The 57,671-nt window shown below is 54.1% G+C and carries 53 protein-coding genes (1 of these 53 running past the window's edge); 9 read left to right on the forward strand and 44 right to left on the reverse strand.

Features of this window, described 5'->3' with window-relative positions; translation table 11 throughout:
* Nucleotides 1–61 precede the first annotated feature (61 nt).
* From EJQ19_RS03435 to EJQ19_RS03610, 35 genes are all read right to left on the reverse strand, one after another.
* Nucleotides 62–1,315: a DUF445 domain-containing protein gene (locus EJQ19_RS03435; RefSeq protein ID WP_126139799.1), complete on the reverse strand. Its 1,254-nt coding sequence runs from the start codon at nt 1,313–1,315 to the stop codon at nt 62–64.
* Nucleotides 1,316–1,393: 78 nt separating this feature from the next.
* Nucleotides 1,394–2,068: a uracil-DNA glycosylase gene (locus EJQ19_RS03440; protein ID WP_126139800.1), complete on the reverse strand. Its 675-nt coding sequence runs from the start codon at nt 2,066–2,068 to the stop codon at nt 1,394–1,396.
* A gap of 605 nt (nt 2,069–2,673) precedes the next feature.
* Complete coding sequence (locus tag EJQ19_RS03445) at nt 2,674–3,321, reverse strand: HD domain-containing protein (protein WP_126139801.1); 648 nt, start codon at nt 3,319–3,321, stop codon at nt 2,674–2,676.
* A complete protein-coding gene (locus tag EJQ19_RS03450) occupies nt 3,318–4,265 on the reverse strand; it encodes a TrmB family transcriptional regulator (RefSeq protein ID WP_126139802.1) in 948 nt (315 codons plus the stop codon). Before EJQ19_RS03450 ends, EJQ19_RS03445 begins: the two co-directional genes overlap by 4 nt.
* A gap of 141 nt (nt 4,266–4,406) precedes the next feature.
* Nucleotides 4,407–4,979: a GNAT family N-acetyltransferase gene (locus EJQ19_RS03455; RefSeq protein WP_241242717.1), complete on the reverse strand. Its 573-nt coding sequence runs from the start codon at nt 4,977–4,979 to the stop codon at nt 4,407–4,409.
* Nucleotides 4,916–5,524, reverse strand: a complete 609-nt coding sequence (locus EJQ19_RS03460) for a VC0807 family protein (RefSeq protein ID WP_126139803.1) — start codon at nt 5,522–5,524, stop codon at nt 4,916–4,918. The genes EJQ19_RS03455 and EJQ19_RS03460 overlap by 64 nt, the downstream gene beginning before the upstream one ends.
* Before the next feature lies 1 nt (nt 5,525).
* Nucleotides 5,526–6,179: a DUF2306 domain-containing protein gene (locus EJQ19_RS03465; protein WP_126139804.1), complete on the reverse strand. Its 654-nt coding sequence runs from the start codon at nt 6,177–6,179 to the stop codon at nt 5,526–5,528.
* 12 nt (nt 6,180–6,191) lie between these two features.
* On the reverse strand, nt 6,192–6,773 hold the full coding sequence (locus tag EJQ19_RS03470) for a TetR/AcrR family transcriptional regulator (RefSeq protein ID WP_164716291.1): 582 nt from the start codon (nt 6,771–6,773) through the stop codon (nt 6,192–6,194).
* A gap of 257 nt (nt 6,774–7,030) precedes the next feature.
* Nucleotides 7,031–8,311: an ArsB/NhaD family transporter gene (locus EJQ19_RS03475; protein WP_126139806.1), complete on the reverse strand. Its 1,281-nt coding sequence runs from the start codon at nt 8,309–8,311 to the stop codon at nt 7,031–7,033.
* A 224-nt stretch (nt 8,312–8,535) separates the two neighbouring features.
* Complete coding sequence (locus EJQ19_RS03480) at nt 8,536–9,372, reverse strand: GNAT family N-acetyltransferase (protein WP_126139807.1); 837 nt, start codon at nt 9,370–9,372, stop codon at nt 8,536–8,538.
* Entirely contained in the window at nt 9,357–10,370 is a 1,014-nt protein-coding gene (locus tag EJQ19_RS03485; protein ID WP_126139808.1) for an SGNH/GDSL hydrolase family protein, read from the reverse strand. The genes EJQ19_RS03480 and EJQ19_RS03485 overlap by 16 nt, the downstream gene beginning before the upstream one ends.
* 197 nt (nt 10,371–10,567) lie before the next feature.
* On the reverse strand, nt 10,568–11,974 hold the full coding sequence (locus EJQ19_RS03490) for a sulfatase family protein (protein ID WP_241242718.1): 1,407 nt from the start codon (nt 11,972–11,974) through the stop codon (nt 10,568–10,570).
* Between the two features lie 48 nt (nt 11,975–12,022).
* Nucleotides 12,023–13,675, reverse strand: coding sequence for an ABC transporter substrate-binding protein (locus EJQ19_RS03495; protein WP_126139809.1), 1,653 nt, complete (start codon nt 13,673–13,675; stop codon nt 12,023–12,025).
* Between the two features lie 16 nt (nt 13,676–13,691).
* Nucleotides 13,692–14,585: a carbohydrate ABC transporter permease gene (locus tag EJQ19_RS03500; RefSeq protein WP_126139810.1), complete on the reverse strand. Its 894-nt coding sequence runs from the start codon at nt 14,583–14,585 to the stop codon at nt 13,692–13,694.
* A gap of 15 nt (nt 14,586–14,600) precedes the next feature.
* Nucleotides 14,601–15,578 (reverse strand): ABC transporter permease, encoded by a 978-nt coding sequence (locus EJQ19_RS03505; RefSeq protein ID WP_241242719.1) that lies wholly within the window; start codon nt 15,576–15,578, stop codon nt 14,601–14,603.
* A 96-nt stretch (nt 15,579–15,674) separates the two neighbouring features.
* The gene (locus EJQ19_RS03510) at nt 15,675–17,480 is read right to left on the reverse strand and encodes a sensor histidine kinase (RefSeq protein WP_126139811.1); all 1,806 of its coding nucleotides are present in this window, start codon (nt 17,478–17,480) and stop codon (nt 15,675–15,677) included.
* Nucleotides 17,480–18,220: an AraC family transcriptional regulator gene (locus EJQ19_RS03515; protein WP_164716292.1), complete on the reverse strand. Its 741-nt coding sequence runs from the start codon at nt 18,218–18,220 to the stop codon at nt 17,480–17,482. Before EJQ19_RS03515 ends, EJQ19_RS03510 begins: the two co-directional genes overlap by 1 nt.
* Nucleotides 18,153–18,485, reverse strand: coding sequence for a response regulator (locus tag EJQ19_RS03520; RefSeq protein WP_126139813.1), 333 nt, complete (start codon nt 18,483–18,485; stop codon nt 18,153–18,155). Before EJQ19_RS03520 ends, EJQ19_RS03515 begins: the two co-directional genes overlap by 68 nt.
* Nucleotides 18,486–18,669: 184 nt before the next feature.
* Nucleotides 18,670–20,889 carry a glycosyl hydrolase family 95 catalytic domain-containing protein gene (locus EJQ19_RS03525; RefSeq protein WP_126139814.1) on the reverse strand — a complete coding sequence of 740 codons (2,220 nt, stop codon included), beginning with the start codon at nt 20,887–20,889 and terminating at the stop codon, nt 18,670–18,672.
* 226 nt (nt 20,890–21,115) lie between these two features.
* Complete coding sequence (locus EJQ19_RS03530) at nt 21,116–21,802, reverse strand: MgtC/SapB family protein (protein ID WP_126139815.1); 687 nt, start codon at nt 21,800–21,802, stop codon at nt 21,116–21,118.
* Between the two features lie 87 nt (nt 21,803–21,889).
* On the reverse strand, nt 21,890–22,579 hold the full coding sequence (locus EJQ19_RS03535; protein WP_126139816.1) for a response regulator transcription factor: 690 nt from the start codon (nt 22,577–22,579) through the stop codon (nt 21,890–21,892).
* The gene (locus tag EJQ19_RS03540; RefSeq protein WP_126139817.1) at nt 22,576–24,072 is read right to left on the reverse strand and encodes a sensor histidine kinase; all 1,497 of its coding nucleotides are present in this window, start codon (nt 24,070–24,072) and stop codon (nt 22,576–22,578) included. The genes EJQ19_RS03535 and EJQ19_RS03540 overlap by 4 nt, the downstream gene beginning before the upstream one ends.
* A 6-nt stretch (nt 24,073–24,078) precedes the next feature.
* On the reverse strand, nt 24,079–24,828 hold the full coding sequence (locus tag EJQ19_RS03545) for an ABC transporter permease (RefSeq protein ID WP_126139818.1): 750 nt from the start codon (nt 24,826–24,828) through the stop codon (nt 24,079–24,081).
* On the reverse strand, nt 24,821–25,558 hold the full coding sequence (locus EJQ19_RS03550; RefSeq protein WP_126139819.1) for an ABC transporter ATP-binding protein: 738 nt from the start codon (nt 25,556–25,558) through the stop codon (nt 24,821–24,823). The genes EJQ19_RS03545 and EJQ19_RS03550 overlap by 8 nt, the downstream gene beginning before the upstream one ends.
* On the reverse strand, nt 25,555–26,505 hold the full coding sequence (locus EJQ19_RS03555) for a hypothetical protein (protein ID WP_126139820.1): 951 nt from the start codon (nt 26,503–26,505) through the stop codon (nt 25,555–25,557). Before EJQ19_RS03555 ends, EJQ19_RS03550 begins: the two co-directional genes overlap by 4 nt.
* Before the next feature lie 216 nt (nt 26,506–26,721).
* Nucleotides 26,722–27,885 carry a Ger(x)C family spore germination protein gene (locus tag EJQ19_RS03560; protein WP_126139821.1) on the reverse strand — a complete coding sequence of 388 codons (1,164 nt, stop codon included), beginning with the start codon at nt 27,883–27,885 and terminating at the stop codon, nt 26,722–26,724.
* Nucleotides 27,885–29,333, reverse strand: coding sequence for a spore germination protein (locus EJQ19_RS03565; protein ID WP_126139822.1), 1,449 nt, complete (start codon nt 29,331–29,333; stop codon nt 27,885–27,887). The genes EJQ19_RS03560 and EJQ19_RS03565 overlap by 1 nt, the downstream gene beginning before the upstream one ends.
* On the reverse strand, nt 29,330–30,424 hold the full coding sequence (locus EJQ19_RS03570) for an endospore germination permease (RefSeq protein WP_164716293.1): 1,095 nt from the start codon (nt 30,422–30,424) through the stop codon (nt 29,330–29,332). Before EJQ19_RS03570 ends, EJQ19_RS03565 begins: the two co-directional genes overlap by 4 nt.
* Nucleotides 30,425–30,745: 321 nt before the next feature.
* On the reverse strand, nt 30,746–33,025 hold the full coding sequence (helD, locus tag EJQ19_RS03580) for an RNA polymerase recycling motor HelD (RefSeq protein ID WP_126139824.1): 2,280 nt from the start codon (nt 33,023–33,025) through the stop codon (nt 30,746–30,748).
* A gap of 15 nt (nt 33,026–33,040) precedes the next feature.
* Nucleotides 33,041–34,012 carry an ABC transporter ATP-binding protein gene (locus tag EJQ19_RS03585; RefSeq protein WP_126139825.1) on the reverse strand — a complete coding sequence of 324 codons (972 nt, stop codon included), beginning with the start codon at nt 34,010–34,012 and terminating at the stop codon, nt 33,041–33,043.
* Nucleotides 34,013–34,069: 57 nt separating this feature from the next.
* Nucleotides 34,070–34,861 (reverse strand): ABC transporter permease, encoded by a 792-nt coding sequence (locus tag EJQ19_RS03590; RefSeq protein ID WP_206438359.1) that lies wholly within the window; start codon nt 34,859–34,861, stop codon nt 34,070–34,072.
* Nucleotides 34,858–35,634 carry an ABC transporter permease gene (locus EJQ19_RS03595; RefSeq protein WP_126139826.1) on the reverse strand — a complete coding sequence of 259 codons (777 nt, stop codon included), beginning with the start codon at nt 35,632–35,634 and terminating at the stop codon, nt 34,858–34,860. The genes EJQ19_RS03590 and EJQ19_RS03595 overlap by 4 nt, the downstream gene beginning before the upstream one ends.
* 175 nt (nt 35,635–35,809) lie before the next feature.
* Nucleotides 35,810–37,825, reverse strand: a complete 2,016-nt coding sequence (locus EJQ19_RS03600; protein WP_126139827.1) for an LTA synthase family protein — start codon at nt 37,823–37,825, stop codon at nt 35,810–35,812.
* A gap of 97 nt (nt 37,826–37,922) precedes the next feature.
* Nucleotides 37,923–38,261, reverse strand: coding sequence for a c-type cytochrome (locus tag EJQ19_RS03605; RefSeq protein ID WP_126139828.1), 339 nt, complete (start codon nt 38,259–38,261; stop codon nt 37,923–37,925).
* A 185-nt stretch (nt 38,262–38,446) separates the two neighbouring features.
* Complete coding sequence (locus EJQ19_RS03610; protein ID WP_126139829.1) at nt 38,447–39,841, reverse strand: MATE family efflux transporter; 1,395 nt, start codon at nt 39,839–39,841, stop codon at nt 38,447–38,449.
* A 143-nt stretch (nt 39,842–39,984) separates the two neighbouring features.
* On the opposite strand from EJQ19_RS03610, the gene EJQ19_RS03615 reads away from it, so the two are divergent.
* The 3 genes from EJQ19_RS03615 (at nt 39,985) to EJQ19_RS03625 (ending at nt 42,552) form a co-directional block, all read left to right on the forward strand.
* On the forward strand, nt 39,985–40,908 hold the full coding sequence (locus EJQ19_RS03615) for a helix-turn-helix transcriptional regulator (RefSeq protein WP_126139830.1): 924 nt from the start codon (nt 39,985–39,987) through the stop codon (nt 40,906–40,908).
* Between the two features lie 92 nt (nt 40,909–41,000).
* On the forward strand, nt 41,001–41,234 hold the full coding sequence (locus EJQ19_RS03620; RefSeq protein ID WP_241242720.1) for a hypothetical protein: 234 nt from the start codon (nt 41,001–41,003) through the stop codon (nt 41,232–41,234).
* A gap of 118 nt (nt 41,235–41,352) precedes the next feature.
* The gene (locus tag EJQ19_RS03625) at nt 41,353–42,552 is read left to right on the forward strand and encodes an MFS transporter (protein WP_126139832.1); all 1,200 of its coding nucleotides are present in this window, start codon (nt 41,353–41,355) and stop codon (nt 42,550–42,552) included.
* Nucleotides 42,553–42,910: 358 nt separating this feature from the next.
* Here the strand turns inward: EJQ19_RS03625 and EJQ19_RS03630 are convergent, their stop codons facing one another.
* Entirely contained in the window at nt 42,911–43,525 is a 615-nt protein-coding gene (locus EJQ19_RS03630) for a VC0807 family protein (protein ID WP_126139833.1), read from the reverse strand.
* A gap of 212 nt (nt 43,526–43,737) precedes the next feature.
* Here EJQ19_RS03630 and EJQ19_RS03635 point away from each other — a divergent pair, with 212 nt between their 5' ends.
* Both EJQ19_RS03635 and EJQ19_RS03640 read left to right on the forward strand, forming a co-directional pair.
* On the forward strand, nt 43,738–44,940 hold the full coding sequence (locus tag EJQ19_RS03635; RefSeq protein WP_164716294.1) for a sensor histidine kinase: 1,203 nt from the start codon (nt 43,738–43,740) through the stop codon (nt 44,938–44,940).
* Nucleotides 44,900–45,568, forward strand: coding sequence for a response regulator (locus tag EJQ19_RS03640; RefSeq protein WP_126139835.1), 669 nt, complete (start codon nt 44,900–44,902; stop codon nt 45,566–45,568). The genes EJQ19_RS03635 and EJQ19_RS03640 overlap by 41 nt, the downstream gene beginning before the upstream one ends.
* A gap of 84 nt (nt 45,569–45,652) precedes the next feature.
* On the opposite strand, the gene EJQ19_RS03645 is transcribed toward EJQ19_RS03640, so the two are convergent.
* From EJQ19_RS03645 to coxB, 7 genes are all read right to left on the reverse strand, one after another.
* Nucleotides 45,653–45,958, reverse strand: a complete 306-nt coding sequence (locus EJQ19_RS03645) for a hypothetical protein (RefSeq protein WP_126139836.1) — start codon at nt 45,956–45,958, stop codon at nt 45,653–45,655.
* Between the two features lie 37 nt (nt 45,959–45,995).
* Nucleotides 45,996–46,451, reverse strand: coding sequence for a DUF420 domain-containing protein (locus tag EJQ19_RS03650; RefSeq protein WP_126139837.1), 456 nt, complete (start codon nt 46,449–46,451; stop codon nt 45,996–45,998).
* 18 nt (nt 46,452–46,469) lie between these two features.
* The gene (locus EJQ19_RS03655; RefSeq protein WP_126139838.1) at nt 46,470–47,321 is read right to left on the reverse strand and encodes a cytochrome c oxidase assembly protein; all 852 of its coding nucleotides are present in this window, start codon (nt 47,319–47,321) and stop codon (nt 46,470–46,472) included.
* Nucleotides 47,322–47,425: 104 nt separating this feature from the next.
* Nucleotides 47,426–47,740 (reverse strand): cytochrome C oxidase subunit IV family protein, encoded by a 315-nt coding sequence (locus EJQ19_RS03660; RefSeq protein WP_126139839.1) that lies wholly within the window; start codon nt 47,738–47,740, stop codon nt 47,426–47,428.
* Nucleotide 47,741: 1 nt separating this feature from the next.
* Entirely contained in the window at nt 47,742–48,356 is a 615-nt protein-coding gene (locus EJQ19_RS03665) for a cytochrome (ubi)quinol oxidase subunit III (protein WP_126139840.1), read from the reverse strand.
* The gene (gene ctaD / locus EJQ19_RS03670) at nt 48,353–50,227 is read right to left on the reverse strand and encodes a cytochrome c oxidase subunit I (protein WP_126139841.1); all 1,875 of its coding nucleotides are present in this window, start codon (nt 50,225–50,227) and stop codon (nt 48,353–48,355) included. The genes EJQ19_RS03665 and ctaD overlap by 4 nt, the downstream gene beginning before the upstream one ends.
* A gap of 26 nt (nt 50,228–50,253) precedes the next feature.
* The gene (coxB, locus tag EJQ19_RS03675; protein ID WP_126139842.1) at nt 50,254–51,270 is read right to left on the reverse strand and encodes a cytochrome c oxidase subunit II; all 1,017 of its coding nucleotides are present in this window, start codon (nt 51,268–51,270) and stop codon (nt 50,254–50,256) included.
* A gap of 275 nt (nt 51,271–51,545) precedes the next feature.
* On the opposite strand from coxB, the gene EJQ19_RS03680 reads away from it, so the two are divergent.
* From EJQ19_RS03680 to EJQ19_RS03695, 4 genes are all read left to right on the forward strand, one after another.
* On the forward strand, nt 51,546–52,241 hold the full coding sequence (locus EJQ19_RS03680) for a hypothetical protein (RefSeq protein WP_126139843.1): 696 nt from the start codon (nt 51,546–51,548) through the stop codon (nt 52,239–52,241).
* Between the two features lie 139 nt (nt 52,242–52,380).
* Nucleotides 52,381–54,141 carry a DEAD/DEAH box helicase gene (locus tag EJQ19_RS03685; RefSeq protein WP_126139844.1) on the forward strand — a complete coding sequence of 587 codons (1,761 nt, stop codon included), beginning with the start codon at nt 52,381–52,383 and terminating at the stop codon, nt 54,139–54,141.
* A 144-nt stretch (nt 54,142–54,285) separates the two neighbouring features.
* The gene (locus tag EJQ19_RS03690) at nt 54,286–54,873 is read left to right on the forward strand and encodes a guanylate kinase (protein WP_126139845.1); all 588 of its coding nucleotides are present in this window, start codon (nt 54,286–54,288) and stop codon (nt 54,871–54,873) included.
* Nucleotides 54,874–55,270: 397 nt separating this feature from the next.
* Nucleotides 55,271–56,419, forward strand: a complete 1,149-nt coding sequence (locus tag EJQ19_RS03695; RefSeq protein ID WP_126139846.1) for a conserved virulence factor C family protein — start codon at nt 55,271–55,273, stop codon at nt 56,417–56,419.
* An 81-nt stretch (nt 56,420–56,500) separates the two neighbouring features.
* Here EJQ19_RS03695 and EJQ19_RS03700 read toward each other — a convergent pair whose 3' ends face one another.
* On the reverse strand, nt 56,501–57,671 hold the 3' portion of the coding sequence (locus EJQ19_RS03700) for a M48 family metallopeptidase (RefSeq protein ID WP_126139847.1). 77 nt of this gene lie beyond the right edge of the window; 1,171 of the gene's 1,248 nt are visible here — the last part of the coding sequence; its start codon lies off the right edge, out of view; its stop codon occupies nt 56,501–56,503.

The raw sequence follows: 57,671 nt of genomic DNA on the forward strand, positions 1-57,671 counted from the left end.
GCATAAAACCACCAACGTACCCCTAAACAGGACTACGTTGGTGGTTTTATGCTTTGCTTCGCTATAGCAGCTGCTTCAACCCTGCAAGTACAAGGCCGATCATGAATCCGCAGATGGCGCCGTTCACCCGGATCCATTGCAGGTCTTTGCCGATTTTGTCCTCCATGAGGACCGTCAGCTTCTCGTTGTCCAGCTTGTCGAGATTTTCTTTGACGAGTTGGCCGATCTTGCTGTGATTTTGCTCCAGATACGTAGCGATCTGGTCTTGAATCCACTGCTCTCCCCGCTCCATCATGTCGGGGTTCGCTGTTAGGTTGAACAGCAGCTTCCGAAGGAGCGGCACGACATGCTGCGGAACAAACGCCGGTTGCTCCACGAAAGCTTCGGCTTTTTCTTTGATGCGGGTAAGCAGCTGCGCCACTTTGGCGTCGAGGCCGATCAGCTCGGGCAGCTTGGTTTTCAGGCTTTCCAGTTCTTTGAGCAGATGCGGGTTGTATGCCAGTCTATCCAGTTCTTTGCGGATAAACTGCAAGACCGCCTCACGGCGCGGATGGCGAGCGGTGCGCATCTGATCGATGTACGTGAGCAGGAAGTTTTGGATGATCCCGCCGATTTTCTCCTCGTTGACCATCCCGATAAACGCGTTGACCGCAAACGCCATAAAGCCGTTGGACTGCAATCCTTCAAAAGCTTTGAGCGCCATTGCCCCGAGCTGATCGCGCGTATCCGCTTTGATCACCCAAGCGGCGACTTTGTCGAGGACGAAGTCGAAGGTTTTACCGTCGTAGCCGTTCTCTGTCACCGCATCTACCAGTGTTCGAATAAGCTTGGCTGTATCGACATCCTGGAGAGCTTGGTTGAGCTCTCCGGCGATGAGCGGAGCCAGCTTGTCCATATCAATGGCCTGCAAAATATGGCGGGCGATCGTTGTAATGCCGTTATGCACAGCAGGCTGGTCCAGCTGTGTGTCCGCCAGCTCGAGCCCCCGCTCAAGGAAGCGAATCTGCTCCAGGCGAGCCTTGATCGTCGCTTTGGAGAGCAATTCGTTTTGCACGGTGGAGACGAGTGCGTTCGTGATTTTCTCCCGATTCTTAGGCAGCAGCGCTGTATGCGGAATCGGGATGCCGAGCGGATGGCGGAACAACGCCGTCACTGCAAACCAGTCGGCGAGCCCCCCGACGACCCCGGCTTCGAAGCCGCCTTGCAGGAAGGCGCCCCATACCGTCGACGACACCGCTGTCGGCAGCGTTGCGAGGAAGCCTGCCCCCATCACGCCAAGGGACGCCGTGGCTAAGTATCTTGCTTCTTTTTTCATTGTGTACAACTCTTTCTGCGTGAGATAGTGATTTTATTTTAACATAAAAATGAACGGAACGCGGCAAACGCCCGAGGGTTACACATTCGGAATCTGCCAGTCGATTTCTGGCAGCCCTATGGAACGCAGAAATTGATTGGCCCTTGAGAACGGACGGCTCCCGAAAAAGCCGCGATGCGCCGACAACGGGCTCGGATGCGGCGATTTTATCAGCAGATGGCGCCGATTCGTGATAAGCTGCGCTTTCTTCTGGGCGTGGCTGCCCCACAGCAGAAACACGACAGGCTCGTTCTTGCTGTTGATGATCTCGATGACGCGGTCCGTGAACGCTTCCCAGCCTCTCTCCCTATGTGAGTTGGCTTGATGCGCTCTGACGGTAAGCACCGTGTTCAGCAGCAGGACACCTTGCTGCGCCCACTTCAGCAAATGTCCGTTATCGGGGATGTAGCAGCCGAGGTCATTGCGCAGTTCTTCAAACATGTTTTGCAAGGATGGCGGCGTGGCGACTCCCTCTTTTACTGAAAAGCTTAGTCCGTGAGCCTGCCCCGGCCCATGATAAGGGTCCTGCCCCAGAATGACCACTTTGGTCTCCGCTAGCGGCGTATAATGCAAGGCATTAAAAATATCGTATTTATCCGGATAAATCGTCCTCGTCCGATATTCGTCGGCAAGAAACTTGCGGAGCTGCAAGTAGTACGGTTTTGCAAATTCCGGTTCCAATTCGTTGGCCCAATCGTTATTCAAAATCGCCATTTCAAGCCCGATCCTCCCGCTCAAAAGTAGCATTCGACAAAATTATACCATATCCGATCGACTTGCATCACGTAAAGGGAGAATCTGATGGGTGGCGGGAGAGGGTCAGGTTGCTGCAAAGCAGGAGCCGGATTGCTCGTAGCGCTGTGGGGGGCGGTGCGGAGGCTGATGAATGCTGGGAAGGGGTGTGGAGTAGCTAGATTGGACTGGAGCGATAGAGGGAATGCGTGCGCAGACGGGGCTCGATGATGTGATGTGGTGGTAGCCGACGTCAACACGTTGCTGGCGCTAACGGTCGTCACGGCGGCTATTTGGCCTAAAATCGTTCATTTGGGGCGGTAACGGTTGCCACGGAGGCTATTTGCATGAAATTGCCCCATTCACCCGATTTCATCGAAATAAGCGCTATGGCGACCGTTAAAATCCTTATCGCCCGCTATTTGGGACAATAGCCGCTGTGGCAACCATTACTTCGTTTCCGTTACCGATCTGTTGTCCAATAAACAGCAATCCCCCAGCGTTTGCCCACTACGATCCTTTTGAAATGCTGCCTATGCAGCAACCTTATTTGTAGGCTTTGCTCTCTGTCATTATGGTTGCGGCGCTTACCGCTCGCCCTCCCACTCCGCGTAAAACTGCTGGAGGTACGTCTCCATGAAGCGGTGCCGCTCCTCTGCCAGTTGCTTCGCGTACGGCGTGTTCATCAGCTCCTTCAGCTTGAGGAGCTTCTCGTAAAAATGATTGATCGCGGTGTCCTTGCCATCGCGATATTCCGCCTCCGTCATGTGCTCGCGCACCAGGACGGACGGATCGTGAATCGGGCGACCTTTCCAGCCCGAGTAAGCGAAGACGCGCGCGATGCCCACCGCGCCAATGGCATCCAGCCGGTCGGCATCCTGCACGACCCGGCCTTCCAGCGTGCGCATGGGCGGACGCGCGCCGCCTTTATAGGACATGGTGCCGATGATCTCGAGCACATGGCCGACTTGCGCCGCCGGCGTGCCGCTGGCGGCGAGCCAATCCTCGAGCTCCCGCTGCGCCGCGGCGGGATCCGCGTTCAGCTTCTCGTCGGCGACGTCGTGAAGCAGTGCCGCCAGCTCGCAGACGAAGCCATCGGCGCCCTCCCGGGCGGCGATGGCTTTCGCCGTCTGCACGACGCGATAGATGTGCCACCAATCGTGTCCGCTGCTATCGCGCGCCAGCTTTTCCTTAACGAGCGCCTCTGCGGCGCGGAGAATATGTTCTTGCGTCATTTCTTCTTTTTCCTCTTTCCTGATGTCGATTTATCGTCAGTCCCTTTCGACTTGCCCTCCGGCGCCGGCTCATTCGCGGGCAGCGAATCGCCGTTCACCTCAACCGGAATCAGCACCGACGCTTTCAATTTGTCATCCGCCTTCGGCTCGCTGATCTTGCCGTCGATGTGCTTTTGGATCAGTTTTTTGAACTGCTTGCCGTATTTCTCCTCCTGCTTCGCCCCCATATCCTGCTGCAGCTCCTGGAGTACCGCGCAGGAACACACATGGTGAAAAAGCAGTTCGATCATCGCGGTGTGCTCAGTTAGCATGGCAACGGTCGGCTCCTCCCCGCCGCGCGTACCAACAATCGCTTGCGTACGATCGAGCAGCAGCGTAAATTTCCGTGCCGCCGCACGCGGCGCCGCCGACTCTTCCCGCTTCTTGCCGAACGGATGGAAGCTGCCGGTTCCCGCCTCGCGGCTGTTCACGACAACCACGCGGACGCCGAGGGCCTGCGCCTGCCGCAGGTCTTCCTTCAGCAGCTTCGCCTCCTCCGGCCAGAGGTCGCAGAGCACCTCTTCCTTGGCCTTACGCAGCTCTGCGCGAATGCGCTCGACGACCTTGGTGTCGCCGTCCAAGCTGAAAAACTCCGACCTATGCGTCTCCTGCTGCGGCAAATGCGCCTTGACGTACTGCAGCGAGGCTTGCAGACTCGCCTCGAGCCTTGCGCCGATGTCTTCGATCGGCACGCTCTGGTAAACTGTCGGCTCGCCGTGGCTGGTGAGCACGGCCCCTTTCTCCGCCAGCTTCTGAAGGGCAGCGTACACATTCGATCGCGAGACGCCAAGCTGCTTCGCAATTTCATAACCGGTATGCGTCCCACTAATCGCAAGTACCTGCAGACATTTGGCCTCCAGATCGGTAAATCCCAAATTTTTCAAATGCAGCAAAAGTTCCTCCATGGCGAAGCTCTCCCTTCTTCAAGCCATTATCCTTCCGTGTTCTCATTGTACCATGATTTCCGGCGAGGCACGGCAGGATTTCTCAACGCTTCTTCGATACGTTGGAGGAGAAGCTGGCTGAGCTGGGCGCCTAACCCTAAGCTAGAGCGCTTTTTCGTAGGCGAAGTAAGGCTCGCTCCGCATCGGAAACCGAATGGCGCCGACTTGCTTGTAGCCGGCCCGTTCATACAGCTGTGCCGCCCCCGGGTTGCCGCTGTACACGTCGAGCCGGATGCAGCCTCCGCCTGACGCGCGGGCCTGTTCCTCGGCAAATTGCAACAGCTTTTTGCCGAGTCCTTTGCCCTGCCAGGCCGGATCGACGGCCAGCCGATGAATGCAGCGTGCGCCGTCCAGCGTCCATGGCAGTTCGCCGTAGCTGGCGCTCTGCCGGTCATCGACCACGACAGCGCCGATCATATGCTTTCCGTCGCGGAGCCCGTAAGCTGTTCCCCGTTTCAAATCCCCGCGAACGACAAACCAATTGGGATACAAAAAGTCCCATTGCTTCACACCGTTCCGCTTTAAATCCGCAGTGACCCGGCGGTAGAGCGCCAGCAAGCTTTTGACATCCTTCGTTGTAAGTGGCATAATCTCCATGCTGTCAGCCCTCTCTACACCGTCTTCTTGATTGCCGTCAGCTTTGCTGCAGAATGCCTGCGGTACACGACCGTCCACAGCACAGTCACCCCTATAAAGCCATACAATACGAAGTTCGATAATGCCAGATACGTGCTCACCGAAAGCTCAGCCACCATAATGACCCGCACGACCGCCTCCAGCGTCAGCATAATGCCCCACACTAGTGTCATCAGTCGCATGACAAAACGGAAATACGCAAACGACCAGTTGTCGGCAAAGCTCGGATTATTGATGAAGCGCATCGCCAGGTAGAACATGATCGGGCGGCGGAACAACAGCGAAATCAAGAACACCAGGCCGACCCCGGCGGTAATAATCGACTCACGAACGAGCAGCACCTTCTCGCTGCCGCCCATCAGCACGAGCGCGATGGTCAGGAGGAATGTGAACAGCATAAGTGAGCCGAAGGCATCCAGTTTCCGGTGCTTAGCCAAGTGCACCACATTATCCGCCAGCGGGACGAGCGTCGCGATGGATAGCGCCGCAATCGAGCTCATGTGGTCGTTCAGCAGGACGTAAAGCAGCCACGGCACGATTCCGTTCACCAACAAGGTAAAAATCACATAGTTTCGTTTTGACATGTTATACAGCTCCTTCGATAGGCAATCTTGTTTTTTTCTTATGGTTATGACGCACATACAGTTCGGTAAACATCAAATTCAGGGCAATCGAGAGATAAACGGCCAGTGGAAATGTAAAGCTGCGGTCGGCATCCAGAGACAGCTGGACAATGCCTAGCACGATTCGAAATGTCACGAACACGAAGGTGATCGCATAGCTGCGCAGCATCCACACGCGATGCCGGAGCACCTGCCGCTGCATAATCGCATATATGCCGGCCGCCGTTGTAGCGAGCCAGAACATATCCAGCACCAGGAACGCGATCGTCGATGGTGTCCCGCCCGTTGCATACAGCGCGATGTACGGCACGACCAACACATTCACGAGGATGGCGACTCCGTACACCCGCCCCAGCATGCGATGCCGCTTCGGGTTGCGGCGGCTGCGCTCTGTGAGCTGATACGCCCCGATGAGCAGCGCGACGATGCCGAGGATGATGTGCGGGTAAAAGAACAGCTTCCATACGAAGTATGGGAAGGATGTACCGCTAGTCAGCTTGGCGGAAACCATGCCGGCCTGACTGGGGCTGAACACGAAATACTGAACGACGATGTAGATCGTCAGTAAGTAGGCCAGCGCGTAGAGCGTGGGTACAATGATCTTTTTACTCGGCATACACTCGCCTCCTCACCCTAATGAGCGGGTCATCATCGCAACCAAATCCTGCGCCGTAAGCCCGCTTTGATCTGGATAAATCGTCCTCTGCACCCGCATCCCGTAGAGATACGTCGCCAGGAACTCGGCAACTTTAGCGGCATCCACCGTTTTCGGAATCGCGCTGTGCTGCTGTCCGACCTCAATCCACTTGCGGCAGGTCATGAGCGTAAAATCGAAAACCTCCCGCACGATCCGCGCGACCTTCTCATTATCCATCTGGCTTAGCAGGTAAATGAAAATTTTGCTGGTCACATCATGCGGATTGGTCGAGCGCAGCATGCCTTCGGCAATGAGCTGCAGCGGGCCGTTCAGCCCCGATGTCTGCGGGCTGTTGACCACCTCGGTGAAACGTGAGTTGATCAGCTCGATACGAGCTTTCAGCACGAGGCCCAGCAGCTCATCCTTGCCGGTGACGTAGTGGTAAATGGCACCTTTGGAAAGTCCCGTGCGCTGAATGATATCCTGCAGCGTCGTCTGCCTGCAGCCTTTTTCTTGGATTAATGCCTCTGCCGTGTCTAAAATAAGTTGAAAACTTCCGCTTGCTCCTGTCATGTGAGTTCTTCCTTTCTTCATGGCTGCTTGGGTTAAGGATTGTTATCCTGCAGCGTTTCTGCGTCTACTCGTTTGCGACCGACCGTCGGTCTGTTATGAACTCATCTTACTATACCGACCGTCGGTCTGTAAAGGGGGTTGGTGAAATTTTCCTCACCCATTTTGAAAAGTGTTACGCGCTTCAGCTGTTTGAGAAAGAACAACGCCCGGTCTCGATAACGATTCATTCGATGACAGGGCGCGCGTGATTCATAGATTTAGATCAAATAACGAAGGTAAACGTAAATGCTCGCTACTACGACAGAGAACAGCATGAGCGGAAAACCATATTTCATGAAGGTTACAAACTTAATCGGATGCCCTTCCTTGCCCGACAAGCCTGCAACGATTAAGTTGGCGCTTGCGCCAATAAGGGTGCCGTTGCCGCCAAGGCACGCCCCTAAAGCGAGACTCCACCACAGAGGCTCCAGATTGTCTACCCCCATATTGCCCATTTCTTGAATCATGGGAATCATCGTCGCGACAAAAGGGATATTGTCCAGGAAGGCGGAAGCAATTGCACTAAGCCATAAAACCAGCATCGACGTTGCAACGAGATTGCCTCCGGTCAGCTCAATGGCTTGTGCCGCGAGCTTGGAAATAACCCCGGTCTCTACAAGTCCGGAGACTAGCACGAACAGTCCCACAAAGAAGAAGATCGTTGTCCATTCCACCTTCGTAAAAGCATTTTCCATCGCATGCTCCCCTGTGAGCAGCAACAGCAGAAAAGCGCCTGCCAAGGCAACCGTGGCGGACTCCAAATGAAGCATTTGATGCAGGAAGAAGCCAACAATCGTAAGCCCAAGCATGGATACGCTCTTAATGAGCAGCGGACGATCCGTTATCGCTTCTTTCTCGTTGATCTGCATGATGGTCATCTTCCGTTCAGGCGTGGTCTGAATTTGTTTGCGAAATAGGAAGACGAACATGGGGATCATGCAGGCCATAATGATGATGACAATAGGAGCCAGATTATTAATAAAGGCCATGAAGGTGAGTTCTTTGACCGCGCTGCCGATCATGATATTCGGCGGGTCTCCGATCAAGGTTGCCGTGCCGCCAACGTTGGACGCCATAATCTGTGTAATGAAAAAAGGTACGGGGTTCACCCGCAACTGCTTGGTAATGCTGAACGTAACGGGAACCATCAGCAGCACCGTTGTGACATTGTCCAGAAAAGCTGACCCGACTGCAGTGATGAGGGCGAGTGAAACCAGAATACGCACGGGGTCACCTTTCGCCTTTTTTGCAGCGATCAGAGCGATATACTGAAAGAGTCCTGTCTCTGCCGTAATGCTGACCATAATCATCATGCCAACAAGCAGTCCCAACGTATTAAAATCAATGTGGTGCAGCGCGCTTTCCTGACTAACGATGCCCAAAGCCACCATCAGCACGCCGCCGAGCATGGCGACAATCGTACGATGAATTTTTTCGGCAATGATCATGCCATAGGTTACAAGAAAAATTCCAATTGCTATAATGGCTTGCTGTTCCATTTCATTCCTCCTGTCTCTTCGTTCAGTGCATTCCTAATATCCCCATTTGCGCACAAAAAAAAGCCCCATCAAGGGCTCGTCATGGCAAAAAAGACCAAAAGGAGCCCTTGGTGACAGGCTCCTCCATTGTGCAGCAACTATTTAATTTAGTTTAGTTTAGGATATGAATGACATATGACGAATATGCAATGTGATACCAATTTACAATGGACCGTCGGTTTCTGTCAAGCTTCTCGCGTCCCTTGTTCTTTGTGCGGTGCCCATACCGATCGGGTCCACGCAAGCTGCATGCCAACTCGCTGCATATTATGCTGGCTGGAGCTGCCAAAGCTTGCTTGAGCGACCACGAGCTCACAGTTCGCCTTATAAGCCTCGTGCATGCGCCATTGCAGAAGTGCGGTTTGCAGACCTTTGCGTCTATAGGCAGGCACCGTTGCGGCTAACGTGAGTGATGCAATCTTGCCACTGGTATACATGACGGCTACCGCAGCGGGCTCATTCTGCCAGAAAGCCAGATACAGCTTCCATCCCGGGCGGCCGAGCAGGCCGATATTGTTATTGATGAAATGATGCTTATGGGCAATCTCCATGCCTGCGCCCACACAATGAATAGCGGCATACATGTCAAAATCGGCTTCACTTTCAATTGGACGTATTCGTATACTCGCAGGAAGTTCGGGAAGCTCGCTGCTGGGGCGGCCGTAAAGAACAGAATGAAAGCCGGTTTGGTACAGCCCATGCACAGCTAGCTGCTCCAGTAATTTCGGGCTGATGCTGACAGGATTGATATCCAGCTGAAACGTTCTGTTGCGGTCCCGGTAAAAGCGAATTACCTCTTCCAAGCTGTCTGCGTCTTCCTCGGAGAAGCCTTTAACGGAATTGAACAGCCCCCAGGGCATCGTTCTGATATAGAAAGCTGTCGTACTCCCATGCTTCCTTATTTCCACACCTTCCGGATTGCCGTTTCGTTCACCAATGGAGCTGATTCTTGAGGTAAAATAATCGGTTTCTGACTGCACAATACGCTTGGCCAATTCTTCATTCATCACTGGCAACCACATTCGTCTCCCACTCCCTGTCCAGTCAATAGCGTCAATTTCCCCATAATATGGTTAGCCATGATTGTATTCCCTTCAGCATTAGGATGCAAACGGTCTGGCAAGTAGTCCACATAAGCTTCCCCAAAAATCTCCAAGCCGTCAACGTAAGTAAGATGGGCATCCCCGCAAGCCGTCAGCCCCTTCACCGCTTCCTGAATTTCTTCTCTCATCGTCACCAGGTTCATCCCGACTGCATTCTCGTCTGTTTCCCGGTGTGGGCAATAGATAGGCGAAAATAGAAAAATAGGGGTATGCGGATGTTTTTCCCGAATGATCGCGACCATGCCGATGACGGCTGAGCGAAACATCCGGATATTTAACGTATTGCCCCCCATCACATTAATCCCCAGGCACAGGGAAATGATGTCGGCGGGAAGATCCCGGATGACGCGGGCGATCATCGGTTCGATGTGGCATTGACCAGCGAAGCCCAGACAGCACAGATCCCAGCGTTTACTTCGCGCGACGATAGCCGGCCACGTATGTGCCGGGCTCTCGGCGTCGGTGCTTTGCGTAATGGAGCTGCCGTACGTAATCCACCGGGGCTGCGTATGGGTCAAGGGAGCGGCCGATGCTCCGTCACTTACTTTCAGCGCCTTCACGATGACCGCCGCTTTTTGCGACAAATAGATTTCAATTGGCTTCATGCGCTCAGGCAAATTGGTAAATAAACACACGTCTTCCCCGGCCGGGAGCGTCCGTGTTTCGACGAATACGTCTTCGATGACAAGGTCAAACTGCACGTCTTCTTCCGCTGCAGCAACGTGCAGTTCTACGAGAACAGCATCGCTTAGAAAAGCGACCCGGACGCCCGCCGGTTGCCCTGCCCGCTCCACCAGCTTATCCGCATAGAGCCCGAGCTGCTCATGCGGCAATCGCCATGGCCGGAGTCCGGCATCCGTCTTTTCGATGGAGACGGCCCCCCGAAACCATGCTTCATTGAATTCAATCGTATGCATGTTCTCTTCACCTTTCCATTTAAGTATAGAGGCCCCTCGTGACCTCAATTATACGTTCCGATCATCCAAAAATAAACAGCTCGCGGTCCTCACCATAACGGTGCGTTTAAAGCTGGCATAGTGCCGCTTCGAGGATATACGCCAACACGTGAAAAAAGCCGCTATGATGCGGCTTTTTATGCGATAAAGCTCTTGCTTCAAACCCTTGGCGCAACGGGAAGTACCGGCTGCTCCTGCAACATATCTCCGGTTGCTTGCATCCATGCAGCTAATTCGGTGGCAAGCCGCTCGATGTCTCCGGCATGTGCCGGATCTGCCGACAAATCGTGCGTTTCCCACGGATCGTTCAGCAAATCGAACAATTGGATCCGTTCGGTTCCTGCATTCGTTATCGGCGAGCGATAGTAACGAATCAGCTTCCACCGGCCATCCGTGACCATCCGCTGAATATCCCGATAAGCGGAGCCTACAATACGACGAGCTCCTTCTCTTTCCCCTGCAAAAAGAGGGCAAAGACTTCTGCCTTCCGTTTCCTCCGGCAGGTCGACGGCGCAGAGCCCGGCAACGGTCGGGAAAATATCGATATTGCTCGCGAGCGCCTCCTCCTGCTTGCCCTTCGGCACGCCCGGTCCGTGGAAAATGAGCGGAATGTGCACACTGTGCTCGTAGAGGTTCTGTTTGCCCATCAATCCGTGCTGCCCGACCGCCAATCCGTGATCTGCGGTGTAGACGATCAACGTATCATCATAGATGCCTTTCGCTTTCAATACCTCGACGATTCTGCCAATCTGCGCGTCCATATGACTGATCATTGCATAATAATCGCCCATATGTATGCGAATCTCGCTCTCTTCTCTCGGCCATCCTGCAAGCTTCTCGTCCCGAATCATCAGTTCGCCGTTATCGAAAGCATGCTCAGGCGCAAAGTTCGGCGGCAGCGGCAGGCTAGCCCGGTCGTACATGCTGGCATACGGCTCCGGCGCGGTGCGCGGATCGTGCGGCGCCGTATACGCCACATACAGGAAAAACGGCTCATCCTGCCCATAACCCGCGATAAAGTTGATAGCGGCATTCGTAAACAGCTCCGTCGAGAACGTATGTTCCACATACTCCTGCTCCTTCGGATACGCACCGGTCGGATCATAATCGTACACAGGAACCTGCGTATGATCGCTCATGCCGCCAAACAGCAGCTTATCCCCTCCTTGGAAGCCTCGGGTAAAGCTTGCCTTGTCGTTATGCCATTTGCCGACGGCATGTGTACGGTAGCCCGCCTCCTGCATCGCTTGCGGCATGATCCGGACATCTGGGCGAATGACGTTCAAATTTTCCCGGGTGACCATGTCCTTGCCGACCGTCGCCCGGAAAATCGGGATGCCCGTTTGCACGCACGCCCGGCTTGGTGCGCACAACGCCCCGGTCAGACCGCCGATGATATGCGTGTTGCGGCAAGCGGTCCCTCCGGCTGCCAACGCATCCAGCACCGGCGTCTGCACAGCTTCCCGGCCGAACGCACCAATGGCTTCCCCACGATGATCGTCGGTGATAATAAATACGACATTCGGCTTCTTCGCTGAAAATTCCTTGATGTTCTGTTCTTTCATCGTATACCTCACTATGGTGAAACTGGAGTTATTACATTCGGCTTGCAGCTACTTTTTCGATTTAAACTGGTCATAGGCTTGCTGATAGATTTCTAGGTAGCGTTTGATGTTCATTTTATCCAGCGTACTTAAGTAATTGTTCCATTCCTTATCGACGTCCAGCGATCCCGTCACCGTCTTCGCGAAAAATTCGCTTCTGTAGTCCGTAATCGTCTTCTCCAGCGATGACAGCTCTTCCGCCTGTTCGTTGGTGAAGAACAGCGGCGGCACAATTTTGCTTGGGTCGGTTTTGTATGGCTCATACTTTTTAGTTTCATTGTACAACACGAGTTCTAGCGAGTTTTTCGGATCTGCCGCCACGCTTAAGCGCAGGTCGTTGGTGCGCAGGGACGGACCCGCTTGCGCCCAGTGGATGTTTTGCAGCTTGCCGAATGTCGCGATCGGTTTCCATGTCGCTTGCTTGCCGTTTACGCCCAGCTCGCCCTGCTCCGGACGCACCCATTCTTGACCGGGACGGCCTTGCGTGCTGCGCAGCGTCGCTTCTTCCGACAGCAGCAAGTCAGCCAAACGGAAGGCGGCGGCGGGATTTTTCGTCTTATTGGTGATCACATACTGACCAGAAGATACCGCGTACGGATTGTACGCCGTCGAACGTATGCCTGTCGGCCCCTTGAGCGGCGGTACGGCAACAAAATCTTTGAATCTCTCGTTATCGGCATCGACAAAGACCGTTTGGTTCTGCGAAGCAACCGCTCCGACGATCGGGATCTCCGGGTTCATGCCCATTTGTTTCAACTGGTTGCGATCCTGCGTAAACGTCTGTGGAGAAATCAACCCTTCCGCAAACATGTTATGCAGATACTTTAAGGCATCTTTCCACTCCGGCTGATTGTAGGCAACTTGCACCTTGCCATCCTTCACAAATTTCAGATTGAAATCCTTCTCGATAAATGCGCTGGTCAGAAAGAGATCGAGCGTCGAGGAAGGGCCATTGGTCGCGCCGACCAGCGGGATTTCATCCGCCTTGCCGTTCCCATTCGGGTCCTTCTCTTTAAACGCTTTGAGTACTTGATAAAACTCGTCCGTCGTTTCCGGCACTTTTAAGCCGAGCTTATCCAGCCATGGTTTATAAATCCACATTTTCTGACCAAGCGAGCAGTGGTAGCATTCATTGACTTGCGGCACCGAGTAAATTTTGCCGTCAGGCAGCGTAATCAAATCTTTGACATAGGGAACCTGCTCGTACATCTTTTTCATTTCCACGCCGTATTTGTCAATATACGTATTGAGCGGAAGGAATACGCCGTCTTTCCCGTAAATGGATTGCTGAACCTGGGATACGTTCATATTCAGCAGGACATCCGGATAATCGCCACTGGCGAGCGAAACGTTCAGCTTCTCGGCAAATGTTTTCTCTGGCGCGACCTCCCAATCAATATGGATGTTCGTCTTTTCTTCCAGCCATTTCGTAAACTCGTTCGTGGCAAAATTCTCAACGATGCTGGAGCCTTTAACCATCACCCTGAGCGTCGTCTTTTCTTTGGTGATCGGGAATTCGCCTGCTGGCGTGACTTGATCGTCGCTGATGGCTTGCGTTCCTTGTGCCGATGGTGACGATTCCTGGGACCCGCTTTCGGAACACGCGCTTAGCAGGGCTAGAGATGTTGTCAGAGCCACGGCAACTGTTAAAGCCTTTTTCATCGTAAAAACCTCCCCTTTAGCCTTTTAGTGAGCCAATCATCATGCCTTTGACAAAATGCCTTTGTAAAAAGGGATATATGATGAGCACCGGCAGCGTGGATACGACGATCAGAGAAAACTTCAAGAGCTCCCGCAAGCCGTCTCTCGCCGCCTGATCGGCAACGTCGGAAATCATTGACGCATCAACCTCGTTTTGCACCAAAATATCCCGTAATACCAGTTGAATCGGGTACAGCTCCTGATGTTTTAAATAGAGCAGCGCGTTAAAATACTGGTTCCAATGGCCGACGGCATAAAACAAGGCGATAACTGCGATGATCGGCCCTGACAACGGAATCACGATTTTGCGCACGAACGTGAAATCGCTGCAGCCATCCAACTGGGCGGCTTCGAGCAATTCGTCGGGAATCGTCGTTTGAAAGTACGTGCGGGCAATGATCATATTCATCACGGCAAGCGCCCCCGGAATAATCAAAGACCACCTAGTGTCGATCATACCCAGCTCTTTCACAACCAGGTAGGACGGAATCAGCCCGCCGGAGAACATCATGGTGAAGACGAACAAGGCCATCAGCGCATTGCGGGGCATAAAATCCTTTCTTGCCAGCGGATACGCCGCAATCAGCGTAAACAGCACATTAATCGTCGTGCCTACCACGGTATAGAAGACCGAATTCAAAAAGCTCGACATTATTAAACGATGCTTAAAGACCGCTTCATAGCCCGCCAGCGTCGGATCAACCGGATATAACCAGACTTTGCCGGAAACGACCGCTGTGGAAGAGCTGAAGGAAGCGCTGACAATATAGATGAGAGGATAGAGAATCGTAATCGTGAATACGGACAGGATGATGTAGTTCAAAATCGTAAACAGTCTGTCATCCGCACTTTCTTTTATGCTTCCCGTCATGGAGACGCCTCCTTCTTACCACAGACTCGTTTGTCCCAATTTTCTGGCGATTCGATTGACCAGCACCAACAGGACCAAGTTGATGACCGATTTAAACAATCCAATGGCCGACGAATAGGAATAGTTGATCGCTGTCGAAGCCAGACCGACTTTGTACACAAATGTATCGATCACCTCAGATGAGCTCAGATTGAGCGGATTCTGCATGAGCAATACTTTTTCAAAGCCAATGTCCAGCACATGACCGGTGTTCATGATCAGCAAAATGACGGCCACCGGCATAATCCCCGGCAAATCGACGTGCCACATGCGGCGCACCTTATTGGCTCCGTCCATCACCGCCGCTTCATGCAGCGAGGGATCGACCGCCGCAAGCGCAGCCAAGTAGATGATGCAAGAAAACCCAACATTTTGCCATATCCCAGACCAGACAAACACGTGCGAGAACCACGCGGGAATGCCCATGAAATTAACGGAGGGAAGCCCGATAAACTTCATAATCGTTTGCACCAGGCCAACACGCGGATCCAACATTTGCAGGATGATGCCGACCATCACGACGACGGAAATAAAATGCGGCGCGTACGTGACCATTTGCACGGTCTTCTTAAAAAAGCGCGCATTCACATAGTTCAGAGAAAGAGCAAGGATGATCGGGAACGGAAACCCTGCAAACAGGCTGTACAAACTGAGCAGCACGGTATTCTTCATGACCCGAACGAACTCATACGAATGGAAAAACCGGTCAAAATGCTTGAGTCCTACCCAATCGCTGCCCCAGACCCCTTTGGTCGGAATATAATTTTTGAAGGCAATGAGCGCCCCGTACATCGGCACGTATTTGAAAATGATCAAGTAAATAAGCGGCAGCAGCATAAACAGGTAGAGCTGCCAGTGGCTGATTGCGTTATTCCTTAGTCGGAATAGATAGCTTCCCATTCTTTTACCGACAACGGCAGGTATGACGCTGCTCTTGCTAGCCGTAGCTTCCATAAACCCCTCCCCCATTTCGATAACCGTGACGTGGTTAATGTAATCGCTTACTGTCTTTAGGATACAAAAGAGGGGAGGTTCCGGCATTGTGCTGTTTTATAGCGGTATGACTTTTTTTGTGGGCGAAGCCGGCATGCGGATTGTTACTTTCGTGCCCGCCCCCCACTCGCTTTGAACGGAAAGCCCGTACTGCTGTCCGAACACCATCTGAATTCGGTTGTGCACATTGAGCAGCCCGATGCTGCCTTCGTACATGGCTTGTGCATCCTCCAGCCGCTCCTCCTGACTGGTCCTAAGCCGTTCGTTTAATTGCAGAAGAGCTTCCTGTTCAATGCCGCAGCCATTATCTTCGACCGTGACATAGAAATCCGTCTCATCCCTCCAGGCGTCAATCCTGATCGTGTGCGAATCTTCAATGCCGTCAGGAAACGCATGTTTGAACACATTTTCGACCAGGGGCTGCAGCGTCAACCGAACCATGCTGTCCAGCAAATAATCCGTGTTGATGCGAACATCGATTTCAAATTCGCGCTGGTTGCGGTATTTCATAATCGACATAAAATAGAGCACATGTTTCAGCTCGTTGGCGACTGTAATTTCCTCCAAATCGGTGCGGACGGAGTAGCGCAGCATATAGGACAGCGAACGAACGATATCTTTGATTTCGCTTGATTTCTGGATCACGGCATAGCAAATAATAATCTCCAGTGTGTTGTACAAAAAGTGCGGATTAATCTGCAGCTGCAGCGCTTGGAACTCGGCCAGCTGCCGTTTCATAAGATTGTCCTGATTGCGGAGTTCGGTCTCATAGACCCGTTCGACAAGCTCCTCCAGCCGCGTAACCATCGTATTGTAGCTGATAATCAGCTGATCCATCTCATCGCGGCTTCCGGAAACCGGCACACGCGTCCACTGCCCTTTGGCCGTCTTGCGCATCCCGCTTTCCAACAGTCGAACAGGCCGGACGATCGATTGGCCGAACCGATACGCCAGATACAAAGCGGCAATCAACGTGAGGAGGCCGACGATGAGCGTTGTTTGCCGCAAGTCTGAAATCGGTTTGCTCTGTTCCGCGACCGACATGCTGGCGACGAGCGTCCAGCCGGAATAGTCGGACTTGCGGCTGAAGAACACCCGCCCCGGCTCGCCTGGCAGCTCAAAAACCTGGTCGGTCTTGGCTTCAACGGTGTCAAAATGCATGCCGTCCAGCTGTTTGCCGATACGGCTCGAGTCGGGATGGTATAAGATTTTCCCGCGATCGTTGACGATGAAAAAATAACCGGATTCCCCGAGCTTGATGCCCTTCCAGAGCGTCGTCAGCTCCCCGATTTTCAGCTCGAAGCCCATAATGCCTTTAAAGGATTTGGATGAAGCGCGATCCGCCAATTTGCGTATCAGGGTGAGGTGACCGTCCAGAAAGCCCGAATCCTGAATTTTCAGCTTTCCGCTGATATCCTCGTCTTCTTTCAACTGCTCGACATATTCCTGGAACCCTTGGTAATTGAACGGAACGACGTGGACATTGAAATCCGTGGCCTGAAACCCGTTGTATCCGACGATGTACGTCATAGAGATTTCAGGATTGTTGATGAGAACGGGCTGAAATACGCCCTTCATCGCCATTTCAGACGTATAAAAGTCAGACGTCGAATTGGGAGGCAGGTCCAAGGCCTCTTTGACGACCGGCGAGATCATAATCGAAAGCGTCGCCCGCTCGTAGCTTTTCAAAAATAAATCCGTTTCATGCAGGACATTATCTACGATTTGCGTCAAGAGTCCTTCATACTGGTCCTCCAATGCGTTGGACGACCGCCAGTAGCCGGTGACCCCCACCGTCACCAGAGCCAGCGTGATCAGGATGACAAAGTAAATGTAAACTTTACGAATCAGACTGTGATTCATTACTTGATCCCCAGCAGCCCGCGATATTCGGTGGGGGAATGGCCCGTTGCTTTTTTGAACACCCGGGAGAAGTGGGGATAGCTTTCGTAACCGACCTCGGCCACAATGTCGATGACTTTGTAGTGCGGTACGGCAAGCAGCTGCTTCGCTTTATCGATTCGTTTGCGCATGCGATACTGCACAAAGGTCTCGTTCGTATTTTTCTTAAAATAATGGCTGAAGTACGTCGGCGTTACCCCCAGCTTCTCCGCCACTCTGTCCAGGGAAAGCTCTTCCTCAAACAGATGCTCGTCGATGTATTGGAGCGCCGCCCCCAGCACGTTGATTCTCTCGTGATTTCTGTACTCGCTCAGCCGCTGTATCCACGTACCGATTTCGGTCTGGAACCATTCGTAGGTCATCGCGTGAAGCGTATTCTCCTCGTCGAGCAGGTTCGTTTCAAACCTGTATGCGCCCCTGGCGTTCAGCTTCTTGAGCAGCAGCCGGACGGCGTCATGAATGCGCTGGTACTGCTGGATGTCCGTTTCAACCAGGCACAATTGCCGCTTTTCCGCTTCAATCAGTTCATCGGCCCGCGCCTTATCCATCATCCAGACCGCTTCCTCCAGACGATCCACCCATTGTTCAAAATGGGAAAACGATACCAGCACCGCTTCCTGCACGGCGAGCAATTTATCCAGCACCGGAAAGAGCTCGATCTCGGTAACGGGCTTCAACAAATAACATACATTTTTGCGCATAGGTAAAATCCCCGTAGCCCGAAAGCACAGCGACTTTGGTAAAAAGCTTCAGCTGCTGTATGTTGCGGCATAGCTCCAGACCGTCCATGCGGGGCATCCGGATATCCGTCAACACCACATCAGGAGGGTGTGCCATCATGTTGGCGAGCGCTGACATGCCGTCTGAAAACGTCTGAATCTCGCTGAACCGTCCATATTCGCCAATTAACGTTTTGAGCCCGATCCCGATGATCGGTTCATCGTCAACAATCACTATTCTGGCCATGTGCCTGCCCCCTCTCCTCCTCTTTATTATGTGCCGCCCCTCTAAGGCTGCCTACCCATCAAAACCGGAACCGCATCCTCAAAATCGAAAATGCCCGGCCATCAATAATTCAACTTGGCCTGCAAAATGAAGACAGACCGCTCAGCAATCTGCCGATCGGTCTGTCCAGGTGTCTATTGGAAAATTATTGAATCGGTAGTCCATACAAGCGCCAAGGCTTGCGTCCGCCAAAATATCCGCACAAATGGCTCTGTGCCGGCACCGGCTCGATCGCCCATGCGCGCCCGGCGGCAGCAGGATGGTCCGCGCTGTACAGCACCGCTTCTTCGCCTTGCGGCAGCTCAAGCTCGTATACCCCGCCGCCCAGAGCACGGAGCTGCACCGCCGCACTTGCAGACATCCGAATAACTCCCCGCATGTCTGTTTTTATGCGGCATGGCTGTCCGGCCAAGCTTTTGACCCTGATCCATGCCGTAGTTCCTTCGGAACGCACCGCACTGACCTCGAATGCCCCCTCGGCCCGCAAATGATGAAACACTGCTTCCTTCCATTCGGAAGGAACAGCCGGGAAGACCCGGATCTCTTCTCCCCAGCTTTGGAGCAGCATATCGTGGATCGCTTCCGCCCCGGCGAGCGGAGACTCGATGACCGGTCCCGCCTCTTTGTACATCGTGTTCGGTTTGATCAGATGCATCAGCGCTCTCAGGTACTTCAGCGCTTCGTCGCCTTCGCCCACCGCTGCGGCGATGGATGCGGCGCCGGTAAACGTGAACCCGCGCAAGTCTCCCTCGCGTAAAAACCAGTGGCGCAGCGAACGCAGGATGAGCTCCCGTTCTTCCGGCGAATCCCCGCTGAGCAAGTGCAGCGGGAAGACCGCCATCAAATGGCTGAAATGGCGATGGCCGAATTCCAGCGGCTGGCCTGCGCCGATCATAAAGCCGGTCTCATCGACAGGCAGCGGCGTTAATTGCTCCAGAGTCTCTTCCCAGCGGGATTGCGAAGCATCCTGAATGCCCAGGATGTCGCACATCCGCAGCAGCGTTTGGCAGCCCCAGCGCAGCAGGGCCAAGTCATAATGCGTATCCGGCACGGTTAGCTGCAGAAATGACCCGTACTCGGGCGAGATCATCGGCGGCAAATGTAATCTGCCGTCATCGCCTCGCTCCAGCAGGTGCAAGTAATACTGCACGCTTCGCTTCAGCAGCGGGAACAGCAGCTTCTCCAGCAGGGCATTTTCCATCGTGTGGCGGTACTGCCGCCATAAGTTATGACACACCCACGTCAGGTTGCCGACTTCGGTCCCGACCTCACCGGCCAAGTCGTAGCTCATGCTGCGCCCCAGCCCAGCCGAATCTTCACGGTACTTCTCCGGCACATTGCGGATTAATTGTTCCATATTGTCGCGAAAGGCACGAACAAGCGATTCGCCGATCTCCAGACGGCCTGAGGTATAGACGGGCGAATAGCTCATTTGCACGTTCATGTTGAACCAGACGCCTGCCCATGGCGTCGTTGTGAGCCACGGCCCTTGATTGTCCATGATCATCCCGTCGCTGCGGGTTGCGGAAGCCAGTTTGTACATCTGGATCCAATAGAAGCCTTCCAGCATCGTGTCCGGGATGGACACAAAGCTTTGACGGTAGTACTGGTGCCACCAACTCCTGTGCGCTTCCACCCAGGTCTCCCATGGCTGTTTGGCAGCTTCGCGAACATTCGCTTCCACTTTGCGCTGGACCTGCTCATCGAAGCCGTTCTCGATCGAGAGCCACAGCCGGCGCAGATAAGGGGAGCTCGGAGCTTGTGATTCCGTCCATGCCGTCGTACAACCTCCCTCGTAGTCGAACTTTTGCACGCCAACTGTTAATTCATCCGCCGCCGTCTGCCGGACAACTTCCGCCTTCGGAATATATTGGTTCAGGTTGATGCCATCAGCGTTCTTGAGCACCGGGTCCACTTCGCTGAACGCGTACCAGGTCATGCGTGCGTCCTTCTCGCTCTCGCTGGTTTCCAGCTCCACGGCCAGCACCGCTTCCTCGCTGTGAACGAAAGCGCGGACGTTCACCGTGCCGACCGTTGTCGTAATCTCCGCTCGCATCTCTGCGTTCCACAAATCAATTCGAATGGAAGACGGTTGATAATACCACCCCGTCAACTCCAGATGCAGCTCCCCCACCGGCACGCGAGGCGGAAATCCGCCGCCGGGTTTCTGCGCCGTGACATCCGTGCGTCCGAGCACAAATCGCAGCACGTGCCGTTTATCGCGATGCTCCTCGCTATATATCATGGCCCCGATCACGCCGTTGCCGATAAATGCCCCTTCGTCCCATGAAATCGGCTTAACTGACCACGTCAGATCATGTCTCGCCATAAAGGAAGGCCAATCCACGGTTGTCTTCACCAACATAATTACACCTCGTTCCTAATTTCCTGCCCAGAGACGGAGGCTCCTAGCCTAATCCCCGTCTGTGCAAAGCGAGCTAAGCCGCTTGGCCTAGCCGCACCGCGCCCAATCTAAATATACAAGCGTGCAGGCGGCTTATCATTGTGTTTATTTGTGGTGATATGATTTTTTTTGTGCAGCGATTACAAAAAAAAGAACGCCACCCCGGCGTTCCCCCTTCATTCTGCTGCTATAGCGTCTCCACTTCCGCAATTTCAATATAAGTCATCGCTTTCAGCTCGTCATACACCTCGGAGGCGTACTTCCGATCCACATAGATGATGAAGTTGAGCTCCTGGTGCTGCTGATTCAGCTCCTTGATGTGAACGCTCTGCATCCGGTAGCCCCGCGCGATGATCGCCTTGATCACCTCGGTCATGTTCGCATCATGCGACACAATGAGCCTTACACGCAAATCCTTCATCAGCAGCGGACGCGGTCCCATTTTCTTGATAAAAAACGGCAAAACCACGACGCTCACCAGAATGAGCACCAGCCCGAAAAAAGCTTCCACGATAAAGCCTGCACCCACGGCGATCCCGAGTCCGGCAGCGCCCCAAATCATTGCGGCGGTCGTCAGCCCGACGATGACATCGTTATGCTTGCGGATGATCGCCCCGGCGCCGAGAAAGCCGATGCCGCTGACCACTTGGGCGGCAAGCCGCATCGGGTCCATCACATGCAGCCCTGCGACGGCAAATTTATTCGCCGACTCGATCGAAACGATTGTGAGCAGGCAAGCGCTCAAGCAGATCACCAGCGATGTCTTTAGCCCGAGCGGCTTGTTCCGAACTTCCCGTTCAAGCCCGATGATGAGTCCGAAAACCGCCGATATGCCGAGTTTCAACAATATTTCTGTATCTACAATAAGTTCCATTGCTGCTGTCTCTCCTAGATAGTCGCGTTTACAATATCTTAACATTCGGAGAGAAAAAAGAAAGCGTTAAATTATGAAAAGCAATAATCAAATTTTGAACCGGTATCCTGCGCCCCAGACGGTCTCAATATATTGCGGATTCGACGGATCCTGCTCGATCTTCTCGCGCAGCTTGCGAATATGTACCGTCACGGTTGCGATTTCGCCAAGCGCATCCATCCCCCACAGCAGGTCGAACAGCTGCTCCTTGCTGTACACCCGATTCGGATTCATCGCCAAATGCGTCAGCAGATCGAATTCTTTGGTCGTAAAAATAGCCTCCCGCTCGTTCACGAATACGCGCCGAGCCGTTTTGTCGATCAGCAGGCCGCGAATGCGCACCTCATCGTTTTGGGCCTCGCGCCGCCCCATCAGCCGCTCATAGCGCGCCAGATGCGCTTTGACCCGCGCCACCAGCTCGCTGGGGCTGAACGGCTTGATCATATAGTCGTCGGCACCGAGGCCGAGGCCGCGGATTTTGTCGATGTCTTCCTTTTTCGCCGACACCATAATAATCGGAATATCCTTCTCGCTGCGGAGGCGGCGGCATATTTCAAAGCCGTCCACCTTCGGCAGCATCAGGTCCAGAATCACGAGATCCACCGAGGTTGTGAGCGCCCGCTCCAGCCCCTCGTCGCCGCTGCCGGCAATCTCCACACTGTAGCCGCTCAGCTCCAGGTAGTCCCGCTCCAGCTCGGCAATGCTCAGTTCATCCTCAATGATTAAAATATGACTCATACGCCACTCCCTTCCTGCGTCTGCGCGCTCTGCTTCAGCATGATCGTAATCGTCGTGCCCTGCCCGATCTCGCTGCTCGCGCTAATGGAGCCGCCGTGCTCCTCGACGATCTGCTTTGCGATGGCGAGCCCTAATCCGCTGCCGCCAGTCGCGGTATTGCGGGAAGGGTCCGCTCGGTAGAAGCGGTTGAAAATATGCGGCAGCGCCTCCGCCGAAATGCCTTGCCCCCGGTCCGCGATCTGGAGGACGGCGTGCCCCTCATGCGCGAATAGGCGCATGGTGACGTCGCAGCGATCCGGATCGCTGTATTTAACCGCGTTCTCGATGATGTTCAGCAGCACGCGCCGAAATTTATCCCGATCCAGCGTGACGGGGAGCGGTGGATCAGGCAGTTCCGCGATGCGGAACACGGCCCCTTTTTTCTCCATATCCGTCTGAACGTCCTCCGCGCAATCCCGCACATAGCTGACAAGATCGACCGTCTCGAATTGAAACGGCACTTTGCCGAGATCGAGCTTGGAGAAGAGGAACAGCTCATCGATCATCCGATCCATATCGACTGCTTTGTTGTAGATGGTCCGGATGTATTTATCCAGTTTGTCGGGGGAATTCGTCACGCCGTCCATGATGCCGTGCGCATAGCCTTTGATCGCAGTCACCGGCGTTTTCAGGTCATGTGAAATGTTGGACAGGAGCTCCTTGCGGTTCTCCTCATATTGCAGCTGCAGCTCCACGGATTCCTTCAGCTTGCGACGCATCGCTTCAAACGCTTTGCTCAGATCGCCAAGCTCATCGTGGGCGTGCGGCACGATTTCGAAATTGAGATTGCCTTCCTTGATCTCCTCCGCAGCGCGCCTTAATGCCCGCAATGGCCGGATGATACTCCTGGAGACGAAGTACGTGAGCACCCCGTTCGTCCCCACGAGTATAATCAGGAACGTCCAAACAACGGATCGGGAGAACGCGTGCAAATACTTTTGAAAAGAGCTGCCGTTCAAGTAAATGAAAACAGACCCTTGACTCTGATCGGAAAATAAAAAGTCCTGCTGGCGGGTAATCCAGAGGGAACCTTCCCCCCAGCCCAAATGTCCGGGTTTCGAGCTGACCTCGGTCGTTCCGTAGCGGGGCAGTCGCAGCCCTTGGCCGGAATCGCTCGTCTTCAAGTACGGAGAAACATACGTAACGGTTTGATCCTTTCGGACGATCAGTCCCATGTTGATTTTGTGAAAACGATCTTCCAGTTCTTTCAGCAAATCCGGCTGCAGCAGCGCATCGGGATTGCCGTCGATCTTCGTTTTCAGATAAGCGACATCTTCCGCTTCCTGCTCGATGACGCGCTTGACCGGGTTCCCATGGGAGAAATCGACGTCAAACGCAGACTTCAAACTGCCGAACGCCGCAATGCCGAACAAAATCAAGGCTAGCCCGAACAGCACAAGCGGCACGAGCAGCATGGCGATATAAGACAGGACTAGCCGTAATCGAATCGACATGACGCATTAAAGCTCCTTTCGGTCAAACACATAAAAACCGGCTGTAAACAACAATATACTACACGCCAGAAGAAACATAAAGATCGCGCCGATTCGGCCAAGGTCAAGCCCGCTGCCTACCCACAGCATATGCCAATCCAGATAAGACACCGGGGAAAAGCGGTTGAGCTGCGGCAGGAAGAAGCTTCCGGCCTTGGCCCCCAGGTAGATCAGAATGCTGACGGTCAACGCCGTGCCCGAGCTGCGGAAAAACTGCGCAAACAGCACGCCGAGCATGGAGATCACGAGCAGCGGCACGAAAGCGGCGCCGTAAGCCAGCAGCCATTTCAGTACGGTGCCGAAGCCGCCGCTGTGTTGAAGCAGCAATGAGCTGAGCGTCGAAGAGAGAAACCCGGCGGCCAAGTAGACGATCGCCGCCAACGCGAGCGCGGCCTGCTTGGAGGTGAACACGCCGAAGCGCGTGATCGGGCGGGTCAGCACGTTCTTCATCGTTCGGTCGCCGATTTCGCCGGCGAAGCTGTCCGCGGCGTTCATGAACAGGAACAACGGCAGCAAGACGCTCGTCAAGATCCCCAGCATCATAATCGGAAAATCCTGCGAAGTGAAAGCCCCGATGCCGATGCCTTGCTGGAACCGGGAGAGCAGGATGCCGGCTGCAACCGGCAGAAGCAGCGTCAGCGCGAGGAAGGCAATGGTGCGCTTTTTCAATGCCATTTTAATCATTTCGTTGCGAATGTTCGCGGTTAAGCTAAGCATGGGCTGCCTGCCCCCTTACTTGGTTTAATTCGTGCAGGTACGCCGCTTCCAGCGTCCCTCTCTCCTGCAGGAGCGTAGAGATCGCCGCTTCCCGGATCAGCCGCCCTTCATGCAGGATGCCGATGCGGCTGCAAAGCTGCTCCATTTCCCCGATGAAATGCGAGGAAAGGAAAATCGTGATCCCCTGCTCGCGCGCCAGCCCAGCGATCAATTCTCGAATCTGGACCATCCCTTCGATATCCAGCCCGTTCGTCGGCTCATCCAGGATGAGCAATTCCGGCTCGCCGAGCAGCGCCGCGGCGAGACCAAGCCGCTGCTTCATGCCGAGGGAGTAGCCGGCGACTTTCTCGTGCGCGTAAGGGCTGAGCCCCGTCAGCGCTAACACGTCATCGATGCGCCCTTTCGGGAGTCGCGGATAGAAGCGAGCCGCCTGCTCCAGATTCCGCCTGGCGCTCATGTACGTGAAGGCTTCGGCTGTTTCGATCAGGACGCCGACCTTCGCCATCGCCTGCTCGAATCCCGTGCCGACGTCATGGCCGAACAACCGGAGCTGCCCCTGCTGGGGGCGGGCAAGCCCCGTCAGCATTTTCATGACCGTCGTTTTGCCCGCACCGTTCGGCCCGAAGAAACCGTAGATATCGCCTCGGTTAACCGTCAGGGAAATATCGCGGATGCCCCGCCGATTGGGGAAAATTTTCGTAACGCCGCGAAGTTCCAGCACCGGACTCATGATGCGTGGTTCCCTTCATGACCACGACCGAACCGGCCTTCCGGCTTCTCGAACTGGATATGCTCCACCGTTTTACCCGTCAGATCCACGGTATCCGGCACCGTTGAATTCATGCTGGAGAGCGCCATATCGATGTGGAGCACGAGCTGATGGGCTGTACCTTGGGCATCCTTACCGGATACATACAGACTGCCCGATTGATGCGTGATGTGCAGATCGCTGTCTACGCTCGAATTCATTTCGATTTCATCCAGCTTAACGTCCGAAGTCAGTTTCGGCAGCGCGTCGCGAAGCGCAGCCACATCAAACCCAAGTGATTGCACTTCGGCAGGAACGGCCTTCTCCGTGCTGGCCATCGCGCCATGCTTGATCAGCAGCGAGCCAACCGTATTCACCACGGCAGGAATCTGGCTGCCTGTCAATTGAAAATGCAGCTCTTTGCCGCCGCCCGTTCCCGCGTTCGTTTCCGTCACGTAGTTTTTCAGGTTGCCGACCAGCGCATCCAGTACATGTTCTCCGTCGCTCAGTGCCTCCGGCGATGGCTCGTGCTTGTTCATGCCGCGTCCTTCCAGCTTCCCATGAGCGTCGTCAACGTCGATCACTTTATACACATCGGAGCCGCCCGTCTGCATAATACGCTGGCCGTCCTGGCTGTAGAAACGGATCGTCTGCACCTCGCCGCCGCTCGTTACTTTAACATCGGCGCTGCCAGCGCCGTCTTTGCCGCTGCTTTTAATCACTGAGCTCACTTGAACGACTTGCGTCCCATTATCTTCCAGTGTCACGTTCACATTCCGTGTCACATTGCTGACTGCCGCTGTTTGCTTTACCGCGGCCTTGAACGTTTCATATCCCGGCGCATCGCCGACACCCGCATAAACCGAAGTCACCAGCATCATACTGCCGACCGCCACGCCTACACCTAACAAAGCAAGCTTCTTATTCATTCGCATTCCTCCGCGCCTTCAGGCGCTCCATCGAATTTGCAAGCGCGTAATCCCGCGCCTCCATGTTCTTCATGATAGCCCGCATAGTTAAATAGCCGCTAAAGCCTCTCTTAACGAAGCCTAAAACAATTCTTAAAATTTTCTAAACTGGAGGAAGGGCCGTCCATCAAACGAAAAAAGAGCAAGGAGACTCCTGCGTCCCTTGCCCATCTAATCTCAATATTGTCCCTCGCCCCTCTTCAGCCTCAACATGCCGGAGTGAACGATATGAACGTTCACCTGAATGTCGCCAAGTTCAAAATCGGACAAGGCTTTGGTGCCCTTATTGGTCAGCCGCGCCCAGTCTGGGAAGCGATCGTGATACAGCACATGCTCAAAGGAATAAACATCGGCATCTATTTTGCGACCTTCTGAAAATGTGTAGCGTATATCTTTCTTGATTTCCTCCTCAATGAGCTTGGTAAGTTCAGGTTCCGGGACATATTTCAGCACTTCAGCCACAATCGCTTTGCCCTTCAATTGCACATCAAAATAGACTTGATTCTCGGTGAACCGCGGCTTTACGCTGGCTCTGGGCTTTTCAATTCGAATGACCCCAACAGCTTTGCCATTTTGATGAACGGGAAGCGTTGTACGTACCGTTTCGTTGTTCATCCAGCGCAATCCAACAAGCCGATCGAAGCTGAGTACAGCAAAGTGCGGCATCTTCGTCAGCGCAACAATCCCTTCGACACGGAGCTTAGGATCTTCTTTTTTATTCTCATACCAAGTAGTTCGATCGACACCCAGCATTGGAATATTAACCGTATTCCCAGGCTCGCGCAATTGACTGCTTACCTTGTAAAGCCGAAGCGGTGCCACCATGGAATGTTGTCTGTAATTTTCTTCCGGCTGCATGAGAATGGAATTCATAGGCGATACATCAAAGAAGGGAATAATATTCAACAGGTCTAGAATCGGTTCATTCGTTGTGTAAATCCACTGGGTGTAACGCGTTTCATTGAACCGAATAGAACCGTCCGTGAAACGAAGCCCTGCCTTTTCAATAGCCGACTGGCTGAATAAATAGGCGCCGACATGCCCCCAAAATACTCGTTGCTGTGCGGTTCTGTATAAATTGTTGTACGCAGCGCTGACCGTTTCGCCGGCTCCCTTGCCCACCCATATTTTGGGGGCCTGCGTGGTCTGACCTTCCTGCTTCGCAACGTTGGCGAAAGAAAGCATCTGCCCGTACACGATATATTGACCATCCTGATAATCAAAACCGATCGCCGTCATGTAATTGACATCCTGAATCGTCTTCATATCCCAGCAGCCAGTCAGCAGCAAAGGTAAGCATAGAACAATGAAGACGCCTTTACCCGCTATACGCCCCAGCATTAGACATTCCCATCCGATCTCGTATCATCTTGCGGGTGCAGGTCTTTCGGCCTCCGCATCAATCTTTTCCACGGCAAAGCGAAGACAGATTTGAGAATTTCTCCACGGATTGGCGGCGATAATGGCGTTAAATACGGCACTCCGAACGATTCCAGCGTAGACATAAACAGCACAAGCCCCATGACGGAAAGCATAAAGCCATAAATGCCGAACATCGTGGACGCCAGCAAAATAATGACGCGGATAATCGTAATTGTTCCGGATAAACTCTGATTCACCAACGTGTACATCGCTATCGTAGACAAGGATGTCACGACGAGCGTTGTTGGTGAAGTCACACCCGAACGGATTGCCGCGTCTCCTACGATGAGTCCGCCTACCACCGTCACCGTTTGTCCAACGACTTTAGGCAGACGCGCGCCCGCTTCCCTGAACAATTCAAAGAGCAACAGCATCACGATAAAGTCCATCGCGCCGGAAAGCGGGAGTCCAAGACGAGAGGAAGAAATCGTTGCCACCAGCTGGAAAGGAATCTGATCCAGGTTAAAGCTGGAAACGGCAATCCAGAATCCGGGCAAAAAGATCGCAATGAGCAAGCCGATCAGCCTTAGTACACGCTCGAAAGCTACAAATGAAAAGGGGTTGTGAACGTCTTCCGGCGAATTCAGAAGGAACATGAGATTTACAGGCCCCATGAGCGCAATAGGAGAACCGTCAACAAGAAGCGCAAACCGGCCTCGAAGCAAGCAATCAGCTACATAATCAGGGCGTCCTGTCTCATCAATTAGCGGAAAAAACGAATGAATGTTGCCAGACAACGGCTCCATCAAATGCATACTGGAAATGACCGCATCGACATCAATGGATTGCAAGCGGTCTTTGACCTCTAGCAGCAGCTCCGGGTTGATGACATCGCCCAGATACAGCAGGGCTACGACCGTATTGCTCCGACGCCCAAGCGCGATTTTCTCGCAGCACATGCTGTGGGTCAGCAGGCGTTTGCGAACCAGCGCAATATTGGTTACCACATTTTCCGTAAACCCGTCGCGCGGCCCCTTGATGGACGTCTCCATGCTGGATTCTTCCGGCTGTCGATTCGGTGGAGCTGCAATGTCCAAAGCAAATACTTCTTCGCTTTCTTCAAAAAAGAGGACGACGAATCCGCTATATACCAACGTTCCCATACGCTCCATCAAGTTCTTCCCGGTAAGCCTCTGAAGTTGAATCAAGGAACTCACGTCCAATTGCTCGGAGGGCGCATCGTTCGTTCCCTTCATCAAGCTGTGTAGCTTGGGCAGCACCAGGGAATCAATACGCTCAAGCTGCACCATGCCGTCGCAGTAGAGTAACAAGACACGCCGCTCCGGCTTCTCCGCGGTTATGGGATACGACCGGATAATGACATCCTCCGAAAGCTCAAACCAATATCGAATGTCCGCCTCATTCATCCAGGCTCCTCCTTCCTTTTTCCGGGCAAGAATGTGACCACCAGCATATACATCATGACCGCCATCCCCGCAATGAACATGGAAGGGTAGTACAACTCCTGTATCCAACTAATCATGGTATTGTCAGAGATAGGCACCATGCTATCAATCACAAGAGAGACCGCGATCGCCAGCAACAGGATCGTACGCGTTCTTTTACGGCCCACTTCCCAGATGTCTATCATAAGAAACATCAATGCAGAGGTTCGTATACATGCCCCCGAAATCCATTGAAAGATGGACAAAAAGTCAAGGTGCGAGATGTACTTTCCTATCGTAACCATTCGCCACTGTTCAAATGCGGGGTATCGCAGATCCGCAGCTTCAAAGGGCCCGAAAATCGCAATGGCTCCCGTCAGCGGCCCGATCGTTAAGCCCAGAATACAGACAGAAATGATGAGAAGCGCCCGCAGACTAATCCGGGTACTGGCATGATGCTGCAGAAAGATGAGTACGAGCATTTCAAAGGAGGCGCCGCAGGTTAAGTACATACTGGTGAGCGCAGGACGATAGCCGTGCGTAAAGAGCGGAGTTAACAGCGAATAATCCTTATACTGAAAGTTCGCCCCCATGACAAAATAACCAAGTATGACGACGAGTGGCAGTAAAATGCCCGTTGAGATGGCAATTGCGCGAAGTCCCACTCTCGCCGCAAAGAAGCAGAACAGCATAAAAGCCGAACTGATCATGAACATCGGCGTGTTGGGCAAATAAGTCGTTTTCGTCCAAACCATAACATCCCGCAGCGAAACGCTTGCGTGTATATATGCAATCAGGCAGATAGCAACACGAAGAGGCGTCGTGAGGAGGCGGTTATTAAACTTTTCCCTCATCCAGATGAGAAAATGCTGCTGCTGTGTACGCTTAACGAGCACGTATACGAGACTCGCATAAATCAGGATTGGAACCAGGGCGGCCGCAGCCCCAATCCAGGCATCGCGTTTGCCAAATTGCAGCAGCACCGGAATCAGCAGCACGTGATTCGTAATTGCAATCGAAATGATAAAGATGCAATAGAGCTGAAAGGCAGTTATTTTCTTGGCAGCAAACATAGGCTCGTATCCCCTCATGGATCTGCAAGCAAGTATGAATAGCAAGACAACGGTACTGTTAACGTGCGCGATTCATTGGTAAATTATGCGTGAAACGGCAAAAAACCCCCTGTTCCATAGGAATGGAACCAGGGGGCCTGCAGCTCACTACACGGTGTAGAACGTAGCCAAAATAATAACGAGCAAGATGTAAAGCACCAGTACGATCGCTGCACTGTTGTAGCCTTGCGACATGGAGATTCCTCCCTTCCGTCTGCTTGACATTGATTCTTATCTCGTCATAGCATATGTCCGGCAGATCGGTCCGGTATGGACGAATGTCTAGCTGCCTGCAAGAAAAGGAGAAAGCTCGCCTAGATAAAAAATATCCAACTCATGCAGCGGCCGCGTGCACGCCGTGTAGAGCAGCTTGCGCTCGCGGGCCTCGGCGTAGACGGCAGCGCCCGCGTTGTACAGAATGACCGCGTCGAACTCGAGCCCTTTGGCGAGATACGCGGGCAAAATCATCACCCCTGCCTCGTAGTGCAGGGTGTCTTTGTTGATCCGCGCGAGGCTTGGCAGCAGCGGCTTCAAAGCCGCGTGCGCGCGCGCCGTCTCGCGCTCGGTCTTGCAGATGACGGCGACGGAGCCTGCGCCGCCGTCAAGCCGAGCCTGCACCGCCGCCGCGATGCGGCGGTGCAGCTCGTCCTCGTCCGCCGCCTGCGTCAGGCGCGGCGGCGGGCCGCTGCGGGCGAACGGTTCCACCGGTTCGCCGCCAGGCAAAATCGCCGACGCGAACTCGGTGATCTCCCGCGTCGAGCGGTAACTCTTGACGAGACGGATCGTCGTCGTCTCGGCTTCCTGCATCAGCTCGCTGATCGAGCTGAACGCGCCCGTGTCACCGGCATTCGCATGCGCGAAAATGCCCTGGTTCCAGTCCCCGAGCAGCGTAAAGCGCGCGCGGGGGAACAGCTTGCGCAGGTACGCGTAGTGGAACGGCGAGTAGTCCTGCGCCTCGTCCACGAGGCAATACCGGATCGTGCCGACGCGCAGCTGCCCTTCGACGAGCCCCTTGAGATACACAAGGGGCGTAGCGTCTTCGTAGCGCAGGATGCCCTGCTCCAGCGCCTCCCCGGTGTAGGCCGCGAGGGCCGGCCAGGCGGCGGGCAGCGTTTCGCCCAGCTGGCGGCTGATCTGCGGCAGCAGTTCTTGGCTCGCGAACATGCTTTTGTATAAGCTGAGCACGTCGACAAAAGCCAGTTTCTGCGCCCGTTCCTTGAGCGGTGCAATCGCCCGGTGCGCTCTCGCGCGGGCCATTTTCTTCAGCTCCGGCTCCGCGCCCATATACTTCGGCTCCCGCATCAGCTTGCGGAAGAAACGCTTCTCCGCATCGGCCTGCACTTGGTCGAGCCGCTCCAACACCCACTCGGACAGCTGCTCCATCCGCTCGCCGAGCGCGAGGATCGACGCCTTGCCGTAGAAGCGCTCGCTCAGTTCCGCTCCGGTAATCAGCACCTTGCTTCCCACCGCAAAATCCACAAACGCCAACCCGCTTGTCTTGAGCTGCTCGCCGTACGCTTCCATGATGTGCAGGAACGCTTCGGACGTTTTGTAGCGGATGCTCTGCATGCGCATCTCGTAAGCCGGGTCGCCAGTCGTTCCCGTTAAGATGAACTCAAGCTGGTCATAGGGATCTTCGAGCTGCAGCCCGAGATCCGACAGTTTGAACGTGAGGTAGTCCTGGAATGTCGTCTGCTGCATCGTCGCCTCGCCCAGCTCCGGCAGCACGCGGGACACATAATCGCTGAACAGCGAGTTCGGCGAAAAGAGAATCATGTTGTCCGCGCTGAGCGTCGTGCGGTACTTGTACAAGAGGTAGGCGATGCGCTGGAGCGCGACGGACGTCTTGCCGCTGCCGGCCGCGCCCTGCACGACCAGCACCTTGTGCTGATCGTCGCGGATGATCTGATTCTGCTCGCGCTGAATCGTCGTCACGATGGAGCTCATCTTCTCGTCGGCACTGCGGCTCAGCATGCGCTGCAGCATCTCGTCGCCGATCGAGAGCCCCGTGTCGAACACGTCCTGCAGCTCGCCGTACTTAATGATGTACTGCCGCTTCAGCTCCAGCTCGCCGCTGACATCCATCTCCGGTGTGCGGTACGTCGCCGGGCCGAGCGGATAATCATAAAACAGCGCAGCGATCGGCGCGCGCCAGTCGTAGACGAGCATCTCATCCGTCTTCGGATCAATAAAAGACGTGAGCCCGATGTAGATTTCCTCGCGGGCCTGCTCCCCTAGCTCCTTGAAATCAATTCGGGCAAAATATGGCGCATCCACGACGCGCAGCAGCTTGTACAGCGCGTCCTGGGCAACCTGAAAGCTGCGCTTCTGACCCTGCAGAACGTGCTCCTGCTGGGCCATGCTCGCCGCCGTCTCGATAATGTCGTCGGCGTTGTCCGCATTGACGGAGATGTCGTCCCAGAAGCTGCGGCCGATCTCCGTCACTTCGCTCCTGCGCTCGTCCACCGTCTCCCGCAGTTCTGCAATGCGCTCTTTCATGCGGGATCTGACACTCTGCACCCGCTTCGTTTCCTGTTCCCGCTCCTGCGCGTCTATCGCCATTCGGGACACCCCTCTCTACTGATATAAGCTTTGGATCACTTCTTCAAAATCGGGTTCTTCCATATGTACGTCCTCCATATCGCCCCAAGCGCTCAGCTCGCGCAGCACCTCCATGGCCTTCAGCGACTGGCGGTTGCAGGAGATCGTTAGACAATCCTCTTCTTGTTCCATGATCTGAAAAGGCAGCTCCCACTGTGCCGGCACTTGTACGCGGCCGCGATAGGTCACTTTCATTACCGTCGGGAGCCCGATTCGTTCCCGCAGACTGCCGATCGAGCCGTCGTAGCTGATCTGTCCGTGATTGATGACAATGACGCGCTCGCAGAGCTGCTCAATGTCGTCCATGTCGTGCGTCGTCAGCAGGATTGTCTTGCGAAACTCTTTGTTCAGCGTGTGCAGGAATCCTCGAATGCTGCGCTTCGCCACCACGTCGAGCCCGATCGTCGGCTCATCGAGGAACAAAATATCCGGGTCGTGCAGCATCGACGCCGCCAGATCCGCCCGCATCCGCTGCCCGAGGGACAGCTTGCGCACTGGCATCTCGAGCAGCTCCTTCAGGTTCAGCAGCTCGGTCAACTCACCCAGCCGCCGCTGCGCGACGGCGCTGTCGATCCGATACATCGCGATCAGGATTTCGTAGGAATCCTTCACCGGCAAGTCCCACCACAGCTGACTGCGCTGGCCGAACACGACGCCGAGCTGCCGGACCACGCGCCTGCGGTGCTTCTGCGGGCTGTATCCATGGATGAGCACCTCGCCCGCCGTCGGGTGCAGGATGCCGGTCAGCATTTTGATCGTGGTCGATTTGCCTGCGCCATTAGGTCCAATATACCCGACGAACTCGCCGGTTTCAATCTCGAAGGAGATGTCCTTGACCGCTTCTTTCTCCAGATAGGCTCGGGAAAGCAAGGTACGGAGCCCGCCGAACCGGCCTTCCTGCCGGACGGGGGTTTGAAAAGTTTTGCGTATATGCTTGACGGAAATCATGCGCTTGATCCTCCTTATTATTGGTTGTCTATGCGATGCTGCGGTGTCTAGCAAGTGCTAACTGCCTGTGCTTTGATACCGCGACAGTCCCAGCTTCCATAGCTGCATAGCAAGGTAGAGGGACAGCGCTGCAACCAGGATGGAGCCGAGGAGGAACAGCAAGCCGCCGTCTTGCCTCAGAATGAATAAGGACGGGATGTAGTTCACGAAACCGACCGGAACCACCGCGAGAAAAGCTGTCTGCAGCCACTTCGGATACAGCGAAAGCGGGTATCTGGCCGCAGTTTGGGAGGCGTCTTCGGTCATGTTCTGGAGCGATTCGATGCGTGTCAGCCAGAAGCCGAGGGCTGATGTGGCAAGCCCGATCGCGAAGAGAATGACCGCGCCCGACAGGATAACCAGCACGGTGAGCGGCACGGCTTCCCAACCGATTTGCCCTTGCTGCATCAACGCTCGCATCGCGATGACGAGCAGAATGGTGCCTTGGCCGAGCTCGGCGAATAGGATTTTGGCATTTTGCGTCATGAGCGCCAGCAAGACCGGGATGGGCCGGATGATCAGGGCGTCGAGATCGCCGGAGACCAAATATTTTTCCAAGTGATGAACATCCGAAGCCAGCGTCCGATAAATCGCACGAGAGAGCATCATAATACCGTACAAGTAGCACACTTCGTAAAGCGACCAGCCTTTGATCGAGCCGAATTTCATCATAACGAGCGCTACCATGAGAAACTCCGCCACATGCACGCAGGACGCCATTGCCATACTAAACAGGAAATTCATTTTATACTGCATGCGGCTGCGCATGCTCGCTCGGATTAGGAGCAGATAGAGCTTCATCGACATCATCCGCCCTGCACCTCCAGTTTATGGCGTACAAGCTGGGTCATCCCGACACAGGCCAAGGTGAACACCGCTGCCCATAAGAGGGAGCCAAGGATAGCCGTCCCGTGTTCCATACCAAGGTAAATGCGCGTCGGGTGGTACAGCAGATACGGATACGGCGAGTACTGGCTAATCGCCCGGAGCCATGCGGGCAGCCATTCAACCGGGATAAAAAAGCCCGACAATAGCATGCTGAACGCATAATTGACCCAGTAGAGCCAGCGGGATTCGGTTGTCCACAGCGCCATGGCACCGATTAAGTAATTCATGCAGATGGAAATATAAGCTGCGCAGAGAAGCGCAATAGCCGCCCAGGCGTACATGCTGAGCTGTTTGGGAAGCTGTAAGTGGAAGATAAAGATGTAGAGGATGTAAATCGGAACGCTTTTCCATAGAAATTGGTAGGCAAGCTGCCCCCACTCCCGGTTCATCGCCTGATAGAACAGATGTACCGGCCGCATGAGATCGACCGCGATTTGTCCCGTTCGCACTGCCTGCTCGAGGCCGAGACCGTTGGTGCCGAACTGCGTGACCCATAGAATCGCTTGATTGCAAGCGATGTAGGCGATCATGCCTTGCGCGCCGTACTCGCCGAGCGAGGCATCGCTGCCCAGCCCCGACCAGATGCTGGCGTAGATGTAGCCGAATACCATACTGACGAGATTATGAAGCAAATGAGAGCCTCGGTATTGCAGATTTCTTGCATACGCCTTGCGCGCTAATACCGCGAAAAGCATGGTACACCTCCTGATTGAATGTGGTTTTCAGCCAGTTGTCGTGCAGTTGCCGCGTAGAGACGGAAGAATATAATACCAAAATTCTCCTGAAGGTGGCAAGGATTATTTTAGAGCGCATCCCAGCCCTCTCCTGAAAATAACAAAGCCCCGCCCCTGTCAGGGAGCGGAGCTTCTTCTATTGGCTGGCCGCAGGTTTCCTTGCGCCTTCCGCTTCCGCATGCCCACCATCGGCGGCCGCGGTGAGTTCGGAGTTATAGTTCGGCTGAGAACTTTTCGTTAAATATTCGTGATCGATATAATTCGCCAGAAATTGCTTGCCGAACATAAGGTCATATTGCACGTTTCGGTAATCGGTGATCAGCGGCTGCATGCTTTCAGGCGCTTTGGCTTGCAGTTCGCCGTTGCTGTCGATTACAAGATTACCGAGCAACCCCGGTGTCTGTTTTGCCACTTCGCTGTCCAGTGTAAAGTTCGCCGGCTTCTGCAGCTGAAGCATATCCAACACATGTGCGCCTAGGAACGAGGCGCTGATCGTGCCGAGGCCTTCTTTCGGCATCGTAAAATTGGACCACATCACAAGCGGAGTACTGTGCATTTTCTTGTTCTCTTCCAGTGTCCATGCATTGGCGTTGCTTGTAGAGATAAAGCCCGCTTCTTTGTACACCTGATAGTCCATGCCCAGCATCGGCAGGTGATCGCCATAGAAGATGAGCATCGTCGGCTCATCGGACTCCGCGTAATGGTCGATCAGCATTTGCAAGCTCTGATCAGCGTCATGGGCGCCTTGTGTGTACGTCTCCAGAATACTTTTCGCTTGCGCAGACAGGTTGCCTTCCGCTTTATATTTATTCTCGCCGTAACGAGGCTCGTCGTACGGTCCGTGATTTTGCATGGTCACCGTGTAAATGAACATCGGATTCTCGGTTTTATCCGTCTCAGCAATGATGTTGCGGGCTACTTCCGCATCCGAGATAAAATACCCTTTGATTTCTGGATTCGTGAAGTACTCGCTGCTCTTGAACGTCTCAAAACCTAGCTGCTTATACACGGTATTTCGGTCCCAGAACCAGCCCTCGTAGGAGTGAATGCCCATGCTCTTGTACCCCAACCCGGCAAAATAACTGGCCAAGCTCGGCAGCGGCTTGGACACGTACTGCTGATACGGAATGGACCCGCCTGGCAGGAAGCTCATTGAGTTCCCGGTCAGCACCTCAAATTCGACATTCGCTGTTCCGCCCCCGAATTGCGGCGAGAGCAGATACCCGGTTGCCGACTCCTTTTGCAAGCGATGGATGGTGGGAACCGGATCTTCACTAAATTTGACGTTCGTGAGCAGCGTCGGATCCCAGAACGCCTCGCTCATGATGAAAATAACGTTTGGCTTCTTGCCGGCCGGCAAGCTGACGGCTTTTTTCAGCCCTGCGCCCGTCGCGCCGCTGACTTCCGCTTGCTGGATGCCCGCCGCCGCGGAGGCAATCGCTGACTCGTTATACGTATCGGGCTTCTGCACGATCGAGTTCTTGACGTTCAGCGTGAACGCCAGGGCAAGTCCGTTGTTCGCATAATTTTGCTGTTGATCCCAGACGATTTCGCTTACGCCTGCATGGTCGATCACTTTACTAGCGAGCGGCGTCTTGATGCCGAAAGCGTACAACGCATACAGCGAGATCAGCCCCAGCCCAGCCCGGGCGATAATCGGAATCGTCACGCGTGGAATCACCCAGCGCAATGCCAATACGGCCAGCACGATGATGATGACAGCGATGATCCGAATGAGTGCCGCTTTGCCCGTCACGAGGGAAGCGATGTCCATGCTCTCCTTATTGAGCAAAATATCCCATGGGAAGAACGGTTCTCCGATCATTTTTACCTTCATGTACGAAATTAGCGCCATTAAGCCCAACACGGCCGTCGCAATCGCCCCGGAGATGGCCAGCGATCCGACAATCGCGTAGACAAGCGCCAACAAGCAAAACGTCAGAATGACGTTTAAGACAAATAAGGGTTGGTTTGCCGTAAGCCATGACATCGTTTGGGACATGGAGCCTCTTTCCAGAAATTCCATGCCGATGACGGACAGAACAGGCAAGCCAACCATAAATAAAATCAATGTAAGTGTTGCTCCCAGACGATTGGGTGAAGCTTTTTTCTTTTTCACACGTTCCTGGGACGCTCCATTCAAGTGCTGCACCTTCCATCACTCTCCTATTGCCCCTAGTGTACATGACAAATGTGAAGAAATTGTGTAGGCAGCCTAAATGGCAGCTTAACCCTTCCAATCTTTGTCCCTATTTAAGCTGTGCAAGCCAGGAGGCGAGTGCTTTCAATTCTTCGTCTTTCATTGCTACTTGGAACGGGGGCATGCCGCCTCCGCCTTTTTGAATTTGTTTGATAATGGCCGCTTCGTCGAGGCGTTCTCCAACCTTCTGCAGGTTTGGACCTTGTCCGCCTTGCAGCTGTGTGCCGTGGCAGGACATGCAGTAATTCTGATACAAGGTTGCAATATTCGCGGAATCCGCCTTAACCGCCGCAGACGGCGATGGCGCTGTAGTATCATTATGCTTATTTCCGCAGGCAGATAAACTTAGGGCAACGATACCGACAACAATCAGCTTGCTTATGTTCATGCGCGAAACTCCCTCACCTTTTTTTCCCATCATACCAGAGCCAAGGAGAGGAGAAAACCTTTACGAGACCAGAAAAGCCGCTGCACGCTGCATCGATGTCGGCTGCCGCTGTCGCCATGCTGCGGTCGTCCTGACTATTATGCAACGCGTAACGGCTTAATATTGAAGCTGAAGATTGGAAAATCCTATGCGCTGCGGCCTTCCGACGGAAGGAGCGGTGCGCTTGACTCCGCTGTATTGGCGTACGCTTCCATTCCCAGACGCTTCCTTCTCTGGTAACGCCAGCGCAGGGCGACCAACACCCCTCTCGCATATTCATCGCACATCATCGCGATGTAGACGCCGGTCAGCCCCCAGCCGAGCCGCAGGCCCAGGAAGTACGACAGCCCCGCAGCGGCTCCCCACATAAAAATAATTGAAATCACCATGTTGAACCGGGTATCCCCGATCGCATTCAGGGCATTACCGAAGCCCATGTTGACCATGCGGCCCGGCTGCAGCACGGCTGTCAGCACTAGGCAGGACAAGGCAAGCTGTACGATATCCGCATCCGTTGTGAAAAAGCCGAGGAAGCTGCGTCCAATCCCCAGCAAAATCAAGCTGTTGCAGCCCACCAGGGCAAGACCGATCCATGTACCGCGAAAGCCGCTGCGATAAGCCTGTACCTTGCGGCCCGCTCCGTACAGGTGAGCGATCTGGATTTGTGCGGCGAGCGCGATGGAGTATCCGAGCATGAAGCAAATTGATTCAAGTGTATTCATATACGTACGAGCCGCCAAGGCTGCCGCCCCCATCATCGCGAGGAAAGCGTAAATGGCGAGCTGTGACAGCACCCAGGACGACATATTGACGCCGAGCGGCCAGCCGATTTTAAGAATTTCGCGAAAAAGCTTGCGGTTAAACGCACTGAGATCGCGCCAGGCGATGCGCCGTTCAAAGACAGAGAGAAACAGGTAAAACAGGACGCAAGTCGCTAGCAGCCTGGAGATCAGGGTGGAAACCGCAACCCCTTCAAGGCCAAGCTGAGGGAATCCAAACGCACCATAAATAAACCCGTAGTTCATAAGCACATGGATGGCGTTCATTCCGATTGCCGTCACCATCGGTGCTTTGGTGTTGCCCGTATTGCGAATCACCGTGCTTAGCGATGCGGTTAAGGCCGTGAGCACCATGCCGCTGCCGACGATGGAGATATAGGTCCGGGCCAGCGGTATCAGCCGCTCTTCCAGCTGGAACAGCCTCGCCAGCGGGACCGCCCAGACGTACAGCACGATGCTCAGTACAAGGCCGATCGCACCGCTGATGGTTATGGCCATGATGCCGACGGAGCGCGCATCTTCGTGCTTACCGGCACCCAGCTTCTGGGCAATCAAGATGCCTGCACCGCTCGCCACGGTCATGAATAAAATCATCACCGCCTGGAAAATTTGATTCGCAAGCCCGACCACGGCAACCGCATCATCTGACACGCGGCTGACCATCAGTGTATCCGCAGCGCCCAGCAGAAGCTGAAGCAGCAGTTCAATAAAAATGGGCCAAGCCAGCATCCATAAGGAATAGCTGTTTTTTTTAGATTCCATCTCCGCCACCGTCTCTTTTGTTGTAAAATTGAAACTATCAATAGTTCAACATTATAGACGCTTTAATTAGGTTCATGTATCAGCATCGCAACGTAAACTTATGTAATATCAACTTCCTTATCCTTGTACAAGAAGGTGGCTTCATGACCTATTTGACCTTTACCGTTCCGCCCATGCCTCATTACATTACGAGCGGGCTCAGTTATATTCCGCAAGGCGGGCACCACCCGAGCCGAAGCAACATTCAAGTGTTCGATCTGCTCATTACGACAGCGGGCTGCTTGTATATCGGCGAAGAGAATGCCCGCTACGAAGTGCGTCCAGGGCAGGCGATTATTTTGCGGCCGGATCGGTATCATTATTCGACACAGCCTTGCGAGGAGCTCACGTGGACGTATTGGCTGCATTTTCACGCCAGCGGCTCTTGGGTGCATGACGACCCCCGGATGGAGCCGCTGTTGCTCGAAGAACCGCCGATTGCAGAAAGAGAGATTGAGGCTTTCGTTGTGGCGCCGTTCTCTCTGCGGATCCCGCAGTATACAACTTTGCTGCATCCGGAGAAAATGTACGACTTACTGGAGCAGCTCGGCCAGCTGCAGCCTCATGCGCATGTCAGCGCCGTGCGGATGTCCGAGCAGCTTGTCTTTCAAGAGGTGCTTCGGCAGCTCGCCCTTTCCTCGGACTCCGAGACGCCGTCGGCTGCCCGCGCATGCGCCGAGAAAGCCGCCTCCTACCTGAGGCAGCATTACCGCGAAGCCTTCTCCGCCAAGCAGCTCGGCGATGAGCTGAATTTTCATCCTGTCTATATCGCCCGCTGCATGCACAAGGAATACGGCTGCTCCCCGGTCGCTTACCTGCTGCGCATTCGCATTGAGCAAGCGAAGCTGCTGCTTATGCAGACGAGTCTCCCCGTCGCCCATATCGCCCAGGAGGTAGGGTTTGAGCAGGCTGCTTATTTTACGGCCAGCTTTACGAAGCTGGAGGGTCTGTCACCGCGGAGCTATCGGCAGCAGTTTTCCAGAGATAAGCGGTTCCGCCAACCTTTTCGGAGTGGCAGCAATCGCTAAATAGCGGTAATCTCTCCCATGTCCAGTCATATTCCACCCGGGTCGGCATACAGTTAAAGGGATGTGACTAAGGAAGGGAGATGAAGTACCCTATGGAAGAACAACAAGCGCCGGTCATTAGTGTGAAGTCGTGGATGCTCACGATTTTTCTGCTGGCCATCCCGATCGTTAACATTGTGCTTTTATTCGTTTGGGCGTTCAGCAAAAGTGAGAATCCGACCAAATCGAACTACGCCAAGGCATCGCTCATTTGGGCCGCCATCGGAATCGTGCTTTATATTCTCTTCTTCGTAGCTTTTTTCGGCGCTATTGCGTCAAATACTTAGCAGAACAACTATTTTTCTCGACGATCCTCGGCGGCCTGTCCGCAAAGGGTCGTTTTTTTTGTGCTATACTTGAGGATACTGAGCATACTGAACTTACTGAAGAAAAGGAGCTCCTCTTATGGCAACCCCCTTACATTGGAAAAAATCACTGTGGATTCTATGGGGTGCTAACTTCTCCATTACGTGCGGCATGAATCTGGTTCTGCCCTTTCTGCCGCTGTACATCGGCGAGCTAGGGGTACACCGCGTCGAGGACGTTGTGCGCTGGACAGGCTGGATCGTGGCCGCTCAGTTCATCACGTCTTTTCTCACGCAGCCCCTCTGGGGCGCTATTGCCGATCGCCGCGGCCGCAAAGTCATGCTGCTGCGCGCCGGCTTCGGCATGGCGATCTGCACCGCGCTGATGGGGCTGGTCACCGAGCCCTGGCAGCTCTTGGCGCTGCGTCTGCTCAACGGCTTCTTCTCCGGCTTCATCTCGATGGCCGTATCCTTGCAGGCGTCGCTGACGCCGCCCGAGCATTCCGGCAAATCGCTCGGCACGCTGCAGACCGGCGCCATTGCCGGCACCCTGATTGGGCCGCTGATCGGCGGCCTCCTGGCCAGCTTTCTCGGCTACAGCCACGTGTTCTTCTTCACCGGCGCCTTGATGCTGTGCGCGAGCGTCATCGTGATGGTGTTCATCCGCGAGGAACGCAAGCCGCCGAAGGAGAAAAAAGCCCGGCAGCGGACGCCGTGGCGGCTGTTCCGCCCGCTGCTGCCCGTGTTCGCGGCTTCGCTGATCACCCAAATCGGCATGATGAGCATCGAGCCGATCGTGACCGTCTACGCGAAGACGCTGTATGCCGGCAAGCATCTGGCGCTGATTGCCGGGCTGATCGTGGCGCTGACGGGCATCGCCAATCTGTTCGGCGCCCCGACGCTTGGGCGGCTTGGCGACCGCATCGGCCAGCGGAAGACGCTTGTCATCGCGCTGACGATGGCGGCGCTCGCTTTTCTGCCGCAGGCGCTGGCGCCCGGCGTCGGCCTGCTGCTGTTCGGCCGCTTCATGCTTGGCCTGTTCATCGGCGGGATGATTCCATCGCTGAACGCGCTTGTGATGAAGCTCGCGCCGAGTGAAATCCAGGGCACGGCGTACGGCTTCAACACGTCTTCGCTGTTCCTGGGCAACCTGCTGGGCCCGCTGATCGGCAGCCATTTAGCCGCGGAATTCGGCTTCCGCTCCGTGTTCTATGTCACGATGAGCGTTTTGCTCGTATGCGCGGGGTTTGTGTATATGAGCCGTAGCCTGGATGTTACTCGACGGGCGGCGGAGGGGTAGGCGGGATAATGCGAGAGGAAAGCCCACCGGTTCTCAGTGGAATCGGCGGGCTTTTTGCGTGCGTGCTACCCGTGCTTTTCCATCGCCTTTTCGCAGGGGCCAAAGCCATTTCTTGCATAGAACGTGGTACTGTTGGTGCTCGGCTATATGTGATACGGTTCCTGCCCGTTTTTTCGAGGTTACGGGAGCCTGTGGCGCAGAATAGATTTAAGAGGGGTTCACCACTCTTATTTTCCGAATTTGTGGCCGGAAGCGGGAATTAGGAGGGGGGGCATACACTTACAGCAACTCTCGGATAGGGGTTGACTGGGCGGCGGCTACCGAGTAATGCAAGAGGAGGTCACCCCCTCCTCTTTCTCTAGCGCACGGGTTTACGCCCAAGGCTCCAACGCGCCGCCAAGAGCAGCAACAGCAGCCCCACGGTGACGCAGCGCGACACCACTAGGAAAGCGCCTGTAGTCAGCATAAAAGCCAGCACGACGTGCAGCGCGGCATCCAGTATCAAGCCGAGCCCGAGCAGCAGCGAGAAGGTGGTGAGTTTGCGATGAACAGCGGGATCCGCAAAGCGAGCGGTGTGGCCCATTTTAGCGGCTCGAAGCACGGTGAGAAGCAGCGGTTTTTTCGCCAGGGCGGAGCCGGCGAAGGCGAGACCGATCGTCCCCGTGATCAGGGGATGATACAGCTTGAGCGGCAAGGAGCCGCCGCCGGTCAGCATCGACAGGACTAGGGCGACGCTAAGCCCGGCAATGCCCATAACGCCGATCCAATCGACGCGGCGCGTTCTAAGCATCGTAGCGATGACCCATACGACCGGCACGCAGGCACTGATGGCCAGCGCGGCGGTGTCTGACGCAACGGCGCCGTGCAGCCAGTTGTAGATGAGCAGCGGCGCGAGCCAGTTGGCGGCGAGACTGGGTACGATTTTTTTGATGAGCTGCGTGGAATTGAACTTATGCTGAGCACGTTGAGACATGCGGTCACTCCCTTTTCGTTATGGTGTGCGTTTCCGACACTCCCATCATAGCGCAGCACCCCCCAGCTCAGCGCCAATCCCCGGATGGATTCTGCATCGCAGCGCTCTCTACCTAACGATAGAGAATGTGTGTTTGACTAGCTTTTGACCGGCTAAAGCCCTACAATGTTGTACAAATGCGCATCCCACTGCTGTCAACGGAGTTGATCTCTATGTCTGTCAAAGCCTTCCCTTTCGCAGGGAGGCTGCTCATTGTAGCCGCGATCCTATTGTTTCTGTTAGGCGGAAAACGCGTATTTCTCGGAGATGCGCTGCAAATCTCGCTTCATCTCCTCATCTGGGTTTCCTTTACGACGGTACTCTTTTTGCCTAAAGCATGGCGTACGCTCCCCCGACTCACCGCAGCCATCGCGCTGCTGCTGATTGAAAGCGCCGTCGGATACTTCTGGCTGCGCGATACCAGCTTCATTTATATCGGCGTCATCGTGCTGATCTCGACGCTGCTGCAAGTTCAGATGACCCGCTCCGCCGCGCCGGTGATTTTGACGCTGTTCGTGACGGGCGCGCTGTACATCCGATTCGGCCGCGCCGACCTGTTCAGCGCGCTGTCATTCGTGCTGCTAGCCGCTGCGCTCTACCTCAGCATCCGCAGCCGGTTGCAGCGCAACGAGACGAATGCCCGCAATCGGCAGCATCTCATCGATCTGCAAGCGGCCTACGCACAGCTGCAAGAAGCTTCGGTCAAGGACATGCACTATGCAGTCCTTGAAGAGCGCACCCGTATTGCCCGAGACATCCACGATGCGGTCGGGCACAGTTTGACTTCCCTCATCGTACAGATGCAGGCGATGCGCTACATGCTAAGCCGCGACCCGGCCAAAGCGGCGGAGACGCTGGACAGCATGCTCGCCGTCACCAGGCAAGGCCTGACGGACATTCGCACATCTGTCCACGGCCTTGCGGACGACCAGTCGGAGTCCGGCCTGCTTCCGGTGCAGGTGCTGCTCGCCCGCACGAGCGCGGCAGCCTCGATCCGTACCGAGCTCCATGCGCCCATCCGTGAGGATGAGCTGGATGCCGTCACTTCTCGCCTCATTTTCAGTGTCGTCCAGGAGGCGCTGACGAACACGGTCCGCCATGCCGAAGCATCGGAGGTGCAAGTCCGCTTAGAGCAGCATTTCAACCACTGGTTGCTCCGGATTCAAGATAACGGCGCCGCAGACGCGCGACGCACATTCTCCGAAGGCTTCGGCCTGCACATGATGCGCAAGCGGCTCGAAGAACACGGCGGCACGCTCAAGTGCCGCGTGCTGGAGCCGGTCGGCTTTGAAGTGACCGCTCATATCCCTTTCAACGAGGAGGACTTACCCGACGATGAATCCATCAACAACAATCCAAGTCATGCTCGTCGATGACCAGACCCTCATCCGCCAAGGCTTCGGCTATGTGATTGGCGTGCAGCCCGATATGGCGCTGGTCGGTGAAGCCGCGGACGGCGAGGAGGCTGTGAAGCTGGCCCTTGCCGCTGAGCCCGACGTCATCCTCATGGACGTTCAGATGCCGCGGATGACGGGCATTCAGGCGACGCAGGCCATTCTGGCTCAAAGGCCGCAGACAAAAATCGTCATTCTCACAACGTTTAATGACGAAGCTTACATTTACGAGGGCATCCGCGCAGGCGCGGTCGGCTACCTCCTCAAGGACGCCGATACCGAGGACATGCTCGCGACCGTCCGTGCCGTCTACCGCGGCGAAGCCGTGTTCCGCAGCGGCCTCGCGGCGCATGTGCTGACCAAGCTGGCGACCTCGACCGCCGCCGCAGTGCCGGCACAGCAAACCGAGCTGGCAGAGCCCTTGACCCCCCGGGAGAAAGACATTCTCCAGGAGATGGCTTACGGGCTGCGCAACGACCAAATCGCCGCGAAGCTGTTTATCAGCGAGGGCACGGTGAAGACGCATGTTCATCATATTTTGCAGAAGCTCGGCGCCGAGGACCGTACGCAAGCGGTCGTGTACGCCCTGCGCAACGGGCTGGCCCAATGACAAAAAGCCGCTCTCAAGCAGCGGCTAAATGAACCAGCAGAAATTCGGCACATCGCTTTGCTAGCGGCCCTTTTTAAACCCAGCTCACAGCTTCTCCGAGCGAAGCAGAGCATTTTTTTGAACCTCAATCGCGCGATCGATTTTCGCCGCTTTGATTTTGCTGACGTAGCCGTCGAACGCCTCAAGCGGCTCTACGCCTAGCATGATTTTGAGCGACATCTCGTCCACCAACGTCGTAATGTAGAGCATAATGGAGGAAAACTCCGCATTCTCCAATTCCGTCCGCGGGACCAGCGGGATCATGTACGCATCGGTATCCGTATCCGCCCATAAGCGCACGGCATCTCGCTGCTGCGGCAGGGTGAAAACCGCAAAAAAGCACCGAACCACGTGAATTTCACATGATTTGGTGCTTATTTAGCGCTATTTACAGGCCGAAAATCGCATCGATGACCGGCTTCGTCGTACCGCCTGGGTACATCACATACAGCAAAATGTAGACGATTACGCCGGTTGGCGCGGTTAAGAGCCAGACAATCGCGGCCACGCGGCCGATGCGCTTATGTTGAAAGAACTTGTTCTTGTACGCATACCACAACGTGATGAGCCCCAACACACCACCGAGCGTCGCCAGCGCGATATGGAAGAACAGAAACAGGTGATACGGCAGCTTTAGGCTTTCCGGTCCACCGAAGGACGTATTGCCTTCAAACAACGTGCGGGACATATAGATGAGGAAAAAGGCCAGAGCGAAAATCGCACCGAACACCATCAGCTTTTGATGTGTTTCCCGATTTCCTTTCACAATGTGATACCAGCCGAATCCGACAAAAATGGCTGAAATCACAATAAACATGGTCGAAATCGTGGGTAAAATGTGCATGCGACTATTCCTTTCTGCTTATGCGCGATTCCAGTTTGCGCTTTGATTGTTCTCCGATGCTTCATTAGGGTTCAAATCGTCCTCATCCCGGCGCTCTCTGCGATACCAGCGGAAGAAAATATAGGCGAGTGTAGATCCGTAGATAATCTCTTGCAATATTTTCATAATGACACCGCCCAACTGCTGATCGTCCAGAGGGGATAAATGTGCGAACGGAACCGTTACATTATCATACATATTGTAGATAATTGTATCAGCAAAAATAATAAGTGCACAAGCTGGCGTAAGCAGCACGCCGTTACCGAAAATGTAGGCCATTTTCATCAGTTCACTCAGACGCACCAGCTCTGGAGCCGGACAGAAAACCGGGAACCACATCATGAAAGCCGTAAATAAAAGCACGCTGTGATAGGCAAGCAGCCATACATCGTTATTCATCAGATAATCCATAATAAATGGCATATGGTAAATGGAAAACAGCATGTTAAACATAAACAAAGCAATGAGCGGCCGCGAGAAAAAAGAAAAGATTCCACGGAACACCATGTTCTTCATGCAAGCCATCAGCAGCCAGCCCGGCGTGCCCACCCAGATTAGAATCGGCACAACAAGGTACAGCAGCGTCTGCTGGAGCATATGCATACTGAACAGATAGTGATGGCCGATATAGTTGATCGGACTACCTTGCCCAATATAGAACAGAGCAAGCCCTGCGTAAAAGGAGCACCGTTGTGCAAGCGAAATTGGCGCACGATCTGTGGAACTCCCATTTCCTTTTACGACAAATCGACTATACAAATAGCCAATTACCAAGACGACCAACAGCACAACAGGACTCCACAAATCAAAAAAACCACCAATCTGACTCATACCCGTACGCTACTCCTTTCAATCAATCCGAATGAAAACCGATACATTTCCGATTAAAAAAAGAGGAGGCACTTTGCCTAGACAAAGTTGCCTCTTCCCACTTCCTACCACCATACCCAATATACTGCCGTAATAACCCCGGTTAAAGCAACGATTGCGCCGCCGCCGATAAAGATCAGAGGGAACAAATGCCCTCTTTCTTTAGCGTGCATCCAGAAGAACAATTGAATGACGGCTTGCACAATTGCCAAGGAAACGATAAAGATCAAGATAAACGAACGATCCAGATCGCCGTAAAGAACAACTGCAAAAGCCAACATGGTAAGCAGGATCGAAATAATGTAAGACAAGTAGTGATTTGCAGGCGATTCATGCTTAACGCGTTTGCTAGGTGCGGATGTATCATGAGAGTTGCTCATTTTAGTGACCCACCTTCCCCATCAAGTAAACGACCGTGAAGATAAATACCCAAACCAAGTCGATAAAGTGCCAATACAGACCGGCGACATAAAACTTTGGAGCGGTTACGACTGTGAGGCCTTTTTTCAAGCCTTGCAGAATGAGCAGCGTAATCCAGCACACCCCGAACGCAACGTGGGCACCGTGGAACCCGACCAACGTATAGAACGAAGTCGAGAATGCGCTTGTTACGAACTTGTGCCCTTCATGTACATACTCAACGAACTCGTAAATCTCAAGGCCAAGGAACGTCAGACCTAACAATACAGTGACAACCAACCAGCCAAGAACTTGCCCAAGCTTATGTTTGTGCAGCGCCATCGTAGCGAAAACACTCGTCAAACTGGATGTCAAGAGAATGAACGTGGACCAGCCTACCGTTTTCAGCTTGAAGATTTCTTCCGCTGTCGGGCCGTCAGGCACCGAATTGCGCAGTGCGATATAGGTTGCGAATAAGCAACCGAACAAGACTACCTCGGCGCCCAGGAACAACCAGAAGCCAAGAACTTTATTTTTCCCTTCGAGGGTAGCCGTTTCCGGATTAGCAGGCAGTGCGCCCGTGTGATGAGTACTCATGCCTTTACCCCCTTATGATCGTCTTCCAGTTCTTCCGGTTCAATGTGCCAACCATGATCGTCGTACACAGAACGAAGGAACATGCAGATTAATGTAACGATAATGCCGGCAGCGGCTACATAGTAGTTCTTGTACATAAAGCCGAAGCCTGCGATGAACAAACCGACCGACATAGCAAGCGGTAGAATTGAAGCGGAAGGCATGTGGATGGAACCCACTGGCTCAGCCGGTGTCATTTCTTTATTACCTGCCATTTTCTCTTTCCATAGTGCATCATACCCACGAACGAGCGGTGTTTGTTTGAAGTTGTATTCAGGTGCAGGAGAAGAAATGGTCCACTCCAGCGTACGGCCATCCCATGGATCGGCGAGTGCCGTTTTTGGTTTTCTTGCTGTCGTAATAATGTTAATCAAGAACACAATTGTACCTACGCCCATGAAGAACGCACCAATCGTTGAAACTAAGTTACCCACTTCAAGATCGTGCCCCGGCTGATACGTAAATACGCGGCGCGGCATTCCCATCAAACCGAGGAAGTGCTGCGGGAAGAACGTCAAGTGGAAGCCGATAAAGAACAACCAGAAATGCAATTTGCCAAGACCTTCGTTCAGCATGCGGCCGAACATTTTTGGCCACCAGTAGTACATCCCTGCGAACAAGCCAAGTACGAGTCCGCCGACAATTACATAGTGGAAGTGAGCGACAACGAAATACGTATCATGATACTGGAAGTCAGCTGCTGGAATCGCAAGCATAACCCCAGTTGTACCACCCATAACGAACGTTGGAATAAACGCTGTTGCGAAAATGTTCGCTGTTGTGAAACGGATTTGCCCACCCCACAGTGTGAACAACCAGTTAAAGATTTTAACACCAGTAGGTACGGCAATCGCCATTGTTGCGATCGAGAAGATCGAGTTCGCTACTGGACCAAGACCTGCTGTAAACATATGGTGAACCCAAACCATGAAGCCCAAGAAGCCGATCAACACGGTTGCAAATACCATGGAGCTATATCCGAACAGGCGCTTTTTCGAGAAAGTAGGAACAATCTCCGAGATAATACCGAACGCTGGAAGAATCAGAATGTAAACTTCGGGATGCCCGAAAATCCAGAACAAATGTTCCCAAAGCACGTTGTTGCCGCCTCTGGCTGCATCAAAGAATGCACCGCCAAACACACGGTCAAACATCAACTCAACTAACGCAACTGTAATTGCCGGGAAGGCAAGCACGATCAAACCGGATGTTACAAACGCCGCCCATGTGAACATCGGCAAACGCATATACGTCAGACCAGGCGCACGCATATTGATAATCGTTACGAGGAAGTTAATCCCCCCGATTAGCGTACCGATACCTGCAATTTGCAACCCGAGTACGTAGAAGTCCGTACCTTGAATATTGTTTTCAAGTGTTTGAGCCCAGCCTGTATCCATAATAGTGGATAGCGGAGCATAACCCGTCCAACCTGCATCAGGTGCGCCGCCCAAGAACCAGCTCGTGTTCATGAGCACGCCGCCGGCGAAGAACAGCCAGAAGCCAAGTGCGTTAACGAAAGGGAACGCAACGTCTCTAGCACCGATTTGCAGAGGTACGATGGCATTCATGAATGCGAAGATGACCGGCATGGCTGCGAAGAAAATCATCGTGGTACCATGCATCGTCGTCAATTGGTTAAATGCGTCGCCTACGAAAATGTGTTGATCCGGGTAAGCAAGCTGAATCCGAATTAGGATCGCTTCAAGTCCGCCGATTAGGAAGAAGAAGCCGCCCGCGAGCAAATACAGAATACCGATTTTCTTATGATCGACGGTTGTAAGCCAATCCATCAGACCGGTACGTTTTTTTACTGGATGAGAGTGAGCCAACGTATGAACCTCCTTACATCAAGAGTTTATTTCAAAGTTTGAAGATACTTGACGATTTCGTTGATTTGACCGTCATCAAGTTTACCGCCTGCTTCTTTACCGAAGGCCGGCATTTTGTTGCCTGGTTTCTGCTCTTGCGGATTATGTATCCAAAGCGCCATGTTCTCAGGCGTATGTTCCAGAATGCCAGCAAGCGTATCACGATCAGCAAACCCTTTCAGGTTAGGAGCAACCCCTGGGCCGCTAGCGTTAACCGCGTGACAGGACATGCAATTTTCTTTGAAAAGCTCTTCACCTTTCTGAGCAGTTGCCGGCACAGTTGCAGGTGTTTTCATTTTATTCACCCATGCATCGAAGTCCGCTTGGGATTTAGAAGTCACTGTAAAGTTCATCAAGGCGTGAGATGCGCCGCACAGCTCCGTACATCTGCCTTGGAATGTAGCGATTTCATCGGCCTGCAGGTAAAGCGTATTGCGAATTCCTGGGTTCGTATCGACTTTACCGCCGAGGGATGGCACCCAGAACGCGTGGGATACGTCTGCAGAAACAACGTCGAATGCAATAATTTTATCCTTCGGAATAACAAGCTCTTGTGCAGTCGCAATGCCAAGATCAGGATATTCAAATTGCCACCAGAATTGGTGAGCGGTTACTTTGACATGAACGGCATCTTTGTCTTGGTTATAGTTCTTGGAATGTTTAAATGTGTAGGATACTGTCGGAACCGCAAGCACCAACAGCAGCAGGATCGGAATAACCGTCCAGATAATTTCCAGCACATGACTTCCTTCAACTTGCTTAGGAATGCTGTTGTCTCCAGCGCGTTTGCGGTAGCGGACCAGCACATAAGCATAGATCGCAAAAACGACAATTACGACAAAAATCATAATGAAAAGACTTAATTTCATTAGGAACAGCTGCTCTGATGCTACTGGACCTTTAGGCTTTAAAGCAGACAAGGTTGGGTCTCCACACCCGGTTAGCATGAACGTCATCACCGCTAAAAGGGGTAGCAGACGCCAGAACTTTTTCAATTGACTCATTGTATCAACCCCACTTTTAAAACAATATTTTTACCACGAAGGCCATGCCCATGTCAATTCACTTTAATAACTATAAATTCGTGAAAACTTTTTGTCAATCGCTGTAGAAGAGTTCACAAATTGTTCTTAAACAGCGTCCTGTAGCGATATATTTCCCTTCATGGTTATTTCCATACGCCTCCCTCTTTATGCATTTTCGCCTTTATTTGTAAGTGCGAATATTTCAAGGGAAACATCTCATCCTAATCTCATCAAGACTTAAGGAGGTCAACAAGATGCTCAGGAAGTTAGGTTTTCCGATTTATGGAATGATATTCCTCCTGTTAACATTACCTGCTTGCGGATACGAGAAACGCGATTATGGCAGGGATGCTACAAATGTAGCCCATGGCAATTACGGATCTCCCGTCTCCGACGCCGATCACCAGACGCGTGCCTATCAAACACAGCAGCTGACCGGCCCCGTGTCGCACAATAATAAAACAATGGCATACAGCCAGTTTTTGTCGGATCAAGTGAATGCGGTCCCCGGCGTGAATACGGCTGTCGTCGTCACGACGGATCAGAATGCGTATGTCGCTCTCATGATTGATCACAGTGCCGTCGGGACAAAAGGGACAACCAAAGAAACAAATAATGCTGGAACAACAAAGGGCATGTACAATGATACCAAGCCCTATGACGACTCCATGCCGCGCAATGATTTGAATAACGGCTTTAACAGCTACGAAACCGCTGTGCATCATGAACTGTTGTCCCACCGCTTCAAGCAGGAGATCGCAGAAAAGGTTCGCCAGCTTCAGCCGAATCTGATGGATGTCTATATTTCTGCGAATCGAGACTTCCTCAACAAGATGAATACCTATGCGCAGGAAACTTGGAAGGGACATGATCTACATCCGCAGCTTACAGATTTTAACCAAACTGTAACGCGCATCTTCGGCACCGCTCAACAGCTGCCGCAGGACTAAGGCTCATATTTTTCTTCTATATAATGTAGAATTTTTTTCAATCCTGGCCGGCTCCTGTTTCTATTTGTCGGCCATTCCTGTACAATGAGGGAATCGTCTTCAAAGTCCTACAAGGAAAAAGGGAGCTGGCTAATTACCCATGTCAAATGGATTTGCCCTCATGGGCATTCAGGACAGCATTGTCCAAACGCTGCACAATCAAGGAATCACTGAACCCACACCGATCCAACGTCAAGCGATTCCGGTTGTTTTGGAAGGCAGCGATGTCATCGCACAAGCACAAACAGGTACAGGCAAAACGCTTGCTTTCGTACTGCCGATCCTTGAAAAAATCAATGTTCAAAGCCCTGAGGTACAGGCGCTGATCTTGACACCGACTCGCGAACTCGCCATTCAGATCAGCAATGAACTCAAACTGCTCGCTCCAGTAACAGGTGCGGGTGTCCTGGCAGCATATGGCGGTCAAGACGTAGAAAAACAGCTTAGAAAGCTTCAAGGAAACATACATATAGTAGTAGGAACACCGGGCCGGCTGCTGGATCACCTTCGCCGCGGCTCCATCAATTTCTACAAACTTAAGGTGCTTGTCCTCGATGAAGCCGATCAAATGCTGCATATGGGCTTTTTGCAGGAAGTCAGGGACATTATCTTGCAGACATCGTCCAACCGGCAGACGCTCCTGTTCTCGGCTACAATGCCCGGGCAGATTGTCAACCTTTCCAAAGCTTATATGAAAGAACCGAAAGAAATTAAAATTCAGAGCAAACAAGTCACGCTTGATGAAATCAAGCAAGAATTAATCACGACCACGGATAAAAACAAGCTGAATGCACTTTTAGCTGCGATTAAGGATCACAACCCTTATTTGGCCATGATTTTTTGCAAAACGAAAGCCAGAGTCATGGAAGTTAATGAGTTTCTGCAAATTAACGGGATGAAATCCGACGAACTGCACGGCGATTTGTCGCAGTCGAAGCGCGAACAGGTCATGAAGCGCTTCCGTGAAGGGCGCGTCGAGCTGCTCGTCGCAACCGATATTGCCGCACGCGGCCTGGACGTCGAGGGCGTGACGCACGTCTATAATTTCGATATTCCGCAGGACGCGGAAAGCTACATTCACCGCATCGGCCGCACGGGCCGTGCCGGCGATACGGGAGTTGCTGTCACCTTCGCAACGACTAGAGAAATTCCTGCCATTGAGCTCATCGAAAAAGGCATCAAAATGTCGCTGCGCGGCGAGGAGTCGACGCAGCGGAAGGTGCGTGTGAGCCGTGAAGAGGACTACGGCACGGAAGGCACTGGCTCTGCGCGGCGCGGACGCGGGCGCAGCGACCGGGGAGCGCAGGAGCGCGGCACGCGCGGCGGCGGCCGTTCCGGCGCGCGCGAGGTGCGGCGCGGAGGTCGCGGCGCCGATGCGCAGTACGGCGCAGGCCGCCAGGCCGGCGGCCGTGTGAGCACGGAGCGCAGCCCGGACACGTGGGGCCGCGCGCCGCAGGCGAGCGAGCCGGCGGCAAGCCAGGCCGCCGGGAAAGGGCGCGTCACGCGTGGACGCGCCGACGGAGCGGATCGCGCCGCGGAGAAGGCGCGGCCGCGGATCGACCGGCGCAGCGGTGCTGGCGCCGGAGAAGGCGCGCGCACCGCGGGCTACGAGCGCCCGGCGCGCGGGAGCAGCGGCGGCGCAGCTTCGCGCGGGCCGCAGCAGTACGGCAGCGGCGCTTCGCGCGCCCGCAGCGAGGAGCGCAGCCCGCGGGGCGGTGCTGCGCGAGGTGATGCCGCCCGCGGCGGAGCGTCTCGCGGCGGCGGGCGCGGCGATGATCGCGGCCCACGCGGTGGCGCTGCGCGGGGCGACGCGACCCGCGGAGGTTCACCGCGCGGCGGCCGCAGCGGCGGCAAACGGTAAGGGAAGCGTTTTCGACTAGGCTTTACCTGGATTCTCTCCCGTAGTAGAATAGAACTACGCCCTATTTTCACTTACAAAAATCGTTTCATACTTTTTCACGCACGTAGGATTTTACCCCCCACCACAACAAAGGAGGTATGTTCCATGTACGCATTAAGGGATAAGGAAATGATTTTTGTCTTCACCGGACCGCATGGTGCCGGTCGCAAGACAGTTGCCGAAATGTCAGGTTCCACCCTCGGAATCAAACAGGTGATTTCGTACACCACCCGGCCTCCGAAAGCTACGGAGGTGGATGGTCAGGATTATCACTTCATCTCCCCGGGCCAGTTCGCCAAAGCGCAAGCCGAGGGAGAATTCATCGAGGTTAGCACCGTCAACGACCATTTATACGGCATCAAAAGCAAAGACATCGAAGAGATGTTTCAGCGCAGCGGCTCTATTTACCTGATTTTGAACCACTCTGGCGCCGAGACGCTAAAAAACCTGTACGGTGACCATGTTGTTCAGATCTTCATCTATGCGGAGCGCGAAACCTTGAAACAGCGGATGAAAGAAAGCGGCGATTCCGAGGAAGTCGCCAGCAAGTATCTCTCCGATTTTGAAAAAGAGCTCGCTTACCGCGATCGCTGCGATCACGTGTTTGAGAATGTGGATTTGGCGCATACGGTATTCGATCTAACGAAAACGTTGGATAAGTACCTGAATCGCAATCTGCTGGAACTTGATTAATCACATAGGTACGAGGCATGAAGGGGCCTGGACGAATTTATTCGTCCGGGCTTTTTGCAGATAGCCGCTGCAGCAACCGCAGCCGTACCAGCAGTAGCAGCAGCCGTACCAACAGCCTCGGCAAAACTGCAATAAAGCAGGCATTTCGGCTCGCTTCACCTTCTGATTGAGAAATACCTGTAAAAAGGCAGGCATTTTGGCCAAATTGCGCCAGTTATGAGGATTTCGATGAAAAAAACTGCTTTTTTGCAGGCATTCCGTTCATCAACGTCAATTCACGACAAATTCCTGCTTTTTTGCAGGAATTTAACGCGTATGACGTTGTCCAAGACGTTGCCACTGACATTGTCTGACGTAGTCGTTGGCTGCGTCTCCACTTTGAAAGGATTGAATTCCAATGAAAATACTTTCCATTGAACCTACGCCCAGTCCGAACTCCATGAAGCTCAACATGGACGAAGCGCTCCCGGCAGGTCGACGGGATACGTATACGAAAGCGAATCGCGCCCAAGCTCCTGCTTCCGTGCAGGAACTGCTCGATGTCCCTGGCGTGCTGAGCGTGTTCCTTGCCGCCGATTTTATTGCGGTCGACCGGAATCCGAAGGGGGACTGGCCGCTCATTCTCGGCCGCGCGCGGGAGATCTTCGGCGAGGCGCAGCCTGCCGAAGGCGGCGCAGCCGCGCCGATCCAGCCGCAAGCCGACACCGCCTTCGGAGAAGCCCAGGTGCTCGTGCAGATGTTTCGCGGCATTCCGCTTCAGGTGCGGGTGCGCGCCGGCTCCGAGGAAGCGCGCGTCGCCATGCCGACGCGCTTTACGGAAGCCGCGGTCCGCGCAGGTACGGCCTCGCCGAACCTGATCAAGGAGCGGAAGCTCGAAGAGTTCGGCGTGCGCTACGGCGAACTGAATGACATCGCGGGCGAGATCGTCCAGGAACTGGACGCGTCGTATGACGATGCCCGCTTGGAGGAGCTCGTCTCCCGAGCAATGCAGGAGACGCCAGATGCCCCTGAGGCGCCGGAGACCGCAGGGGACGCGGATGTGAGCGCAGCGGCGGAGCAGCTGCGCAGCCCGGATTGGAAGCTGCGCTACGCCGCGCTTCAGAAAATCCAGCCGTCGCTGGAGACGCTCCCGCTGCTCGTCCATGCCTTGCATGACGAGAATACGTCGATCCGGCGACTGGCGACGGTGTACCTCGGGGACATCAAGGAACCCGAGGTTCTGCCTCATCTGTATCGTGCCCTCGAGGACGATACGCCTGCCGTTCGCCGGACAGCGGGCGACACGCTGTCCGATCTGGGCGACCCCGCCGCGATTCCGGCGATGGCGAAGGCGCTCGCGGACCGCAACAAGCTGGTCCGCTGGCGTGCGGCGCGCTTCCTCTACGAGGTCGGCGACCGCAGCGCGCTCGACGCATTGCGCGCCGCGGCGGACGATCCGGAATTTGAAGTCCGGATGCAGGTCAAAATTGCGCTGGAGCGCATCGAGGGCGGCCATGCCGCTGAAGGCTCGGTATGGCAGCAGATGACGCGGCGGAACGAACAGTAATTATACAGGAAAGGCTAGTGAGGGAGCGATGCGCTTCGCCCCTTCCCTAGCCTTTTTCGTTCAAAGAGCGCGATGGGAGCGTCACTTTGCGAAATTTTCGAAATACAAAATCCTCTCCAGAATCGTCGGATGCGACCCCCGGAACCACTGCACCAGCTTCGGCTGCGTGACGGGACTCAAATTCTCCTTGGCGATCTGCTGGAACGCATGAATGGCTGCTGTGCCATCCCCCGTCATGTTCATCGCATAAACGTCCGCCCGATGTTCGATAACGCGGGAGAACGCATTTTGCAGCGGCGCCGAAATGAAGCTCATCAGCATCATGAGCAGCAACAGCATCGGCAGCGCGGCCAGATCGCGTTCGCCCCGAAGGCCGATCGACGCTCCGAAACGCTGCAGCATCCAGCGAAACGCATGGAACGCCAGCCAGAAACCGACGAAGCTCAGCGCTATGCCATAGGCCAGGCCCCAGTAGATATGCCTCTCGGCGTAGTGGCCCATCTCATGCGCCATGACGGTGAGAATCTCCTCTGGCGTCAGCTTCTGCAGCGTCGTATCCCACAGCACAATGCGGGCATTACCGCCGATGCCGCTCACATAGGCATTGATCGCGTTCGTGCGCTCGGACATGTTCACCTGATACACCTGATCCGCGGGAATATGCGCCTGTGCAGCCAGATCGAGTATCTGCCGCTTAAGCTGTTCATTGTGCAGCGGCTCGAATTTGTTATACAGCGGATCGAGCACGACCGGCTGAATAAACGTGACGAAGACGATCAGCGGAATCGAGATCCCCCACAGCCAGAGCCACCAGCGCTGCGGGCTCCGTTTGGCTACCGCACGGTAGATGCCGACCATGACCAGTGTGCCGAGCAGCGAAATCAGAAAGGATTTCGCATGATCGCTCCAGAACATGCCGATCGTCTCCGTTGAAATGCCGTATGTATGGTCGATGCGGAACAGCAAATAATCGATCGGCAGGAACAGCACGTCCGTCAACAAGTTGAACAGGAGAAGGAATAGCCCGAGCTGCAAAATTCCCGACCTTGTAACTCGCTCCGCCAGGTTGCGGAACCGGACAGCCATTCCGAACAATGCCACCGTAATGCCCATCTGAAGCGGCACGCTGATAAAAAACGACAGTGAATGAATCCGAGAGAGCGACTCCGCCTTATGAATCTGCGCTGCAGTCATGAAGGTGTGCGGATCCGCCGCAGTGCCGACGAGCGAAGCAGGAATGTGGAACAGATCT

Origin of the sequence: Paenibacillus whitsoniae, assembly GCF_003955665.1 — a bacterium.
Taxonomy (GTDB): Bacteria; Bacillota; Bacilli; order Paenibacillales; family NBRC-103111; genus Paenibacillus_E; species Paenibacillus_E whitsoniae.

What these genes read in the sequence shown, in the direction of transcription:
- EJQ19_RS03445 (WP_126139801.1), bottom strand. Translation starts at nt 3,321, where the DNA reads ATGACGCAAGAACATATTCTCCGCGCCGCAGAGGCGCTCGTTAAGGAA.
- EJQ19_RS03490 (WP_241242718.1), bottom strand. Translation starts at nt 11,974, where the DNA reads ATGAAAGAACAGAACATCAAGGAATTTTCAGCGAAGAAGCCGAATGTC.
- EJQ19_RS03505 (WP_241242719.1), bottom strand. Translation starts at nt 15,578, where the DNA reads ATGGAAGCTACGGCTAGCAAGAGCAGCGTCATACCTGCCGTTGTCGGT.
- EJQ19_RS03440 (WP_126139800.1), bottom strand. Translation starts at nt 2,068, where the DNA reads ATGGCGATTTTGAATAACGATTGGGCCAACGAATTGGAACCGGAATTT.
- EJQ19_RS03480 (WP_126139807.1), bottom strand. Translation starts at nt 9,372, where the DNA reads ATGTGGTTGCCAGTGATGAATGAAGAATTGGCCAAGCGTATTGTGCAG.
- EJQ19_RS03665 (WP_126139840.1), bottom strand. Translation starts at nt 48,356, where the DNA reads ATGAGTACTCATCACACGGGCGCACTGCCTGCTAATCCGGAAACGGCT.
- EJQ19_RS03525 (WP_126139814.1), bottom strand. Translation starts at nt 20,889, where the DNA reads ATGTTGGTGAAGACAACCGTGGATTGGCCTTCCTTTATGGCGAGACAT.
- EJQ19_RS03555 (WP_126139820.1), bottom strand. Translation starts at nt 26,505, where the DNA reads ATGAATAAGAAGCTTGCTTTGTTAGGTGTAGGCGTGGCGGTCGGCAGT.
- EJQ19_RS03470 (WP_164716291.1), bottom strand. Translation starts at nt 6,773, where the DNA reads ATGACAGGAGCAAGCGGAAGTTTTCAACTTATTTTAGACACGGCAGAG.
- EJQ19_RS03635 (WP_164716294.1), top strand. Translation starts at nt 43,738, where the DNA reads ATGTCTGTCAAAGCCTTCCCTTTCGCAGGGAGGCTGCTCATTGTAGCC.
- EJQ19_RS03685 (WP_126139844.1), top strand. Translation starts at nt 52,381, where the DNA reads ATGTCAAATGGATTTGCCCTCATGGGCATTCAGGACAGCATTGTCCAA.
- EJQ19_RS03620 (WP_241242720.1), top strand. Translation starts at nt 41,001, where the DNA reads ATGGAAGAACAACAAGCGCCGGTCATTAGTGTGAAGTCGTGGATGCTC.
- EJQ19_RS03520 (WP_126139813.1), bottom strand. Translation starts at nt 18,485, where the DNA reads ATGGCCAGAATAGTGATTGTTGACGATGAACCGATCATCGGGATCGGG.
- EJQ19_RS03655 (WP_126139838.1), bottom strand. Translation starts at nt 47,321, where the DNA reads ATGAGTCAGATTGGTGGTTTTTTTGATTTGTGGAGTCCTGTTGTGCTG.
- EJQ19_RS03595 (WP_126139826.1), bottom strand. Translation starts at nt 35,634, where the DNA reads ATGCTTTTCGCGGTATTAGCGCGCAAGGCGTATGCAAGAAATCTGCAA.
- EJQ19_RS03535 (WP_126139816.1), bottom strand. Translation starts at nt 22,579, where the DNA reads ATGAGTCATATTTTAATCATTGAGGATGAACTGAGCATTGCCGAGCTG.
- EJQ19_RS03540 (WP_126139817.1), bottom strand. Translation starts at nt 24,072, where the DNA reads ATGTCGATTCGATTACGGCTAGTCCTGTCTTATATCGCCATGCTGCTC.
- EJQ19_RS03460 (WP_126139803.1), bottom strand. Translation starts at nt 5,524, where the DNA reads ATGTCAAAACGAAACTATGTGATTTTTACCTTGTTGGTGAACGGAATC.
- EJQ19_RS03475 (WP_126139806.1), bottom strand. Translation starts at nt 8,311, where the DNA reads ATGGAACAGCAAGCCATTATAGCAATTGGAATTTTTCTTGTAACCTAT.
- EJQ19_RS03565 (WP_126139822.1), bottom strand. Translation starts at nt 29,333, where the DNA reads ATGAATGAGGCGGACATTCGATATTGGTTTGAGCTTTCGGAGGATGTC.
- EJQ19_RS03640 (WP_126139835.1), top strand. Translation starts at nt 44,900, where the DNA reads ATGAATCCATCAACAACAATCCAAGTCATGCTCGTCGATGACCAGACC.
- EJQ19_RS03590 (WP_206438359.1), bottom strand. Translation starts at nt 34,861, where the DNA reads ATGATGTCGATGAAGCTCTATCTGCTCCTAATCCGAGCGAGCATGCGC.
- EJQ19_RS03465 (WP_126139804.1), bottom strand. Translation starts at nt 6,179, where the DNA reads ATGCCGAGTAAAAAGATCATTGTACCCACGCTCTACGCGCTGGCCTAC.
- EJQ19_RS03450 (WP_126139802.1), bottom strand. Translation starts at nt 4,265, where the DNA reads ATGGAGGAACTTTTGCTGCATTTGAAAAATTTGGGATTTACCGATCTG.
- EJQ19_RS03485 (WP_126139808.1), bottom strand. Translation starts at nt 10,370, where the DNA reads ATGCATACGATTGAATTCAATGAAGCATGGTTTCGGGGGGCCGTCTCC.
- EJQ19_RS03630 (WP_126139833.1), bottom strand. Translation starts at nt 43,525, where the DNA reads ATGTCTCAACGTGCTCAGCATAAGTTCAATTCCACGCAGCTCATCAAA.
- EJQ19_RS03545 (WP_126139818.1), bottom strand. Translation starts at nt 24,828, where the DNA reads ATGCTTAGCTTAACCGCGAACATTCGCAACGAAATGATTAAAATGGCA.
- coxB (WP_126139842.1), bottom strand. Translation starts at nt 51,270, where the DNA reads ATGAGTCAATTGAAAAAGTTCTGGCGTCTGCTACCCCTTTTAGCGGTG.
- EJQ19_RS03585 (WP_126139825.1), bottom strand. Translation starts at nt 34,012, where the DNA reads ATGATTTCCGTCAAGCATATACGCAAAACTTTTCAAACCCCCGTCCGG.
- EJQ19_RS03650 (WP_126139837.1), bottom strand. Translation starts at nt 46,451, where the DNA reads ATGCACATTTTACCCACGATTTCGACCATGTTTATTGTGATTTCAGCC.
- EJQ19_RS03660 (WP_126139839.1), bottom strand. Translation starts at nt 47,740, where the DNA reads ATGAGCAACTCTCATGATACATCCGCACCTAGCAAACGCGTTAAGCAT.
- EJQ19_RS03495 (WP_126139809.1), bottom strand. Translation starts at nt 13,675, where the DNA reads ATGAAAAAGGCTTTAACAGTTGCCGTGGCTCTGACAACATCTCTAGCC.
- EJQ19_RS03615 (WP_126139830.1), top strand. Translation starts at nt 39,985, where the DNA reads ATGACCTATTTGACCTTTACCGTTCCGCCCATGCCTCATTACATTACG.
- EJQ19_RS03680 (WP_126139843.1), top strand. Translation starts at nt 51,546, where the DNA reads ATGCTCAGGAAGTTAGGTTTTCCGATTTATGGAATGATATTCCTCCTG.
- EJQ19_RS03515 (WP_164716292.1), bottom strand. Translation starts at nt 18,220, where the DNA reads ATGCGCAAAAATGTATGTTATTTGTTGAAGCCCGTTACCGAGATCGAG.
- EJQ19_RS03560 (WP_126139821.1), bottom strand. Translation starts at nt 27,885, where the DNA reads ATGCTGGGGCGTATAGCGGGTAAAGGCGTCTTCATTGTTCTATGCTTA.
- EJQ19_RS03695 (WP_126139846.1), top strand. Translation starts at nt 55,271, where the DNA reads ATGAAAATACTTTCCATTGAACCTACGCCCAGTCCGAACTCCATGAAG.
- EJQ19_RS03500 (WP_126139810.1), bottom strand. Translation starts at nt 14,585, where the DNA reads ATGACGGGAAGCATAAAAGAAAGTGCGGATGACAGACTGTTTACGATT.
- EJQ19_RS03435 (WP_126139799.1), bottom strand. Translation starts at nt 1,315, where the DNA reads ATGAAAAAAGAAGCAAGATACTTAGCCACGGCGTCCCTTGGCGTGATG.
- EJQ19_RS03550 (WP_126139819.1), bottom strand. Translation starts at nt 25,558, where the DNA reads ATGAGTCCGGTGCTGGAACTTCGCGGCGTTACGAAAATTTTCCCCAAT.
- EJQ19_RS03570 (WP_164716293.1), bottom strand. Translation starts at nt 30,424, where the DNA reads ATGTTTGCTGCCAAGAAAATAACTGCCTTTCAGCTCTATTGCATCTTT.
- EJQ19_RS03605 (WP_126139828.1), bottom strand. Translation starts at nt 38,261, where the DNA reads ATGAACATAAGCAAGCTGATTGTTGTCGGTATCGTTGCCCTAAGTTTA.
- EJQ19_RS03530 (WP_126139815.1), bottom strand. Translation starts at nt 21,802, where the DNA reads ATGGAACTTATTGTAGATACAGAAATATTGTTGAAACTCGGCATATCG.
- EJQ19_RS03625 (WP_126139832.1), top strand. Translation starts at nt 41,353, where the DNA reads ATGGCAACCCCCTTACATTGGAAAAAATCACTGTGGATTCTATGGGGT.
- EJQ19_RS03610 (WP_126139829.1), bottom strand. Translation starts at nt 39,841, where the DNA reads ATGGAATCTAAAAAAAACAGCTATTCCTTATGGATGCTGGCTTGGCCC.
- EJQ19_RS03510 (WP_126139811.1), bottom strand. Translation starts at nt 17,480, where the DNA reads ATGAATCACAGTCTGATTCGTAAAGTTTACATTTACTTTGTCATCCTG.
- helD (WP_126139824.1), bottom strand. Translation starts at nt 33,025, where the DNA reads ATGGCGATAGACGCGCAGGAGCGGGAACAGGAAACGAAGCGGGTGCAG.
- EJQ19_RS03690 (WP_126139845.1), top strand. Translation starts at nt 54,286, where the DNA reads ATGTACGCATTAAGGGATAAGGAAATGATTTTTGTCTTCACCGGACCG.